Below are 57,671 nucleotides of genomic sequence, written 5' to 3'. Positions count from 1 at the left end.
TGATCGACGCCGAGCAATACTTCTCAGCCGACAGCTCCACCGCACGTTTGACCTGGGCCTCTTTCAGCCCACGCCCTTTGACCACGAAGTTCATGTGGATCTTGGTGAACACCTTCGGGTCTTCACTGGCACGCTCGGCCTCCAGGAACGCCTCGCAGCTTTCCACCGCCTGGCGCGACTTCTTCAGGATGCTCACCACGTCGAAGCTGCTGCAGCCACCGAGGCCGAGCAGGAGCATTTCCATCGGGCGCACGCCCAGGTTGCGGCCACCCGCCTCGGGCGGGCCGTCCATCACCACCACGTGGCCGCTTCCCGATTCACCGAGGAACATCGCTTCACCGGCCCACTGGATGCGTGCCTTCATCTGTCCGTACTCCTGGATTTCGCAAAAGGGTGTCAGCTTAAGCCTTGTATGCCTGTCGGAAAAGCTCAATGCGAGTCGCTTTAGTGTCAAAACTTCCAGCGCTGTCTGATAAGCTGGCGCCAATTGACTGGCGCGTCGCGTCAGACAAGGTTTAGAAAGCGCCTATGCCTCGCATCGAACAGGATTTCGTGATGGTTGCCTCAGCCCTACCCGCCAAGATCAAGAACATCGACAAACTGCTGGTTCACTGCCAGCGCCGCCGCCACACCGCCAAAAGCAACATCATCTGCGCCGGTGATCGTGCAGAAACGCTGTCGTTCATCATCAAGGGCTCGGTCACTATCCTGATCGAAGACGACGAAGGTCACGAGATGATCATCGCCTACCTCAACAGTGGCGACTTCTTCGGCGAGCTGGGGCTGTTCGAACCGGCCGGCGGCGAGCAACAGCGCAGCGCCTGGGTGCGCGCCAAGACCGAGTGCGAAGTGGCCGAGATCAGCTACGACAAGTTCCGCGAACTGGCCCGCCAGGACCCGGAAATTCTCTACGCCCTGGGCAGCCAGATGGCCCAGCGCCTGCGCAACACCACGCGCAAGGTCGGCGACCTGGCCTTTTTCGACGTCACCGGCCGCGTGGCCCGTTGCCTGCTCGACCTGTGCAAGCAGCCGGATGCCATGACCCATCCGGACGGCATGCAGATCAAGATCACCCGTCAGGAAATCGGCCGTATCGTCGGTTGCTCGCGGGAAATGGTCGGCCGCGTCCTCAAGGACCTCGAGGAACGCAGCCTGGTACAGGTCAAGGGCAAGACCATGGTGGTCTACGGCACGCGTTAATCCTTGGGCAGGGCTGCCAGCACGTCGTTGTAGGCCAGGGACAGGCGCTCGAACCAGGGCGCCGCGGGCACCACTTCGTGCAAGGCGATATGGCTGTCGGCGCGGCAGCGCTGCTCCAGGTCACAGCATTCATTGAAGCGGTTGACCGCCGCGACCATCGACTCACGCTCGTTATCCAGCAGCAGCGCGCCATGCACCAGCACCACCGGGCGTTTGCCACCCAGGCCCTGGCGCCAGCGCTGGGCCGTGCCGACCAGCTTGCGGCCATTGAGGTTGACGTTGTAACGGCCATCGCAGAAGGCACCGTCGATTTCACCCACCGAAGCGACGCCGCCCCACTCACGTAACACATCACGCAATGGCAGGCACAGGCGCTCGTAGGCGTTTTCGATACGGCCATGGTCGCCTTCGCTGCGCGGGGCCACGTAGACCAGCGCAACGTTTACTGTCGCGTGCGATTGCGGCACCGGCTCGCCACCGGTTTCACGCAGCAGGACCGGCCAGCCGGCAATCGCCAGTTCCGAGCAAGCCGCTTCGAAATTGTCCAGCCTGCTCATGCGCCGGGGCATGACCAGGGCGTGGTCGGTGGGGCGCCAGAACAGTACACCGGCATCGCGTTCGCCACGGCAGACGGCGGCCAGCAGATCCTGCTCGGCTTGCAGGCCCTGTTCGACAGTGAGGGCCTGGGGTTGATCGGTCATTGATCCACCTTTGATGTTGGTTTCACCGGTCTCTGCGCAGGCTTGCCCGCGAAGAGCCCGGATCAGGCATACAAAAAAGCCGGCATAAAGCCGGCTTCGTATTCGATCAGTCCAGAGGCTGAACAGTCTTCTTCACCTGATCCGGGAAGAACAACCGCTGCAGTTCCAGCCCCGGCTGCGGGGCGCGCATGAACGCCTCCCCGACCAGGAACGAGTAGACCTCGTTGATCTCCATCAGCTCCACATCGGCGCGGTTGAGAATACCGCTTTCGGTCACCACCAGGCGGTCACGTGGAATGCGCGGCAGCAAGTCGAGGGTGGCTTCCAGGCTGACCTCGAAGGTGTGCAGGTTACGGTTGTTCACCCCCACCAACGGTGTATCGAGGGTCTTCAGCGCGCGCTCCAGCTCATCGCCGTCATGCACTTCGACCAGTACGTCGAGGCCGACATCCTTGGCCACCGAAGCCAGTTCGGCCATCTTCACATCATCCAGCGCCGACACGATCAACAGCACGCAGTCAGCACCCAGGGCGCGAGCCTCGACGATCTGGTACGGATCAACCATGAAATCCTTGCGGATCACCGGCAGCGAAACGGCGGCGCGGGCCTGTTGCAGGTACTCGTCTGCACCCTGGAAGTAATCCACATCGGTCAGCACCGACAGGCAGGTCGCCCCACCCTTCTCGTAGCTGACGGCGATGTCCGCCGGCACGAAGTCTTCGCGGATCACGCCCTTGCTCGGCGACGCCTTCTTGATTTCGGCGATTACCGCCGGCTGCTTGCGCTTGGCCTGCTCGATCAGCGCATTGGCAAAGCCACGTGGCGCATCGGCTGCCTTGGCCAGGCGTTCAAGCTCGGCAAGGCTCACGCGCGCGCTGCGCTCGGCCACTTCCTGGAACTTGCGGGCGATGATCCTTTCCAGCACCGTCGGCACACTCATGCTTCGTTCTCCACCTTGAATACTGCAGTAAAGGCGCCCAGTTCCTGCAGCTTCTCCCAGGCCAGCCCGGTGTGCAGTACATCGTGGGCCAGTTCCACGCCAGTTTTCAGGCTCATGGCATGGTCAGCGGCATACAACGCCGCGCCGGCATTGAGCACAATCATTTCGGCGGCCTTCTGGCCGTTTTCGGTCTTGCGCCGGCCCAGGGCATCGCGGATCAGCTCCAGCGAGGCCTGCGGCGTCTCGACAGCCAGGCCATGCAGGCTCTGGCTCTTCATGCCGAGGTCTTCGGGTTCGACCCAATATTCGGTGATCTCATCATTCTTCAGCTCGGCGACGAAGGTTGGCGCAGCCAGGCTGAACTCGTCCAGGCCATCCTTCGAATGCACCACCAGCACATGCTTGCTGCCCAGACGCTGCAGCACCTCGGCCAGCGGACGGCACAGCGCCTGGGTGAACACGCCGACCACCTGGTGCTTCACTCCGGCCGGATTCGTAAGCGGGCCGAGCATGTTGAACAGGGTACGCAGCCCCAGGTCGCGACGCGGGCCAGCGGCATATTTCATGGCGGTGTGATGGCTTTGGGCGAACATGAAGCCGATCCCCAAGCTGTCAATGCAGCGAGCGACCTGGGTCGGGGTCAGGTTCAGGTAGATGCCAGCGGCTTCCAGAAGGTCGGCGCTGCCGCTCTTGCCCGATACCGCGCGATTGCCGTGCTTGGCCACGGTGCAACCGGCAGCGGCGAGGACGAACGACGACGCAGTGGAAACGTTGAAGATGTTGGCGCCATCACCACCGGTACCGACGATATCGACCACGCCATCGAGGCTTTTCAGTTCGACCTTGTCGGCCAGCTCGCGCATCACCGAGACCGCACCGACGATCTCGTCGATGCTCTCGCTCTTCATGCGCATGCCCATCAGGAAGGCACCGATCTGCGCTTCGCTGCACTGGCCGGTCATGATCTGGCGCATGACATCGCGCATCTCATCGGTGCTGAGGTCCAGGTGGCCGACGATGCGGCCCAACGCGCTCTTGATATCCATGATCGATCCTTAGCGGCGGCCGCCGGTCTGCTTGAGGAAGTTGGCGAACAGCTCGTGGCCCTGCTCGGTGAGGATGGACTCGGGGTGGAACTGCACCCCTTCGATGTTCAAGGTCTTGTGACGCAGGCCCATGATCTCGTCGACCGAACCGTCTTCATGGGCAGTCCAGGCAGTGACCTCCAGGCAATCCGGCAGGGTTTCGCGCTTGACCACCAGGGAGTGGTAGCGGGTCACCGTGAGCGGGTTGTGGAGCTCGGCGAACACACCGAGGTCACGATGGTGCACCGGGCTGGTCTTGCCGTGCATGACCTGGCGGGCGCGCACCACATCACCGCCAAAGGCCTGGCCGATGGACTGGTGGCCCAGGCAGACACCGAGGATCGGCAGCTTGCCGGCAAAATGCAGGATGGCTTCGATGGACACGCCCGCTTCGCTCGGCGTGCACGGGCCAGGTGAGACGACGATACGCTCAGGGTTGAGGGCTTCGATCTCGGCGATGGTCATTTCGTCATTGCGAATGACCTTGACCTCGGCACCCAGCTCGCCAAGGTACTGAACAACGTTGTAAGTGAATGAGTCGTAATTGTCGATCATCAGTAACATCGGGCTAAACCTCTTGAATCTACTGACTTCAAAAAACGAACCTTCCTACACCACCGCGGGCACGGTTTGGCCACGAAGGGCAGTCGCTAAACGGACAGGAAGGCAAACGGGGACGGGCCGGACGGGCCGGCAGGAGATAAAGTCAGGCGCGCCAACGCCAACGGGCGTGGGCCTTGATAACGCGCATCAAGAGTTTGCTGACGATCAACACAGGATAGGTCTCGCTCATACTTGCAGGCACAGTAGCCTACCGGGGCGGCTGGCGCAATATGCCCGTAAACACGGGGAAACGAATGGACTTGGGAGGGATGCACAGCGATTTGCTAAGGTCGGGCAGCTATCCCTCATAAAAACAATGAAAAGGATGTTCGACGATGCCAAAAGTCCCCTTGATGAGATTTACCCTTGCTTCACTGGCCTTGGCCTGCAGCCAGGCTTTCGCCGCCCCTTCGCCCTATTCCACAGTGGTCGTGTTCGGTGACAGCCTCAGTGATGCCGGGCAGTTTTTCGGCGCGCGCTTTACCAACCGCGATGCCAATGGCAACTATGCCGCGGTATCGCCGATGATTCTCGGCGGGCGGCTGGGCGTGAATCCGACACAACTGGGCCCCTCCACCTCCCCCGTCAACCCAGCGCTGGGGATTGCCGACGGCAACAACTGGGCGGTAGGCGGTTACACCACCCAGCAGATCCTCGATTCGATCACCAGCACGTCCGAGACGATCATCCCGCCAGGGCGCCCCGGCGCCGGGCTGGTTCTGCGTGAAAAACCGGGCTATCTGGCCAACGGCCTGCGCGCCGACCCCAATGCGTTGTACTACCTGACCGGTGGCGGCAACGACTTCCTGCAAGGCCTGGTTAACAGCCCGGCCGATGCCATAGCCGCCGCCGGCCGCCTGGCCGCCAGTGCCCAGGCTCTGCAGCAAGGCGGGGCCCGCTACATCATGGTCTGGCTGCTGCCCGACCTCGGACAAACCCCGAACTTCAGCGGCACGCCCCAGCAAAACCCATTGTCGCTGCTGTCCGGTGCATTCAACCAGTCGCTGCTCGGCCAACTGGGGCAGATCGATGCCGAAATCATCCCCCTGAATATTCCCGTGCTGCTGAGCGAGGCATTGGCCAGCCCCAGCCAGTTCGGCCTGGCCACCGGCCAGAACCTGGTTGGCACCTGTTACAGCGGCGAAGGATGCGTGGAAAACCCGATATACGGCATCAATGGCATAACGCCAGATCCGAGCAAACTGCTGTTCAATGACTCGGTACACCCGACCATTGCCGGCCAGCAACTGATTGCCGACTACGCCTACTCGATCATTTCCGCCCCCTGGGAGCTGACCCTGTTGCCGGAAATGGCCCACGCCAGCCTGCGCGCGCACCAGGACGAACTGCGCAATCAGTGGCAGACACCCTGGCAAACCGTCGGCCAATGGCAGGCCTTCGTCAGCACTGGCGGGCAGGACCTGGACTTCGATGACCAGCGCAGTGCTGCCAGCGCCGACGGGCGCGGTTACAACCTGACCCTGGGCGGCAGCTACCGGCTGAACGATGCCTGGCGCCTGGGCCTTGCCGGTGGGGTGTACCGGCAGAAGCTGGAGGCCGGTGAACAGGACTCGGACTACAAGCTCGACAGCTACCTGGCCAGTGCCTTCGCTCAGTTCCGCCAGGAGCGCTGGTGGGCCGATGCCGCGTTAAGCGCGGGCCACCTGGATTACCACGACCTCAAGCGCACCTTTGCGCTGGGCGTCAACGACCGTAGTGAAAAGGGCGACACCGATGGCGAGGCCTGGGCCGTAACTGCCCGGGTGGGCTACAACCTTGCGGCCGACAGCAGCAGCTGGCAACTGGCACCCTTTATCAGTGCCGACTATGCGCGGGTGAAGGTCGATGGCTATGAGGAGAAAAGCGGGCGCTCCACAGCGCTAGGCTTCGATGATCAGGAGCGGACTTCGCGGCGCCTGGGCGTCGGGCTGCTAGGCAGCGTGCAGGTGATGCCAAGCACCCGGCTGTTTGCCGAGGTGGCGCAGGAGCACGAGTTCGAGGATGACCAGCAGGATGTGACCCTGCACCTGACGACGTTGCCAGCGAACGACTTCACCTTGACCGGTTATACACCACACAGTGATTTGACTCGGGCGAGTCTGGGGGTGAGCCATGAGCTGGTGGCGGGGGTGCATCTGCGCGGGAACTACAACTGGCGCAAGAGTGATGAGTTGACTCAGCAGGGGGTGAGCCTGGGGGTCAGCGTCGACTTCTGAATCGTCGGGGCCGCAAAGCGGCCCCAATCGAATTACTTGGCGGTAGTCTGCTCAGCCAGCGCCACGGCACGGAACATCGCCCGGCGCTTGTTGATGGTCTCTTCCCACTCCAGTGCCGGCACCGAGTCGGCAACGATGCCGCCACCGGCCTGCACATGCAGCTCGCCATCCTTGATCACCGCAGTACGGATGGCAATCGCGGTATCCATGTTGCCATTCCAGGCGAAGTAACCGACCGCACCACCGTAGACGCCACGCTTGACCGGCTCAAGCTCGTCGATGATCTCCATCGCACGGATCTTCGGTGCACCCGACAGGGTGCCCGCCGGCAGGATTGCCCGCAGCGCATCCATCGCGGTCAAGCCTTCACGCAGTTGGCCGGTCACATTGGACACGATGTGCATCACGTTCGAGTAACGCTCGATCACCATCTTCTCGGTCAGGCGCACGCTACCGGTGGACGAGACGCGGCCCACGTCGTTGCGGCCCAGGTCGATCAGCATCAGGTGCTCGGCGATCTCTTTCTCGTCCGACAGCAGGTCGTCTTCCAGCGCACGGTCCGCTTCTTCGGTAGCACCGCGCGGGCGGGTACCGGCGATCGGGCGCACGGTGACCAGGTTGTCTTCCACCCGCACCAGCACTTCCGGCGAGCTACCAACCACATGGAAGTCGCCGAAGTTGAAGAAGTACATGTACGGCGTCGGGTTGAAGCAACGCAACGCGCGGTACAAGTCGATGGGGGCAGCCTTGAAGTCGATCGACATGCGCTGCGACGGCACAACCTGCATGCAGTCGCCGGCCAGGATGTATTCCTTGATACGGCCCACCGCGTTCTCGTAGTCGTCACGGGTGTAGCTGGAGCGGAATTCCGGCTCGGCAGCCATTGGCCCACTCAGGTCCAGGCCGCGGCGTGGGGTGATCGGCTGGCGCAGTTTCTCCAGCAGGCCTTGCAGGCGTGCCTGGCCTTGCTCGAAGGCCTGCTCTTGCGTCGGGTCGACCAGCACGATGGCGTGCATCTTGCCCGCCAGGTTGTCGAACACCACCACCGCATCGGAAACCATCAGCAGAATATCCGGCACACCCAGCGGGTCCGGGTTAGGGCTGGCACCCAGGCGTTTCTCGACATAGCGCACGCAGTCATAGCCAAAGTAGCCGACCAGGCCACCGTTGAAACGCGGCAGGCCAGGAATGTCGGCAACCTGGTAACGGTCCTTGAAGCTTTCGACGAAGGCCAGCGGGTCCTCGACGTCGTGGCTTTCCACTTCCACGCCATCCTGCAGGATGCTCACGTGGTAGCCATGCACGCGCATCACGGTGCGCGACGGCAGGCCGATCATCGAGTAACGGCCCCACTTCTCGCCGCCCTGCACGGACTCGAGCAGGTAGGAGTTGGCTTGGTCAGCCAGTTTCAGGTAGATCGACAGCGGCGTGTCGAAGTCGGCCAGGGTTTCACAGGCCAAAGGGATGCGGTTGTAGCCGGTAGCGGCCAGGCGCAGGAATTCTTCGCGGGTCATGGGTAGCCTCGTGGCAAGCAGCAGTAGGGTCAGGCAAGCGGACGGGCCGGCAGGCGCCGGCGGGCATAAGTCAGGCGCGCCAGCGCCAACGGGCCAGGGCCTTGATGACTTTCATCCAGAATTTGCCAGTGACCGCCACGGTGGACTCTCTGTCTTGGGAGGCTTGAAGGTCCGCCAACGTTATCCCAGTGGCCGGGTCTGTGCAACCGGGCAGCAGCGCGCGCAGGTCGTCGACCACCAGGCTGGGGGCTTCCTCGGTGATCGGCCGGCCATGGTTGTAGCCATAGCTCAGGCCCACACATTGCACCCCGGCCGCCTTGGCCGCCAGCACATCGCTGCGCGAGTCGCCGACGAACAGCGACTGCTGCGGGCTGACACCGGCCATCTGCATGACGAACAGCAGCGCCGCCGGGTCGGGCTTTTTCTGCGGCAAGGTATCGCCGCCGATGATCCAGCGGAAATAGCGGCCGATCTTCATCTGGTCCAACAATGGCGCGACAAAACGCTCTGGCTTGTTGGTGATCAGCGCCATTTCCACGCCCTGCTTCTGCAGCCAGCGCAGGGTGTCTTTCACACCGGGGTAGAGCATGGTGAGCTCATGGCTTTCGGCGTAGGCGTCCATGAACAGCGCCAGGCCCTTCTCAGCCAGCGCATCGTCCACGGCGTCATGCTCGATAGCACCGGCCAGTGCGCGGCGCACCAGTACCTGGGCGCCGTTGCCAACCCAGTGGCGAACCGCCTCAAGACCCGCTGGAGGGCGCCCCAGTTCGAGCAGCATGCGGTCCACGGCGGCCGCCAGGTCGGGTACCGAGTCGATCAGGGTACCGTCCAGATCGAACATCACCAGCCTGGGCAGCGTCCCCGGGAACAGCTGCTCGAAGCCACTCATGGGCGGGCCTGAGCCAGTTCGGCGCGCATCTTGGCGATGACTTCCTGATAGTCCGGGGCGTTGAAGATCGCCGAGCCAGCTACGAAGGTGTCAGCGCCAGCGGCGGCGATTTCGCGGATGTTGTTGACGTTGACGCCGCCGTCGATTTCCAGGCGGATGTCGCGGCCGCTGGCGTCGATCAGTGCGCGGGCTTCACGCAGCTTGTCGAGGGTGCCGGGGATGAACTTCTGCCCGCCGAAGCCTGGGTTGACGCTCATCAGCAGGACCATGTCGACCTTGTCCATCACATACTTCAGTGCATCCAGGCTGGAGGCCGGGTTGAACACCAGGCCGGCCTTGCAACCGCCGTCCTTGATCAGTTGCAGCGAACGGTCGACATGCTGCGAGGCTTCCGGGTGGAAGGTGATGTAGGTGGCACCGGCCTCGATGAAGTCACCGATGATGCGGTCAACCGGGCTGACCATCAGGTGCACGTCAATCGGCGCGGTCACGCCGTACTTGCGCAGCGCGGTGCAGACCATCGGGCCGATGGTCAGGTTGGGTACGTAGTGGTTGTCCATGACATCGAAGTGGACGATGTCGGCACCCGCGGCCAGAACCTTGTCGACGTCCTCGCCCAGACGGGCGAAATCGGCAGAGAGAATGGAGGGGGCAATAGCGTAGGGCTGCATGGCGCACCTGTTGGCAGAATCACGGTGGCGCGCATTGTAACTCAGGGAAAGGAATCGGGGCTGATTGGTATCAACCCCGATTACACCGTTGCATCAGGCAGGTTGTTGGGTGCGCAGTTTCTCGCTCCGCCCACGCAACCACTCCAGGGTCAACAGCAGCACCACCGAGAAGGCGATCAGCAGGGTCGCCGCCGCCGCAATGGTCGGGCTGAGGTTCTCGCGAATGCCACTGAACATCTGCCGCGGCAGGGTTGCCTGCTCAGGCCCGGCGAGGAACAAGGTCACCACCACTTCGTCGAACGACGTGGCAAAGGCGAACAACGCTCCCGAGATCACCCCAGGGGCAATCAGCGGCAAGGTCACCCGACGGAAGGTCAGCAATGGCGAGGCACCCAGGCTGGCCGCCGCGCGTACCAGGTTGTAGTTGAAACCCTGCAAGGTCGCCGACACGGTGATGATGACGAACGGCACACCCAGCACCGCGTGCACCAGGATCAGCGAGATGAAGCTGTTGCCCAGGCCCAGTGGGGCGAAGAACAGGTAGCTGGCCACGCCGATGATCACCACCGGCACCACCATCGGCGAAATCACCAAAGCCATCACCAGCGACTTGCCGGGGAAATCGCCGCGGGTCAGGCCAATCGAGGCCAGTGTGCCAAAGACCATCGCCAACACGGTGGCCGCCGGCGCGACGATGATGCTGTTCTTCAGCGCCCGCATCCACTCGGCCGAGGCGAAGAAGTCGTGGTACCACTGCAGCGAAAAACCCTGCAGCGGGTACACCAGGAAACTGCCGCTGTTGAACGACAACGGCACGATCACCAGCACCGGCAACACCAGGAACAGCAGGATCAGGCCGCAGAGGATGCGCAGGGTATAGAACCAGACCCGTTCGACGGGCGACATGTAGGGGCTCAGCATCTCAAGGCTCCTCAGCTCAGGCGCAGGCGGCTGGCGCCGACCAGCCAGCTATAGATCAGGTACAACAGCACGGTCGCCAGCAGCAACAGCCCGCCCAGGGCGGTAGCCATGCCCCAGTTGATGCTGGTGTTGGTGTAGAAGGCGACGAAGTAGCTGACCATCTGGTCGTTCGGGCTGCCGAGCAGCGCCGGGGTGATGTAGTAGCCGATGGCCAGGATGAACACCAGCAGGCAACCGGCACCCACGCCGGCGTAGGTCTGCGGGAAGTACACCCGCCAGAAGCTGGCGAACGGGTGGCAGCCCAGCGAAATCGCCGCACGCATGTAGCTCGGCGAAATGCCTTTCATCACGCTGTACAGCGGCAGGATCATGAACGGCAGCAGGATGTGCACCATCGAGATGTACACGCCGGTGCGGTTGAACACCAGCTCCAGCGGCTGGTCGATGATGCCCATCGCCATCAGCGCGCTGTTGATCAGGCCACCGGACTGCAGCAGCACGATCCACGCAGCCACCCGCACCAGGATCGAGGTCCAGAACGGCAGCAGCACCAGGATCATCAGCAGGTTGCTCTGCCGGGTCGGCAGGTTGGCCAGCAGGTAGGCCAGCGGATAGGCCAACACCAGGCAGATGGCGGTGATCACCACACCCATCCACAGAGTGCGGGCAAAGATATCCAGGTAGATAGCCTGGTCGGGGGTGGCCTTGGCCAGCTCGCCGAGGTCATCGATACGGTGGTCGAGCGAAGCCAGCAGGTAGAACGAGGTCACCGAACTGGTATTGCGGCGGATTGCCTGCCAGTAGGCCGGGTCGCCCCAACGCTCGTCGAGTGCCTGCAAGGCATCTTTATAAGAGGCAGGCTCGGCCTTGAACGGCAGCGCCCGAGCAGTCTTGGCCAGCAGGCTGCGGTAGCCGGCCAGCTCCATGTTCAGGCGCTTGGAGAGGTCGCCCAGGGTCTGGTTCTTGCGCGATTCGGCCAGGTCCTGGCTCAGCGCCTTGTAGACGTCTTCGCCGGGCAGGCTTTTGCCGTCCCACTGGCTGATCACCTCGACCGTGCGCGGCAGGCCACCGACCACTTCCGGGTTGCCGACGCTCTTGTACAGCAGCGCCGCGATCGGCACCAGGAACACCAACAGGAGAAACAGCGCCAGCGGCGCGATCAACGCCTGCGCCTTCCAGCGGTTAACCCGCTCGGCATGCTTGAGGCGCTGCTTGAGGCTTGGACCTGCGCCTTCGTTGAGGGGCACTGCAATGGCCATGGCGAACTCCGCGATACAGGCTGAAATTGGGGCTGCTGCGCAGCCCCGCTTCCCGGGTTGTTACTTCTTCGCCGCCCAGGCGTTGAAGCGTTGCTCCAGCTGCTCGCTGTTGTCGGCCCAGAAGGCCACGTCGATCTGCACCTGGTTGGCGATGTTCTCAGGCGTGGTCGGCATGTCCTTCTTCACCGCATCGGCCAGCAGTGGTACGGCCTTGGAGTTGGCCGGGCCGTAGGCGATGTTCTCGGAGTAGGTCTTCTGCTGCTCGGGCTTCACGGTGTAGGCGATGAACTTCTTCGCCTGGTCCAGATCCTTGGCGCCTTTCGGGATCGCCCAGGCGTCGAAGTCGTAGATGCCGCCGTTCCACACCACCTTGAGGTTGCTCTCTTTCTGCACGGCGGCGATACGGCCGTTGTAGGCCGAGCTCATGACCACGTCACCCGAGGCCAGGTACTGTGGCGGCTGGGCGCCGGCTTCCCACCACTGGATGCTCGGCTTGAGCTCGTCGAGCTTCTTGAAGGCGCGGTCCACGCCCTCCTTGGTGCCCAGCACCTGATACACATCCTTCGGCGCAACGCCGTCGGCCATCAGAGCGAATTCGAGGGTGTACTTGGCGCCTTTGCGCAGGCCACGCTTGCCCGGGAATTTCTGCGTGTCCCAGAAGTCGGCCCAGCTGGTAGGTGCGGTCTTGAGCTTGTCGGCGTTGTAGGCCAGCACCGTGGACCATACGAAGAAGCCCACGCCGCATGGCTGGATGGCGCCCTTCACATAATCGGACTCGTTGCCAAACAGCGCCGGGTCGAGCTCCTCGAACATGCCTTCGTCGCAACCACGGGCCAACTCTGGCGACTCCACCTCCACCAGGTTCCACGACACGCTCTTGGTGTCGACCATGGCTTTGACCTTGGCCATCTCACCGTTGTACTCGCCCGCGACGATCTTGCCATTGCCGGCCTTCTCCCACGGCTCGTAGAACGCCTTGACCTGGGCCGCCTTGTTGGCACCACCGAAGGAAACCACGGTCAGGTCCGCCGCCATGCTCTGGCCAACGGCGCACAGGCCGAGGGCCAGGGCGGTCAGTTTCAACTGCTTGCGCATTATTATTCTCTCCACAGTACAGGGTTGGTGAAGCAATCCATCAGTGGGCTTCGGCAATCGGATCGAGCGCGCGGGCGTGCTCCACCTCCCAGCCCAGCGGTACCACATCGCCCACGGCCAGCGCCGGGTCGAGCTCGGCGATCGGCTGCTTCACGAAGAAGTCGGCCTTGCCGCAGACTTCCAGGCGCACCCGTACGTGGTCGCCCAGGTAGATGAACTCGGCCACGCGGCCGGAGAAGCGGTTGACGCAGCTTTCGCTGTGGCCGTTGAGGCGCACGCGTTCGGGGCGAACCGACAGGGTCACGGGCTCGCCGGCCTGGCCGACGTTCACCGCCAGCGCCTCGACGCGCTCGCCACGGGCCAGCTGCACCTGGCAGCGCTTGCCATCGCTGGCCAGCAGGGTGCCGTTGATACGGTTGTTCTCGCCGATGAAGTTGGCGACGAAGGTGTTGCAGGGCTCTTCATAAAGGGTGCGCGGGTCGGCGATCTGCTGGATCTCGCCCTGGTGGAACACCGCCACGCGGTCGGACATGGTCAGTGCCTCGCCCTGGTCGTGGGTCACGTAGACCACGGTCACGCCCAGGCGCTGGTGGATGTGCTTGATCTCCATCTGCATGTGTTCACGCAGTTGCTTGTCGAGGGCACCCAGCGGTTCGTCCATCAACACCAGCTGAGGCTCGAACACCAGTGCCCGGGCCAGCGCCACACGCTGCTGCTGGCCACCGGAAAGCTGGCCGGGGTAACGCTTGGCGAAGGCATCGAGCTGGACCATGTTCAGCACCCGCTTGACCCGCTCGCTGATGTCGGTCTTGCTCAGGCCGCGTACGCTCAGCGGGAAGGCCAGGTTCTCGGCCACGGTCATGTGCGGGAACAATGCGTAGTTCTGGAACACCATGCCGATGTCGCGCTTGTGCGGCGGCACGTTGTTGATCGAACGCCCGGCCAGCTGGATCTCACCGGCGGTGGGGGTTTCGAAACCGGCCAGCATCATCAGGCTGGTGGTCTTGCCCGAGCCGGAGGGGCCGAGCAGGGTGAGGAATTCACCCTTGCGAATGTCCAGGTTGAGGTTTTTGACGATCAGCGACTCGCCGTCGTAGCTCTTCTGCACACCACGGAAGCTGACCAGCGTCTCACTGGTGGCAGCGTTCGAATTCGCCTCGCTCATGCCTGCACCTTCTTGTTGGAATGACTGCGTAGGCAACAGAGTAGAAGAGCCGCAAGCGCGCGGAAATCGGCGGCCCTGAGAGAATGCCATCATCCCGGTGGAAGATTTTCTGTAGGGCGATCCCTACAAGGATGTCGCAATCAGACCAGCTTGTGCTCCATGGCGTACTTCACCAGCTCCGCCAGCGAATTGACCTTGAGCTTCTGCATCAACCTGGCCTTGTGGGTGCTGATGGTCTTGCTCGACAGCGCCAGCTGCTGGGCGATGTCGTTGACGTTGGCACCCTGGGCCAGGCGCTCGAACACCGAGAATTCGCGCTCCGACAACAGCGTGTGCAGTGGCCGGGTCTCGGTCAGGCCTACCTCGAAGACCATGCGGTCGGCCAGCGCCGGGTCGATATAGCGCCCGCCGCCTGCCACCCGGCGAATCGCCGTGAGCAACAGGGCCGGGTCGCTGTCCTTGGTCGCATAGCCCGCAGCGCCAGCTTTCAGCGCACGGGCAGCCATCTGCGCCTCATCGTGCATCGACAGCATCAGGATCGCCGGGGCATCGTGCAGCGCGCGGATACGCGGGATCGCTTCCAGGCCATTCACCCCCGGCATGGAGATATCCAGCAACACCACCTCACAAGGCGTGTGGCGCAGGGTTTCGAGCAACTGCTCGCCATTCCCGGCCTCCCCTGCCACCTGCATGTCTTTGGCCAGGCCGATCAACTGTTTGATGCCTTCCCGGACAATGGTGTGGTCTTCGGCCACCAGCACTCGAATCACGCTCGCTCTCCTACTCCAAGGGAATGGCCACGCTCAGGCTGGTGCCCTCGCCTGGTTCACTGTCCAGCGCCATGGTGCCACCGAGCATCAGCACCCGCTCACGCACACCGACCAGGCCGAACGACGTGGGCCGGGGCTGGTCCCGGCAAAATCCGCTGCCATCGTCGCTGACGGTCATGCGCAATTGCCCGTCCTCACGCACCAGCTCGATCTCCACGCTGTGCGCCTGCGCATGGCGCATCACGTTGGTCAAGGCCTCCTGCAGAATGCGGAACAGGCCGGTGGCCTTGGCATCGCTCAATGCTGGCAGATTATCCGGTACCTGTACCAGACAGGGTATCTGCGTACGCGCTTCAAAGCGCCGCGCCTGCCATTCGATGGCCGAGGCGATGCCTGCGTCGAGGATCGGTGGGCGCAGCGCGGTGGCGACGTCGCGCACCAGCTGGAACAGCTGGGCAATCAGGCGCTTCATGCTGCCCAGACGCTCGTGCAGACCAGGATCCAGTTCGGCAAACGCCAGCTCGCACATCGACACTTCCAGCTTCAGCACGGTCAGCATCTGCCCCAGCTCATCGTGCACTTCACGGGCGATACGGGCCTTTTCTTCTTCGCGCACGCTCTCCAGGTGCGCTGACAGTTCGCGCAGCTGCTCCTGTGATTGAGCCAGCGCCAGCTCGGCGCGCTTGCCTTGGGTGATGTCCCAGACGATACCGTCCCAGGCCACCCGGCCATTGGGCAAGCGGCGGGCACTGGCCTTGATGTCGGCCCAGCGTTGCTCGCCCTGCCGCGTGAGGATGCGCCCTTGCCACGACCAGTCCTGATCGCTGGCGATGGCCAGATCCTGCACCTGGTGATAGTCGGCCCGATCGTCTGGATGAACGAGATTGCGCAACCCCATCAGCGGGTGCTGGATCTGCGCGGGCGTGTAGCCGACCAGCGCCTCGCTGCCCTCGCTGATGTAAGGAAATTCCGGCTCACCTTCGGCAGGCGCCGGTTCAAGGCGGAACACCAGGCCCGGCACGTTGCCGGCGATGCCCTTGAGCCGCGCCTCGCTTTCGCGCAATGCTGCCAGGGCGCGATGGCGCTCGGTGACGTCGGCGAGGTACACCACCAAGTACTCGGCATCGCGAAAACGCAGGAAGCTGAGCGACAGCTCCACCGGCAGCAAGCTGCCATCGGCGCGCCGGCACTGGGTTTCAAATTGCCGGGCACCGCCATCGCCCGCCCGGGCCCTTTTCCACAGTTCGAGCCAGCGGTCCATGGTCAGGTTCGGCTCGAAGTCGATCAGCGGGCGCTCCAGCAACTCGGCCTCGGCATAGCCGAGCATGTCCTCCACCGCATGGTTGGCGTAGCGCACATGGCTGTCCCAGTTGACCCAGAGAATGCCCACCGTGCTCTGATCGATGGCGAACTGGCTCAGGCGCAGCGCCTCTTCGCGCCCCTGCCGCTCGGTCAGGCTTTCCCGTGCGGCCAACAGGCTGCGCTCCAGCTGGCGTTGCTGCCGACGCTGCCACACCAGCGTGGCCAGGGCGCACAACAGCAACATGGCGGACAGCAAGGCCAGGTTCTGCCAGAAGCCAGGCGACTCGCTCAAGCGCGGGTACTTAGGTTGCAACCAACGCTGGTGAAGTTGTTCCAGCTCCTTGGCCGGCATGGCCTGCAGCCCGCGCTCGAGCACATCGGCGAGCACCGGCCAGTCGCGTCGCGACCCCACCCGCAGCAACTGCGGCAAGCCAATATCACCCACCACCACCAGCTCGGCGAACTCGCTCTCGCGTGACAGCCGGCTCAGTTGAGCCTCATCGAGCACGGCGTAACTGGCCTGGCCAGCGACCACCAGTTGCAACGCTTCGCGTTCGCCAGGCACGCCCTGCAGATTGAGGCCGCTGTAATTACCGCGTAGATAGTCGGCTAGAACGCTGGGCATGCGCACCGCGACGCGGGTTTGCGCATCGAGCTTTTCCAGCTCTACCGCCATCGCCCCCGTACGCGCCCCCACCACCAGCTGCGGTACCCGCATGTAGGGGTCGCTGAACAGCCACAGGCGCAAGCTGGCCGGGGTTTGCGTCAGTCCCGGGGCGAAATCGATCTCCCCGGCCTGCAAAGCATGTTCAAGGCTGGCCTGGTCGGTGAAGTTACGCCAGGTCAGGTCCAGGCCCAGCGCTTGCCCTAGCCAGTTCACCAACTCGACGTTGGCGCCGTAGAGTTGCTGGAGACGGCGGTCGAACTGCGCGTAAGGCGCCTGCAGCACCAGGCCGACACGCAAGCTGCGGTGGCTTTCGAGCCATTGCTGCTGGGCCGGCTCCAGCGCGACGGGCGGCGGCACCTCTGGCCGTGCCAGCGCGATCAAGGGCAGGCACAACCAGCCGATAACCAACAGGCGACGCAATCGCTTCATCTACACGCTCGTCTTGGCAAGGGCGGCCATGCAGCATGGCCGCCGCGGGCAAATACTATTAGGCTGCCGGTATCATTCTGGCCTTGGGTTGATTCATGTCCACACTTTATCGCACGACGCTGGCAATGTGCTGCCTGGCCTCGCTCCTACCTCTCGGCGCCCTGGCCGCTGATGCCGCCAAGCCACAGGCAGCAGCCGAGGCGCCCGCCGAGCCGGCGCCACGCCCGCCCCTGCTGGAGCGCAGCCAGGAAGACGCGCAAGCCCTGGAGCGCCTGGCCCCGAAAGCCGAGCAACAGACCCTGCAGGCCGGAGCAGACAGCTTCCTGGCCCTGTGGAAGCCCGCCAACGACAGTGATCCGCAAGGTGCCGTGATCATCGTCCCAGGCGCTGGCGAGAATGCCGACTGGCCCAACGCTGTCGGTCCGCTGCGGCGCAAGTTCCCGGATATCGGCTGGCACAGCCTGAGCGTGAGCCTGCCCGACCTGCTAGCCGACGCTCCGCAGGCGCGGGTAGAGGCCAAGCCGGCGCCTGCGCCGGAGAAGAAAGCAGGCGAAAGCGCACCGGCCAAGGACACCCCCGCCGACGCCAACGCCAACGTCGCCCAGGCCACCGCCGCCGACGCCGATGCCGCAGAAAGCACCGACGCCGTGCAAGCCAGCGAACAGAACGACGTGGCCGACGCCGAACGCGTCTTCGCCCGCCTGGATGCTGCCGTGGCCTATGCCCAGCAGCACAATTCGCGCAGCATCGTGCTGATCGGCCACGGCAGCGGCGCCTACTGGGCGGCGCGCTACCTGAGCGAGAAGCAACCGCCACAGGTGCAGAAGCTGGTGATGGTGGCCGCACAGACGCCGGCCCGGGTCGAACACGGCCTGGAAAGCCTGACACCAACCCTCAAGGTACCGACGGCCGACCTTTTCTATGCCACCCGTAGCGGCGACCGCAATGCTGCGGCGCAGCGCTTGCAGGCCAGCAAGCGGCAGAAGGACAGCCAGTACAAGCAGCTGTCGCTGATTGCCATGCCAGCCAACAAGGACGGTGAACAGGAGCAATTGTTCCGCAGAGTTCGGGGCTGGATGAGCCCGCAACCGTAGTTCGGATGGCCAGGGGCGCTGTGCGCCCCCTTCTAGAACCCACGCCGCTTGCGAACGATGGCGTAGGCCTGGTGCAGTTCACGGGTGCGCTCGGTCGCTTCGCGCACTTGCGCCTCGCTTGCTCCGCTGCCCGCCAGCTTGTCTGGATGATGCTTGCTGACCAGGCGCCGGTAAGCCTGTTTGACCTGGTCCCCTTCAGTGTCGGCCTCAACGCCCAGCAAGCGCAGCGCCGCCGCGTAGTTCATCACACCGGCTGACACCGGCGCCTTGCGCGGCTCGTACTCCAGCGACATCGCCTGCACCTGGCGCCGGCTCAGGCCCAGCTTGTGCCCCCACTCCAGCAACAGTTCACGCTCACGCCGCCCGGCCTTGCCGTCGGCCCAGGCCATGCGCCAGCAAGCGCGCAAGGTGCCCTCGGCAGCATGCGGTTGCAGGCGGATGCGGCGCAGGTGGCCAGTCAGCCGGTCCTTGCCGGCCTTGCCCCGGTTGAACGCGGCTATCGCCCGTAAACGCGCAGCCTCGGCCATGTCCAGGCGGACCATTTCCTGCCGCGCCTGCTGGATGTGCTGCTCGGCCACACGGCCATCGCTCTTGGCCAGCCGCCCGAGCAGCACGAACAGCAACTCATCGTCTTGCAGCGCCGGGCGACCACCCAGGCGCTCGCGCATGTCTTCCCAGCCCTGCAAACGGATGCGTCGGTCCATTGCCTGGCCGAGCAAGGCACCGAGCAGCGCGCCCGGAATATTGGCGACCGCAAAGCCTGCGCCTAGCCCGATCACCGTGCCTGGCCACCACATGTCAGGCGCGCTCGCCGATCAAGCGCTCGGCCTCGGCCAAGCGCTCAAGGGTACCGACATCTACCCAATGGCCACGGTAGTGCTCGCCACTCACCTGGCCCGAGGCCATCGCCTGGCGCAGCAACGGCGCCAGCTTGAAGGCGCCCGCCTGGCACCCTTCGAACAATGCCGGGTGCAGCACCGACAGGCCGCTGAAGGTCAGCGTACCGGGGGTGTCGTCACCATCGATCACCCGATCCTCGCTCAAGCGGAAATCGCCACGCCCGTGATGGCCGGGGTTGTCGACCAGCACCAGATGCGCCAGCCCGTGCAGCGGAGCGCGCAAGAGGCTGAAGTCATAGTCAGTCCAGACATCGCCGTTGATCAGGGCGAACGGTTCATCCCCTAGCAATGGCAGGGCCTTGAAGATTCCGCCGCCGGTTTCCAGCGGCTCACCTTCGGCCGAGTAGCGGATGCGCAGGCCGAACCGGCTGCCATCGCCCAGATGGTCTTCGATCTGCTGGCCAAGCCAGGCATGGTTGATCACCACCTCGGTAAACCCGGCCGCCGCCAGCGCACGCAGGTGATACTCGATCAGTGGCTGACCCGCGACTGGCACCAGCGGTTTTGGGGTATGCAGGGTCAGCGGGCGCATGCGCTCGCCTTTGCCTGCTGCAAGAATCATCGCCTTCATGCACGCGCTCCGGCTTGCAACTCGGCGATCAGCTGCCCCAGTTCGGCAAGCTCCGGGCGACGGCTGACCACTTCATCTATATAGGCGAAGAATCGCGGGACGTCGGCCAGATAACGCGGTTTTCCGTCACGATGGCAGATTCGCGCGAAGATACCGATCACTTTGAGGTGGCGTTGCACGCCCATCAGGTCGCTGGCACGCTGGAAATCGTCGAACACAGGCTGCACCGGAATGCCCGCGGCCTGCGCCTGCTCCCAGTAGCTGCGCAGCCAGCCTTCGACCTGCGCCTGCGGCCAGCTGAGGAATGCATCCTTGAACAGGCAGGTGATGTCGTAGGTGACCGGGCCGTAGACCGCGTCCTGGAAGTCCAGCACGCCTGGGTTCGGGGTGCTCTGCATCAGGTTGCGCGGCATGTAGTCACGGTGCACCAGCACCTTGGGCTGGGCCAGGGCGCTGTCGATCAGCAGCTGGCTGATACGCTGCCAGCTGGCCTTCTGTGCCTCAGTGAGGGCCAGGCCGAGCTCACGGCCAACATACCACTCCGGGAACAGCTCGACCTCACGGCGCAGCAAGGCGTCGTCATAGCTGGGCAACGGCGCATCCATCGGCAAGCGCTGGAAGGCCAGCAGGGCGTCGATCGCATCGGCGAACAGGCCATCGGCGTTGTCGGCCTGAATGATGTCCAGGTAGGTCTGGTGGCCCAGATCACCCAGCAACAGGAAGCCGCGTTCCAGGTCCTGCGCATGGATCTGCGGCACATGCACGCCTGCGCTGGCCAGCAGATGGTCAATGGCGACGAATGGTCGGCAGTTTTCCTGAGGCGGTGGCGCGTCCATGATCACGAAACTGTGGCCTGCCCCCTGCCAGCGGAAGTAACGGCGGAAGCTGGCATCGCTGCTGGCGGCGGTCAGGCTGCCCTCGGGCACCTCGCCCCAGGCGTGGTCGCGGAAAAGTTGATCGAGCTGCTCATGGAGCCAGACAGTCAGTTGTTGCAGGCGTACATCGTGTTCAGGCATTACAAGGGTCTCCGACGGCCCTAGCCGTCAAGCGGGTCATGCTTTATTATCCAGCATCTTTTTCAGACCATCGAGAGGCGTGCGGCCCCACACGCGGGCAGATGGCACGCAGGAAGCCCGGACTAATAAGATGGCATTGAAATCCCCCGCGTTTCGTAGAAAGTTTCCGTTGCTGGTAACCGGCGGTCTGCTGGCCATGCAACCTCTTGCCACCCCTTATGCGGTGGCAGCCGAGCAGTTCGACTGCCAAGTGTCCGCCTCCGGTGGTTGGGACTGCAAGCCCAAGACCCCAGCCAACAACCTGCCTCCGCGCCCGGTGCATGAAGGCGCCGCGCTCACTTCGGGCACCGAAGCCGAGCCGACCGAGTCCGCTGACAAGCCGATGCTGGTCACCGAGGCCAAGGGCCGTGGCCTGAAGTCGCGCAGCGAAGACTACAGCCACCTCGACTGGGTTCCACGCGAGAAGCTCACTGCCGCCCAACTGGCCGAAACCGGCCCGTACTGCGGTGGCGCGTACATCGAGCCCACTCGCCCAGGCATGGCCGACTCTACACCGAAGGACGAGTCGCCGACCTACATCAACGCCAAGGTATCCAAGTACCAGCAGGAGCAGCAGATCGCTACCCTCGCGGGTGACGTGGTCATGCGCCAGGGCAGCATGCAGGCTGAAGCCGACGAGGCCAACCTGTACCAGGCCGAGAACCGTGGCGAGCTCAAGGGCAACGTCAAGATCCGCGACAACGGCTCGCTGGTGGTCGGTGACGAGGCCCAGATTCAGCTCGATACTGGCGAAGCCCAGGTCGACAACGCCGAATACGTGATGCACAAGTCGCACATTCGCGGCAACGCCCTGTACGCCAAGCGTGGTGAAAACGCCATCATCCGTCTGAAGGACGGTACGTACACCACCTGCGAACCCGGCAGCAACGCCTGGCAGCTGAAGGGCAACAACATCACCCTGAACCCGGCGACCGGTTTCGGTACCGCGACCAACGTCACCCTGCGGGTCAAAGATTTCCCGGTGCTCTACACACCGTACATCTACTTCCCGATCGACGACCGTCGCCAGTCCGGCTTCCTGCCGCCGTCGTTCAGCAGTTCCAGCGACACCGGCTTCATGCTGGTCACGCCTTACTACTTCAACCTGGCGCCCAACTATGACGCCACGTTGTACCCGCGCTACATGGCCAAACGCGGCCTGCTGATGGAAGGCGAGTTCCGCTACCTGACCAAATCCAGCGAAGGGCAGTTCGGCGGCGCGTACCTCAATGACGAGGACGACGATCGCAAGCTGCAGACGGACTACAAGAAAGAACGCTGGATGATCAACTGGCAGCACAAAGGTGGCTTGGACGAGCGCCTGATGACTGAAGTTGACTACACCGATATCAGTGATCCGTTCTATTTCCAGGATCTGGAGTCTGACCAGATTGGCGTAGAGAGCCGAGACGTGGTCAACCAGCAGGGTGCCCTGACCTGGCGTGGCGACAGCTACACCGCTCGCCTGAATGCGCAAGCGTACGAAATGGCGACCCTGTCGCAGATCACCCCGTACGACAAGCTACCGCAGATCACCCTCAACGGCATGCTGCCTTATCATCCAAGCGGGTTCGATCTCAGCTACGAGACAGAGGCCGTGCGCTTCGATCGTGACCTGAAGAATGACACTGTGTTCGACAAGGACGGCAACCTGGATACCACCGCCGGTGCCGATGGACGCCGCCTGGACCAGAACATCAGTGGCATTGCACGGGCCAACGGCACACGCTTGAATGTCGCGCCGTCGATCAGCCTGCCGATGCAAGCCAGCTATGGCTACATCACGCCCAAGCTGAAGTATGCATACACGCACTACGACCTTGATCTGGACAGCCAGGGCCAGGCGCAAGCGATCACGCAATCGGCCAACCCGGCATACGGCAGTTACAACAGCACGCTGAACCGGGACATTCCAATCGCCTCGATTGACAGCGGTCTGTACTTCGACCGCAACACCTCGCTGTTCGGTACCAACTACCGCCAGACCCTCGAACCGCGTCTGTACTACCTCTACGTCCCGTACAAGGACCAGAAGGACATCCCGCTGTTCGACACAGGTGAAACGCTGTTCAGCTACGACTCGCTGTTCCGTGACAACCGTTTCTCCGGCACCGACCGCATCGGTGACGAGAACAAGCTGTCTCTGGGCGTGACCACCCGCTGGATCGAGGACAACGGCTTCGAGCGGCAGAACTTCAGCATCGGCCAGGCGTACTACTTCAAGGACCGCAAGGTCCAGTTGCCAGGCATCGATTACCGAACCCGCCAGGATTCGCAGTCGGATGTATCGCCGTACGCGTTGCTGTACAACTACTACTTCAACCGCGACTGGCGCTTCAATTCGGACTTCAACTGGGACCCGGACAGCCGCAGCACCCGTTCGGGCAGCGCGATGTTCCACTACCAGCCTGAAGACAATCCGAACAAGATCGTCAACTTCGGCTATCGCTACCGCAACGACACCATCGCCTACGACTCCACCACCGGTACCTGGAAAGTGGGTGGCGGCGACTATGGCACGCCGGGCACCGACAACTACATCAAGGATTACTACAAGATCCAGCAGCACGACTTCTCGGTCATCTGGCCGGTGGTACCGCAATGGAACGTAATCGCCCGTTGGCAGCATGACTACAACCGCAACCGCACCCTGGAAGCCATGGGCGGTTTCGAATACGACAACTGCTGCTGGAAGCTGCGCCTGATCAACCGTTACTGGGTCGACTACGACGACTTCAGCCAGGCCACGCCAGCCAACGAAAAAGGCGACCACGGCATCTTCCTGCAAATCGTCCTGAAAGGCCTCGGCGGCGTAGTAGGCAACAAGGTGGAATCGTTCCTCGACCAAGGCATTCAAGGTTACCGTACACGTGAAGACCAAGCTTATTGATCGACTGCGCCCGGTGTTGCTGGGCGCTGCATTGCTGAGTGGCGCGGTGCATGCCGCGGTACAACCTCTGGACCGTGTGGTGGCCATCGTCGACAACGACGTGGTCATGCAGAGCCAACTGGACCAGCGCGTCCACGAGGTGCAGCAGACCATCGCCAAGCGCGGCGGCGGCGTGCCGCCGACTGGCGCGCTGGAGCAGCAGGTACTGGAGCGCCTGATCGTCGAGAACCTGCAGTTGCAGATCGGCGAACGTTCGGGCATCCGCATCACCGACGAAGAGCTGAACCAGGCCATCGGCACCATCGCCCAGCGCAATGGCATGTCCCTGGAGCAGTTCCGCGCCGCCCTCGCCCATGACGGCCTGTCGTTCGACGACGCCCGTGAGCAGGTCAAGCGCGAGATGATCATCAGCCGCGTGCGTCAGCGCCGCGTTGCCGAGCGCATCCAGGTTTCCGAGCAGGAAGTGAAGAACTTCCTCGCCTCGGACATGGGCAAGATGCAGATGTCGGAAGAGTACCGCCTGGCCAACATCCTCATCCCGACCCCGGAAGCCGCCAACTCGGACGACATCCAGAAAGCTGCGCGCAAGGTCGGCGACCTGTACCAGCAACTGCGCCAGGGTGCTGACTTCGGCCAGGTGGCGATTGCCAACTCGGCCAGCGAAAACGCCCTTGAGGGTGGTGAAATGGGCTGGCGTAAAGCTGCCCAGCTGCCACCGGACTTCGCCAAGATGCTCAGCAGCATGGCAGTCGGCGACATCACCCAGCCCATTCGCATCCCCAACGGCTTCATCCTCCTCAAGCTCGAGGAGAAGCGCGGTGGTGGCGAGAACGTGCTGCGTGACGAAGTACATGTCCGCCACATCCTGATCAAGCCAAGCGAAATCCGCAGCGAAGCGGCCACCAAGCAGCTGGCCGAGCGCCTGTACGAGCGCATCCAGAACGGCGAAGACTTCGGCGAGCTGGCGAAGAGCTTCTCGGAAGACCCGGGTTCCGCACTCAACGGCGGCGACCTCAACTGGGTCGACCCGAACAGCCTGGTGCCGGAGTTCCGCGAGCAGATGGCCAACGCCCAGCAAGGTGTGGTGACCAAGCCGTTCAAGACCCAGTACGGCTGGCATGTCCTGGAAGTGCTGGGCCGCCGCGCCACCGACAGCACCGAGCAGGCGCGTGAGCAACAGGCCATGAACGTGCTGCGCAACCGCAAGTACGACGAAGAGCTGCAGACCTGGCTGCGCCAGATCCGCGACGAAGCCTACGTTGAAATCAAGCTGCCTGGCGCTGACCAGGCCGCACAGTGAAGCCCCTGCGCTTCGCCGTCACCCCCGGCGAACCAGCCGGCATAGGCCCCGACCTGTGCCTGCTGCTCGCCGCCGACGCCCAGCCCCATCCCCTGATTGCCATCACCAGCCGTGACCTGCTCGCCGAGCGGGCCACGCAGCTGGGGCTGGCCGTCAGCCTGCTGCCGGTAACGCCAGGCCAATGGCCCGAGCAGCCGGCACCTGCTGGCAGCCTGTACGTGTGGGATACACCCTTGGCCGCGCCGGTGGTGCCGGGCCAGCTGGACAAGGCCAATGCGGCGTTCGTGCTGGAAACGCTGACCCGTGCCGGCCAAGGTTGCCTTGATGGGCAATTCGCCGGGATGATCACCGCGCCAGTGCACAAGGGCGTGATCAACGAAAGCGGTATCGCCTTCTCCGGCCATACCGAATTCCTTGCCGACCTGACCAGCACCGCCCAGGTGGTGATGATGCTGGCCACCCGTGGCTTGCGTGTCGCCCTGGTGACCACGCACCTGCCGCTGCGGGACATTGCCGACGCCATCACTGCCGAGCGTGTGGAGAAGGTCACCCGTATCCTGCACGCCGACATGCGCGACAAGTTCGGCATTGCCAACCCGCGCATCCTGGTCTGCGGCCTCAACCCGCATGCCGGGGAAGGCGGCCATCTTGGCCGCGAAGAAATCGACATCATCGAGCCGACGCTGGCCCGCCTGCGCACCGAAGGCATGGACCTGCGCGGTCCGCTGCCGGCCGATACCCTGTTTACCCCCAAATATCTGGAGCACTGCGACGCAGTGCTGGCGATGTACCATGACCAGGGTCTGCCCGTACTCAAGTACAAAGGCTTTGGCGCTGCAGTCAACGTGACCTTGGGCCTGCCGATCATCCGCACATCGGTCGACCACGGCACTGCCCTGGACCTGGCCGGAAGCGGCAAGGTCGACACCGGCAGCCTGCGCGTCGCCCTGGAAACCGCCTACCAGATGGCCGAGAACCGACCATGAACGAGCAATACCAACACCGGGCGCGCAAGCGTTTCGGCCAGAACTTCCTGCACGATGCAGGCATCATCGACCGCATCCTGCGCGCCATCAACGCCAAGGCCGGCGAACACCTGCTGGAAATCGGCCCGGGTCAGGGCGCCCTGACCGAAGGCCTGCTGGGCAGTGGCGCCCAGCTGGATGTGGTGGAACTGGACAAGGATCTGGTGCCGATCCTGCAGCACAAGTTTGCTGGCCGCGATAATTTCCGCCTGCACCAGGGCGATGCCCTGAAGTTCGACTTCAATCAGCTGGGCGTGCCTGCGCGTAGCCTGAAAGTGGTCGGCAACCTGCCCTACAACATCTCCACCCCGCTGATCTTCCACCTGCTCAGCCACGCCGGGCTGATCCGCGACATGCACTTCATGCTGCAGAAGGAAGTGGTGGAGCGTATGGCTGCCGGCCCAGGCGGCGGTGATTGGGGGCGCCTGTCGATCATGGTGCAGTACCACTGCCGTGTGGAACACCTGTTCAACGTGGGCCCAGGCGCATTCAACCCGCCGCCGAAAGTCGACTCGGCGATCGTGCGCCTGGTGCCGCACGAAGTGCTGCCGCACCCGGCCAAGGATGCGCGGTTGCTGGAGCAGGTGGTGCGTGAAGCATTCAACCAGCGTCGCAAGACCCTGCGCAACACCCTCAAAGGCCTGCTCGACAGCGCCGCCATCGAGGCCGCCGGCGTAGATGGCAGCCTGCGCCCAGAACAGCTCGACCTGGCGGCCTTCGTACGCCTGGCCGACCAGCTGGCCAATCAGCAAGCCTGACTCAGCCTGCACCGCCCTGTCGCCGGCAAGCCGGCGATAGGGCCCTACACCGCTGGCCCTCCCCCCTCCCAATGGCCTAGACTGCATTATTGCGTCAGTTCGCCCAAGGCCCTTGCATGTCCGACCCTCGCTATCAGATCGACGTCAGCGTCGTGACCCGTTACCTGAAAGACCAATCCGACCCCGAAAGCAGTCGCTTCGCCTTCGCCTACACCATCACCGTGCAAAACAACGGCTCAGTCAAAGCCAAGCTGCTGTCACGCCACTGGCTGATCACCAACGGTGATGGCGAAGTCGAGGAAGTGCGCGGTGCCGGCGTGGTCGGCCAGCAGCCGACCATCGAGCCCGGCCAGAGCCATACCTACAGCAGTGGCGCGGTCATCAGCACGCGCGTCGGCACCATGCAGGGCAGCTACGAAATGTTCGCCGAAGACGGCAAGCGCTTCGAAGCCGACATCGCCCCCTTCCGCCTCGCGGTCCCCGGGGCGCTGCACTGATGGCCACCTACGCCGTCGGAGACCTGCAAGGCTGCCTTGGGCCGCTCAAGTGCCTGCTCGCACGGGTCAACTTCAACCCGGCGGTCGACCGCCTGTGGCTGGTCGGCGACCTGGTCAACCGCGGCCCCGAGTCGCTGGAAACCCTGCGTTACCTCTATTCGATCCGCCAATCGCTGGTGTGTGTGCTGGGCAACCATGACTTGCACCTGCTGGCCGTCTGGCACAACGTCGAGCGCCTGAAGAAAAGCGACACCCTGCGCGAGATCATCGAAGCGCCGGACGCCGACCAATTATTCGACTGGCTACGCCAGCAGAAACTGCTGCATTACGACGAGCCCCGCGGCATAGCCCTGGTACATGCCGGCATCCCCCCGCAATGGACCCTCGGCCAGGCGCTGCAGCTGGCCGGAGAAGTCGAACAGGTACTGCGTGACGACAATCGCCTGCAACCCTACCTGGACGGCATGTACGGCAACGAGCCGAACAAGTGGAGCAAGAGCCTCACCGGCGTAGAACGCTTGCGAGTGATCACCAACTACCTCACCCGCATGCGCTTCTGCACTGCCGCTGGCAAGCTCGACCTCAAGAGCAAGGAAGGCCTGGACACCGCGCCCAAAGGCTACAAGCCCTGGTATGCGCACAAGGACCGCCGCTCGCGCCACGTGAAGATCATCTTCGGCCACTGGGCCGCCCTTCAGGGTCAGGTCGACGAACCCGGCATCATTGCCCTCGACACCGGCTGCGTGTGGGGCGGCGCCATGACCCTGTACAACGTCGACAGCGGCGAATACCACCGCTGCGACTGCACCGACGACGGCAACTTACGCCTCCCGGCCTGACCACCTACACTCAACGATCCCCCCTGAAGGAAGCCGTACCCATGAGCGAATTCAAGCGCATCCCTCCCGAGCAGGCCCTGGCACTGCGCGCGCAAGGTGCGGTAGTCGTCGACATTCGCGACCCGCAAGCCTTTGCCGCCGGCCACATCACCGGTGCCAAGCACCTGGATAACCACTCGGTCGCCGAGTTCATCCGCAATGCCGACCTGGATGCCCCAACCCTGGTGGTCTGCTACCACGGCAATTCCAGCCAGAGCGCAGCCGCCTACCTGGTCGGCCAAGGCTTCTCCGAGGTGTACAGCGTCGATGGTGGCTTCGAACTGTGGCGCACCACCTACCCGGCGGAGACCGCCCAAGGCACTGCTGAATAATTTTTTCATTTTTACTGCAGCCCGCGCCCCACGCGGGCTCGCAGCCCACCTGACGAACGGTCGTTCGCAACTTCTCCGCCGCACGCCCTTGACCTTGCGGATAACCAACTATTCTTAAGCGCAGGCCATCCATAAAAAGGGGAGAGCCGGTACACCGGCGTGCGGGTCATCGGTAGCGTTACAGGGTGTTCTGGGGGGTATACAGCAATCGGTGACCCCGGTTGCATGCCAGCATCAGCTGACTGATCCGGCGTCGTCTCCACGTATCGAGCGAGGTGACGTCATGAGTATTTTTAGCCACTTCCAACAACGCTTCGAGTCCACGCGCCAGGAAGAACTTTCGCTGCAGGAGTACCTCGAGCTGTGCAAAGAGGATCGCAGTGCCTACGCATCGGCGGCTGAACGGCTGTTGCTGGCCATCGGTGAGCCAGAGCTGATCGACACCTCTACCAACTCCAGGCTGTCGCGAATCTTCTCCAACAAGGTTATTCGCCGGTATCCGGCCTTTGCCGACTTCCATGGCATGGAAGAGTGCATCGACCAGATCGTTTCGTACTTCCGCCATGCCGCCCAAGGCCTGGAAGAGAAGAAACAGATCCTCTATCTGCTGGGCCCGGTAGGCGGCGGTAAATCTTCGCTGGCCGAGAAACTCAAGCAGCTGATGGAAAAGGTGCCCTTCTACGCAATCAAGGGCTCACCGGTATTCGAGTCCCCTCTGGGCTTGTTCAATGCCACCGAAGACGGGGCCATTCTCGAGGAAGAGTACGGCATCTCGCGGCGCTACCTGAACACCATCATGTCGCCGTGGGCCACCAAGCGCCTGCAGGAATTCGGCGGCGATATCAGCAAGTTCAAGGTCGTCAAACTGTACCCCTCGATCCTTAACCAGATTGCCATCGCCAAGACTGAACCGGGCGACGAAAACAACCAGGACATCTCTGCCCTGGTCGGCAAGGTGGATATCCGTAAACTCGAGGAATTCCCGCAGAACGACGCCGATGCCTACAGCTACTCGGGCGCACTGTGCCGGGCCAACCAGGGCCTGATGGAATTCGTCGAGATGTTCAAGGCGCCGATCAAGGTCCTGCACCCTTTGCTTACCGCCACCCAGGAAGGCAACTACAACAGTACCGAGGGCCTTGGAGCCATTCCCTACACCGGTATCCTGCTGGCCCATTCCAACGAATCGGAGTGGCACACCTTCCGCAACAACAAGAACAACGAGGCGTTCATCGACCGGATCTACATCGTCAAGGTGCCGTACTGCCTGCGCGTCAGCGACGAGATCAAGATCTACGACAAGTTGCTGGTCAACAGCTCGCTGGCCAAGGCCCATTGCGCGCCAGACACCTTGAAGATGCTCGCTCAGTTCACCGTACTCTCGCGCCTCAAGGAGCCGGAGAACTCCAACATCTACTCGAAGATGCGGGTCTACGACGGCGAAAACCTCAAGGACACCGACCCCAAGGCCAAGTCGATCCAGGAGTACCGCGATGCTGCGGGCGTCGACGAAGGCATGAACGGCCTGTCGACTCGCTTCGCCTTCAAGATCCTGTCCAAGGTCTTCAACTTCGACCCGCATGAAATTGCAGCCAACCCGGTGCACCTGCTGTATGTGCTGGAACAGCAGATCGAGCAGGAACAGTTCCCGGCCGAAGTACGCGAGCGCTACCTGCGCTACCTGAAGGAGTACCTGGCACCGCGTTACATCGAGTTCATCGGCAAGGAAATCCAGACTGCCTACCTCGAGTCCTACAGCGAATACGGCCAGAACATCTTCGACCGCTATGTGCTGTACGCCGACTTCTGGATCCAGGATCAGGAGTACCGCGACCCGGAGACTGGCGAGATCCTCAACCGCATCGCCCTCAACGAAGAGCTGGAAAAGATCGAGAAACCGGCAGGCATCAGCAATCCGAAGGACTTCCGCAACGAGATCGTCAACTTCGTCCTGCGTGCCCGTGCCAACAACAACGGCAAAAACCCGAGCTGGCTCAGCTACGAGAAGCTGCGGGTGGTGATCGAGAAGAAAATGTTCTCCAACACCGAGGACCTGCTGCCGGTCATCAGCTTCAACGCCAAGGCCAGCAAGGAGGACCAACAGAAGCACAACGACTTCGTCACGCGGATGGTGGAGCGTGGCTACACCGACAAACAGGTGCGCCTGCTGTCGGAATGGTACCTGCGGGTCAGGAAATCGCAATAAGGCGGCAAGCTACACGCCGCACGCCCAAGGCAGGCCTGTTGGCCGCGGGCGGCGGCGGCTTTGCTGCCTTGTACGTGCAGCAGCTCGTAGCTTGAAGCGTGCAGCTGTTCCCAGCTACCGGAGGGACCATGAGCTACGTTATCGACCGACGCCTGAACGGCAAGAACAAGAGCACGGTCAACCGCCAGCGCTTCCTGCGGCGTTACCGTGAACACATCAAGAAGGCCGTCGAAGAGGCCGTGAGCCGCCGTTCCATCATGGACATGGAACACGGCGAGCAGATCAGCATTCCGGGACGGGACATCGATGAACCGGTGCTGCACCATGGTCGTGGCGGCAAGCAGACTATCGTGCACCCAGGCAACAAGGAATTCACCGCCGGCGAGCACATCCCCCGGCCCCAGGGCGGCGGGGGTGGCAGCGGCCGCGGCAAGGCCGGCAACTCTGGCGAGGGCATGGACGACTTCGTCTTCCAGATCACCCAGGAAGAGTTCCTCGAATTCATGTTCGAAGACCTCGAACTGCCCAACCTGGTCAAACGCCACCTGACCGGCGCCGACACCTTCAAGACCGTGCGCGCCGGCATCGCCAACGAGGGCAACCCGTCACGCATCAACATTGTCCGCACCCTGCGTTCGGCCCACGCCCGGCGTATAGCCCTGACCGGCAGCAGCCGTGCGCTGCTGCGCGAGGCACAGAAGGAACTGGACCGACTGAGGGTCGAGGAACCCGACAATTTCACCGACATCCAGGAAGTCGAACAGGAGATCGAACGGCTCAAGGCACGCATCAACCGCCTGCCCTTCCTCGACACGTTCGACCTCAAGTACAACCTGCTGGTCAAGCAGCCCAACCCCAGCTCCAAGGCAGTGATGTTCTGCCTGATGGACGTTTCCGGCTCGATGACCCAGGCGACCAAGGACATCGCCAAACGCTTCTTCATCCTGCTGTACCTGTTCCTCAAGCGGAACTACGACCGCATCGAGGTGGTGTTCATCCGCCACCACACCAGCGCCCGCGAAGTTGACGAGGAAGAGTTCTTCTACTCCCGGGAAACTGGCGGCACCATCGTTTCCAGTGCGCTGAAGATGATGCAGGAGATCATGGCCGAACGTTACCCGGCCGCCGACTGGAATATCTACGCCGCCCAGGCCTCCGACGGCGACAACTGGAACGACGACTCGCCGATCTGCCGCGAGATCCTGTCCAAACAGATCATGCCCCATGTGCAGTACTACACTTACGTTGAGATCACCCCGCGTGAGCACCAGGCGTTGTGGTACGAGTACGAGCGAATCGGCGAGGCCTTCCCCGACACATTCGCCCAGCAGCAGTTGGTATCGGCCGGCGATATCTACCCGGTCTTCCGTGAACTCTTCCAGCGCAGGTTAGCCACATGACCGCCAGAGCACAGAGACGCCAACCCATTTCCACCGGGTCCGAGTGGACGTTCGAGCTGATCCAGACCTACGATCGGGAAATCAGCCGACTGGCCGAGCGTTACGCCCTGGATACCTACCCCAACCAGATCGAGGTGATCACCGCCGAGCAGATGATGGATGCCTACGCTTCCGTCGGCATGCCGCTGGGTTATCACCATTGGTCCTACGGCAAGCAGTTCCTCAGTACCGAGAAGTCCTACAGCCGCGGCCAGATGGGCCTGGCCTACGAGATCGTGATCAACTCCGATCCGTGCATCGCCTACCTGATGGAAGAAAACACCATGTGCATGCAGGCACTGGTGATCGCCCACGCCTGCTATGGCCACAACAGTTTCTTCAAGGGCAACTACCTGTTCCGCACCTGGACCGACGCCACGTCGATCATCGACTACCTGGTGTTCGCCAAGCAGTACATCGCCCAGTGCGAGGAACGCCACGGCATCGATGCCGTGGAAGACCTCATCGACTCCTGCCACGCACTGATGAACTATGGCGTAGATCGCTACAAGCGCCCTTATCCGATCTCCGCCGAAGAAGAACGCCGGCGCCAGAAAGACCGTGAAGAGCACCTGCAGCGGCAGATCAACGACCTGTGGCGCACGATTCCAAAGAATGCCGAAAAAGGCGGTGAGCGTGACGATGCGCGCTTCCCCTCCGAACCACAGGAGAACATCCTCTACTTCATCGAGAAGAACGCCCCGCTGCTGGAGCCTTGGCAGCGTGAAGTGGTGCGTATCGTGCGCAAGATCGCCCAATACTTCTACCCGCAGCGCCAGACTCAGGTGATGAACGAAGGTTGGGCCACCTTCTGGCACTACACCCTGATGAACGACCTGTACGACGAAGGCCTGATCACCGAAGGCTTCATGATGGAGTTCCTGCAGTCGCATACCAGCGTGGTGTTCCAGCCCGGCTTCGACAGCCCGTATTACAGCGGCATCAACCCGTATGCACTGGGCTTTGCCATGTACACCGACATCCGCCGCATGTGCGAAAACCCTACCGAGGAGGATCGCCACTGGTTCCCCGACATTGCCGGCAGCGACTGGCTTTCTACCATCAAGTTCGCCATGAGCAGTTTCAAGGACGAGAGCTTCATCCTGCAGTACCTGTCACCCAAGGTGATGCGTGACCTGAAGCTGTTCAGCATCCTCGATGACGACCAACGCGACGACCTGCTGGTCCCGGCCATCCATGACGAGGCTGGCTACCGGATCATTCGCGAACAACTGGCCGCCCAGTACAACCTCGGTAACCGCGAGCCCAACGTGCAAATCTGGAGCATCGACCGCCGTGGCGATCGCTCGCTGACCTTGCGCCACCAGCAGCACAACCGCAAACCGCTGGGCGACTCGACCGAGGAAGTGCTCAAGCATCTGCACCGCCTGTGGGGCTTCGATATCCACCTGGAGACCGTACAGGGCGATCAGGTGGTCAAGACCCATCACATGCCACCGCGTGGCGAGCATGCCGAGAGCGGCGACTACGGGCGCATGGACCTCGCCGTCATCCACCACCTCTGATGCACCGCCATTACTGCCGACAGGGTATCCTGTGGGCAGTAATGGAGGCTGCACATGCACATCTACAAAGTCGGCGGCGCAGTACGCGACCGCCTGCTCGGGCGCCCGATCAGCGATATCGACTGGCTGGTGGTTGGCGCCACGGTCGAGGAAATGCACGCCAAGGGCTATCGCCCGGTCGGCGCCGATTTCCCGGTTTTCCTGCATCCGAAGACCGGCGAGGAATATGCCCTCGCACGCACCGAGCGCAAGAGCGGACGCGGTTATGGCGGGTTCACTTTTCACGCCAGCCCGGACGTTACGCTGGAAGAAGACCTGATCCGCCGTGACCTGACCATCAATGCGATGGCCGAGGATGAACAGGGTGTGGTCTACGACCCCTACCACGGCCAGGCAGACCTTGAACAACGCATCCTGCGCCATGTTTCCCCCGCGTTTGCCGAAGATCCCTTGCGTGTACTGCGCGTTGCCCGCTTTGCCGCGCGCTACGCCCCCTTGGGCTTTCAGGTCGCCGAGGAAACCCTGGCATTGATGCGCCAGATCGCCCAATCGGGCGAGCTGCAGGCACTGACAGCCGAACGTAGCTGGAAGGAGATCGAGCGGGCGCTGATGGAAAGCCAGCCGCACGTGTTCATTCAGGTGCTGCGCGCATGTGGTGCTTTGAAAGAATTGATGCCTGAACTGGAACACAGCGCTGATACGCTGCCAGCACTACGCCGGGCGGCAGAGCATCAACAGCCGCTGGTTGTGCGCTGGGCGTGCTTGCTGCGCGGGCTGGAGCCAGCGGCGATCAAGGCGCTCAATCAGCGTTTCAAGGCGCCACGTGAATGCCAGGAACTGGCCGTGCTGGTGGGTGAATTTGCCGGGCACGCCGACGACGCTTTACAGCTAACGCCTGCAAACTTGCTGGAGCTGCTGCAGAAGTTCGACGTTTATCGGCGCCCGCAGCGTTTCGAGGACTTCATTGCCGCGTGTGAAATGGCCACCTGTGAAGGTTATCCACAGGGCGATTATCTGCGTGGAGCCGCCGCCGCAGCCCGGGCGGTGGATGTGAAACCGCTGGTGGAAGCCGGGTTGACCGGGCAAGGCCTGGGCGAGGCCCTCAAAGGTGAGCGGCTCAAAGCGCTCGAGGCTTACACGCTGGGCTGAGCCTACCGGCCCTTTCGCGGCTGAAGCCGCGAAAGGGCCGGTACAGGCTCACGCCTGAGTCAGCTGCAACCCCCGCCACTCGAAAGCAACCGGCGCCAACACCTGGTCGATCCGCGCCTCCTGCCACAACTGCGCCATGCTCTTCCCTGCCCCGGGATGCACAAGCTCCGGCGCCAGTAGCGACAACGGCCACAGTACGAAGGCATTCTTCAGGATCTCTGCCCTGGGCAGTACCAACCCATCGAAGGTGCCGTGCAAATCGTTGTACATCAGCACATCGATATCCAGCGGCAAACCCTTGCGGTCCGGCGCATAGCGACCATTGTCTGCCTCGATGAACTTGAGCCGGCGATCCAGTTCCATCAGCGGCAGATCAGTCTTGCCGGTGACCACGAAGTTGATGAACGGCCCGCTCTTGATCCCCACCGCCTGGCTCTCGAACGCCGGGGAGCATTGCATGTCGCTGAGGATCGCCGCCAACGCGTCAAGCCCCGCACACAAGTGCTGGTGGCGGTCGATATTGCTGCCAAGGCCCAGGTAAACCGTGCTTAGAGACATCCGCGCTCGATCTCCACGCCAACACCGCCACGGGCCGCGGGAACGGCGCCGGGCTTGGTCAGCTTCAGCCGCACCCACGGAATGTGGAATTCTTCCATCAGCGTCGCCACCAGGCGCTCGGCGAAGGTTTCCACCAGTTCGAAGCGCGCTTGCTCGGCAAATGCCTGGACCCGTGCCGAAACACTGGCGTAGTCGAGCGCCAGGTTCAGGTCATCACCCGCCGCTGCCGGGCGGTTGTCCCAGGCAAAACTCAGGTCCAGGCGCAGGCACTGGCGAATATCCCGTTCCCAGTCATAGGCACCAATGACGGTATCGACTTCCAGGCCTTCGATGAACACTCTGTCCAAGCACTTCTCTCCACAGCACGACAAGGGCGACTGGCGCCGTTAGAATCAGGGCGTCCTCGCCCGGAATAGTTAGCATGTTTTGGTTATTGGCGCTGCTCGCCTACCTGCTCGGCTCGCTGTCCTTCGCCATCGTCCTCAGCCGCCTTACGGGCAGCCCGGACCCGCGTTCCAGCGGTTCGGGCAATGCCGGCGCCACCAACATGCTACGCCTGGCGGGCCGTAAACTGGCGATCCTGACCCTGCTCGGCGACCTGTGCAAGGGCCTGTTGCCAGTTTTGCTCGCCCGCGCTGCCGGCCTTGGCCTGCAAGAGCAGGCCTGGGTCGGCGTGTGCGCCGTGCTCGGCCACCTGTTCCCGCTGTACTTCCGCTTTCGCGGCGGCAAAGGTGTGGCCACCGCCGCCGGCATGCTCATGGGCCTGTATTTCCCGGCCGCACTGCTGGCCATCGGCGCCTGGCTGCTGACCTTCTACCTCACCCGCACCAGCTCGCTGGCGGCGCTTGTCGCGACCCCACTGACCTTGCCATTGCTGGCCTGGCGCGAGCCGGAGGCGCTGCTGCCGATCGCTGTGCTGACGGTGATGATCGTCTGGCGCCACCGCAACAATCTGCGCGATTTGTTTGCCGGGCGCGAAAGGCATTTCTGACGCACCCGCAAGCCTTCACACGGGCGGCAGCTGCTCCATCGGCCAGCGTGCCTGCACGCTGATCGCCAGGTCCTGCTGCTGCCCGGCCAACAGGCGCTGACAACCTGCATAGGCGATCATTGCGCCGTTGTCGGTGCAGAACTGCGGACGCGCGTAGTACACGTTGCCCTTCAGACCAGCCAGCATGTCTTCCAGCGAGGCGCGCAATGCCTTGTTGGCGCTCACGCCACCGGCGATGACCAGGCGCTTGAGGCCGGTCTGCTTGAGGGCGCGCTTGCACTTGATGGTCAGAGTCTCCACCACCGCCTGCTGGAATGCCAGGGACACGTCGCAACAGGTTTGCTGGTTGTCGTCGCCAGCATGCTTGCATTGCTGCCAGGTGTTCAGGGCGAAGGTCTTGAGGCCGCTGAAGCTGAACTCCAGGCCCGGCCGATCGGTCATCGGCCGCGGGAAGACGAAGCGCCCAGGCACACCCTGTTCGGCCAGGCGCGCGATTTCCGGGCCGCCTGGGTAGTTGAGGCCGATCAGCTTGGCGGTCTTGTCGAACGCTTCGCCTGCAGCATCGTCGAGGCTCTCGCCAAGCAGTTCGTATCGGCCGATGCCATCCACCCGCACCAACTGGGTATGGCCGCCGGAAACCAACAAAGCGACGAACGGAAACTCCGGCGGGTTTTCCTCCAGCATCGGCGCCAGCAGGTGGCCTTCCATATGGTGCACGCCGATCGCCGGGATATCCCAGGCGAAGGCCAGGGCCTGCGCACACGAGGCGCCAACCAGCAGCGCACCAACCAGGCCAGGACCCGCGGTGTAGGCGATGGCGTCGATCTCGCTGGCGACGCAGCCGGCCTCCTCCAGCACCTGGCGGATCAGTGGCAGCATGCGCTTGACGTGGTCACGCGAGGCAAGCTCGGGCACCACACCACCGAACACGCGGTGCAGGTCGATTTGACTGAACAGCGCGTCGGCTAACAAACCGCGCTCACTGTCGTATAATGCGACGCCGGTTTCGTCGCAGGATGTTTCCAATCCCAGTACTAGCATGGGCTCGTCCCTTGTGGGGGCTGAATTCGAAGCCGCGCATGATAGTCCCCGTGCCGGGTGCCGACCAGCGGTTTTCGATCAGAGGCTTTGCATTCCGGCGTACTAAGGGTTAACATCCGCAACCCTTGAAAACCGACGTTCTCCAGCACACCTTTGTTTTGCCAGGAGCACGTCTACCCCGGTAATGAATTAAGGTAGCCCTGGATGCCAGCCGTCAAAGTTAAAGAGAACGAACCCTTCGACGTAGCTCTGCGTCGTTTCAAGCGCTCCTGCGAAAAAGCCGGTGTACTGGCTGAAGTTCGTAGCCGCGAGTTTTACGAGAAGCCGACCGCCGAGCGCAAGCGCAAAGCAGCTGCTGCTGTTAAGCGTCACGCCAAGAAAGTTCAGCGCGAACAGCGCCGCGCCGTTCGTCTGTACTAATACAGACGTTCTACGCTAGAGCTTCTGCCCTGCCCGGCTCACCGCCGGGCCGATGGCAGCGGTTTGCTTGACCTTGAGCAGCTAGCCCAAGGTGCCTGTCGCAACTTGCAGCGGGCAAATGGTTTCAAAGCGTCAGATCTGGTTTCGGCCAGTCGTGCACGTCCTGACTGACGAGCCCCCGGCGAAGCTGGAGGCTGGCGACGAGCACACACCCTCTCGCACTTCCCCTAGCATCACTCGCCCCGTTAGCGTTTAGACTTGCCAGTTGCCAGATGACGAGACTGCCATGGCCGGGCTGATTCCCCAAAGCTTCATCGACGACCTGATCAACCGCCTCGACATTGTCGATGTGGTGAGTTCGCGCGTTCAGCTGAAAAAAACCGGCAAGAACTACTCCGCCTGCTGCCCGTTCCACAAGGAAAAGACCCCTTCCTTCACGGTCAGCCCCGACAAGCAGTTCTACTACTGCTTCGGCTGCGGCGCCGGCGGCAACGCCCTTGGCTTCGTCATGGACCACGACAATCTGGACTTCCCGCAGGCTGTCGAGGAGTTGGCCCGCGCGGCCGGCATGGAAGTACCCAGGGAACAAGGCCGGCGCGACAACAAGCCGCGCCAGCCGACCGACTCACCGCTGTACCCATTGCTGGATGCCGCCTCGGAGTTCTACCGCCAGGCCCTGCGCAGCCATCCGACCCGCAAGGCGGCGGTTGACTACCTCAAGGGCCGCGGTTTGTCGGGCGAAATCGCCCGCGACTTCGGCCTGGGCTTCGCGCCGCCGGGCTGGGACAACCTGCTCAAGCACCTTGGCGCCGACACCCTGCAGCAGAAGGTGATGATCGACGCTGGCCTGCTGATCGAGAACGCCGAAAGTGGCAAGCGCTATGACCGCTTCCGCGACCGGGTGATGTTCCCGATCCGCGACAGCCGCGGGCGCATCATCGCCTTTGGCGGCCGGGTACTGGGCGACGACAAGCCCAAGTACCTCAACTCCCCGGAAACCCCGGTGTTCCACAAGGGCCAGGAACTCTACGGGCTGTACGAGGCACGCAAGCACAACCGCAACCTCGACGAGATCATCGTCGTCGAGGGCTACATGGACGTGATTGCCTTGGCCCAGCAGGGCCTGCGCAATGCCGTGGCCACCCTCGGCACCGCGACCAGCGAAGAGCACCTCAAGCGCCTGTTCCGCGTGGTGCCCAGCGTGCTGTTCTGCTTCGACGGCGACCAGGCCGGGCGCAAGGCCGCCTGGCGCGCACTGGAGTCGACCCTCTCGGCACTGCAGGACGGCCGCCGTGCGCGCTTTCTGTTCCTGCCCGAAGGCGAAGACCCGGACAGCCTGGTACGCGCCGAAGGCACCGATGCCTTCATGGCCCGGATCAACCAGCACGCACAGCCACTGGCCGACTATTTCTTCGAGCAACTGAGCAACGAGGCCGACCCGCGCTCGCTGGAAGGCAAGGCACACATGGCCACCCTGGCTGCACCGTTGATCGAAAAGATCCCCGGCGCCAACCTGCGTCAGCTGATGCGCAACCGCCTGAAGGAAATCACCGGCCTGGACCCACAGCAGGTCGAGCAACTGGCACAACAGGCCCCGGCGACCAGCAGCGTGCCAGACTACGACCCTGGCTATGACTACGATGCCATGGCCAGCTACACCCCCGACTACGGCGATATGCCACAGCACGACTACGCTCCCGCTCATCAGGAGCAGGAGTGGAAGCCGAACAAAGGCGGGGGCAAAAAGCAGTGGAGTGACAAGCCCTGGGACAAGAACCGCAAGGGCGGCAAGCCATGGCAGCAGCGCGACGAAGCACCGCCGCGGGTGCCGGCACCGGTCGAACCACCGACCCTGGCTGCCCTGCGCACCTTGCTGCACCACCCGCTGCTGGCCGGCAAGGTCGAGGATGCCAGCCACTTCGCCGACGAAGAGCACCTGTATAGCCAGCTGCTGGTGGCCCTGATCGAAGCTGCGCAGAAGAATCCTGGGCTAAGCTCAATGCAGTTGATCGCACGTTGGCACGGCACGGAACAAGGCCGCCTGCTGCGGGCCTTGGCCGAAAAGGAATGGTTGATCGTTGCCGACAACCTTGAACAACAGTTTTTCGACACTATAACTAGCTTGTCCGCCCGCCAACGCGAGCGCAGTCTGGAACAACTGCTCAGGAAATCACGTCAAAGCGAATTGACCAGCGAGGAAAAATCACAGCTCCTCGCCCTGCTGAGCCGGAATGTTCCCGCACAAACGCCGACCTCATCTGGCGCGTGAGGCCCATGCTCGGGTATAATCCTCGGCTTGTTTTTTGCCCGCCAAGACCTTCAGTGGATAGGGTGTTATGTCCGGAAAAGCGCAACAGCAGTCTCGTATCAAAGAGTTGATCACCCGCGGTCGTGAGCAGGGCTACCTGACTTACGCGGAGGTCAACGACCACCTGCCTGAGGATATTTCAGATCCGGAACAGGTGGAAGACATCATCCGCATGATCAACGACATGGGGATCAACGTATTCGAGAGTGCTCCGGATGCGGATGCCCTTCTGTTGGCGGAAGCCGACACCGACGAAGCCGCGGCCGAAGAAGCCGCTGCTGCGTTGGCGGCAGTTGAAACCGATATCGGCCGCACGACCGACCCGGTGCGCATGTATATGCGCGAAATGGGTACCGTCGAGCTGCTGACCCGTGAAGGCGAGATCGAAATCGCCAAGCGGATCGAGGAAGGCATCCGTGAAGTCATGGGCGCCATCGCTCACTTCCCGGGCACCGTCGACTACATTCTCGGCGAATACGACCGCGTCACCGCCGAAGGCGGCCGCCTGTCCGACGTCCTCAGCGGTTACATCGACCCTGACGACAACATCGCCGCACCGACCGAAGAAGTACCAGTACCTGGTGCCAAGGCACCTGCGGCCAAGGAAGAGTCGGAAGACGAAGACGAAGAAAGTGAAAGCGGTGACGACGAGGAAGAGACCGAAAGCGGTCCTGATCCGGTCGTTGCAGCCCAGCGCTTCGGCGCCGTTGCCGATCAGCTTCAGGTCACCGCCAAGGTCCTGAAGAAGCACGGCCGTGACGTCAAGGAAAGCATCGAGGCCCTGCAGGCCCTGGCTGACCTGTTCATGCCGATCAAGCTGGTGCCAAAGCAGTTCGACGTGCTCGTCGAGCGCGTGCGCGATGCCTTGAACCGCCTGCGTCAGCAAGAGCGTGCGATCATGCAGCTGTGTGTGCGTGACGCCCGCATGCCGCGTGCCGACTTCCTGCGCCTGTTCCCGAGCAACGAAACCGACCAGACCTGGTCCGGTGACCTGGCCAAGCGCAACACCAAGTGGGCAGCCGCCCTGGGTGAAAAGGACGCCGCCATCGTCGCCTGCCAGCAGAAGCTGATCGACCTTGAGAACGAGACTGGCCTGACCGTCGCCGAGATCAAGGAAATCAACCGTCGCATGTCCATCGGTGAGGCGAAAGCCCGCCGCGCCAAGAAAGAAATGGTCGAGGCGAACCTGCGTCTGGTGATCTCCATCGCCAAAAAGTACACCAACCGTGGCCTGCAGTTCCTCGACCTGATCCAGGAAGGCAACATCGGCCTGATGAAGGCGGTGGACAAGTTCGAATACCGTCGCGGCTACAAGTTCTCGACCTACGCCACCTGGTGGATTCGCCAGGCGATCACCCGCTCGATCGCCGACCAGGCGCGCACCATCCGTATTCCGGTGCACATGATCGAGACGATCAACAAGCTCAACCGTATTTCCCGCCAGATGCTGCAGGAAATGGGCCGTGAACCGACCCCGGAAGAGCTCGGTGAGCGCATGGAAATGCCAGAGGACAAGATCCGCAAGGTATTGAAGATCGCCAAAGAACCGATCTCCATGGAAACCCCGATCGGTGACGACGAAGATTCGCACCTGGGCGACTTCATCGAGGACTCGACCATGCAGTCCCCGATCGACGTGGCCACGGTCGAAAGCCTCAAGGAAGCGACCCGTGACGTGCTCTCGGGCCTGACCGCACGCGAAGCCAAGGTGCTGCGCATGCGCTTCGGTATCGACATGAACACCGACCACACCCTCGAAGAGGTGGGCAAGCAGTTCGACGTGACCCGTGAGCGGATCCGTCAGATCGAAGCGAAGGCGTTGCGCAAATTGCGCCACCCGACTCGCAGCGAGCATCTGCGCTCCTTCCTCGACGAGTGATTACAAACCCCGGCCCAGGCCGGGGTTTTTCTTATCCGACAAATAGTTGTGATCGGCTACTCGGCTGGCTCAATGCCAGTCTACACTCGACTTCAGACCAACTGAATGCGAGGCTGCTATGCCGCCGATGCCGGCCATTCTGTTGCTGCTCCTGATGCTGTGGAACACAACGGCCGGCGCCCTGACCCTGACAGACGAGGAAAAAACCTGGCTCGCTGCCCATCCGCAGTTGAGACTGGGCGTCGACGCTTCCTGGCCACCGTTCGAGTTTCGTGACCAGGAGGGCCGGTACCAGGGATTGGCCGCCGATTACATCGCCTTACTCCAGGATCGCCTGGGAGTAACCCTGAAACCGGTCGAGCCCAGCAGCTGGACCGAAGTGTTGCAGCAGGCGCGCGAAGGCCGTATCGACCTGCTGCCTGGCATCATGTCAACGCCGGAACGCCAGGGCTACCTGGCGTTCACCCGCCCCTACCTCGATTTCCCTATCGTCATCCTGGCCCATGAAGGCGGCCCACAACCGCGTACGCTCAAGGACTTGTACGGGCTGAAAATCGCCGTAGTGGAAAACTACGCGCCCCATGAACTGCTGCGTACCCACCACCCGGACCTAAACCTGGTGGCGATGCCGAATGTCAGCTCGACCCTGCAGGCACTCGCCACCGACGCGGTGGACGCCGTGGTCGGCGACCTCGCCTCGAGCATCTGGAGCCTGCGCCAGCTCAAGCTCGAAGGGCTGTATGTGAGCGGCGAAACGCCCTATCGCTATCAGTTGGCAATGGCCGCGCCCCGTGACCAGCAGGTACTGGTCGGCATCCTCGACAAGGTGATGGCCGACATGTCCAGCGATGAGCTCAGCCATATCCAGCAGCGCTGGGTCGGCAACGTGGTCGACCAGCGCAGCTTCTGGCGTGACACGCTGTTCTATGGCCTGCCTGCCGTCCTGCTGCTGATCGCCATTCTCGCCGTGGTCATCCGCATCAATCGCCGGCTCAGTTCGGAAATCTCCCGACGCATCGCCCTGGAGCAGGAACTGCGTAGCAGCGAATACCATTACCGCGGCCTGATCGAGAGCCTCTCGGCAATCGCCTGGGAGGCCGACGCCAACGACTTCACCTATAGCTATGTCTCGCCGCATGCCGAAGACCTGCTGGGCTACCCCCTGCACGACTGGCTCAAACCTGGTTTCTGGCGCAGCATCCTGCACCCCGACGATGCGCTCTGGGCCCAGGCCTTCTGCGAAAGTGAAACCGCCGCAGGTCGTGATCACAGCCTCGATTACCGCCTGGTGCGTGCCGACGGCCAGCCGCTTTGGATACGCAATATCGTCAGCATGATCGAACACGGCCACCGGCCGGTAATGCGCGGCCTGATGATCGACATCAGCGAGACCAAGCGCACCGAAGACGCCCTGCGGCTGTCGGAGCAGAAGTTCGCCTCGGTGTTCGAGCAGTGCCCGGACATTCTGCTGATCGCACGGCACAGCGATGGCGTGCTGCTCGAGGTCAATGACGCCTTCGAAGAACAGATTGGCCTGACACCGGGCGAAGTCATCGGCCGCACCGCCACCGAGCTCAATCTGTGGGGCGTCGAAGGCATGGGCCCGAGGCTTCTCGAACGCCTGCAGCAAGGCGGCCTGCGCAACCTCGAAATGACCTTCCGCCGCAGCAACGGCCAGTTGTTCACCGGCCTGACCTCGGCCGAAACTTTCGAACTCGACGGTACCCTGGCGCTGGTCGTGGCTGTTCGCGACATCAGCCAGCTCAAGGAAACCCAGCAACAGCTGCAGACCTCCGAGGAAAAGTTCGCCAAGGCCTTCCACGCCTCACCTGACGGCCTGTTGCTGTCACGCCAGAGCGATGGCCTGCTATTGGAGGTCAACGAGGGCTTCTGCCGCCTGACCGGTTACGAATTCAACCAGCCTATCGATCAGACCTCGTTCGACCTGGGGATCTGGGTCGACCTGAACGAACGCAAGCGCCTGATCGACCAGCTTGGCCGCGATGGCTTCGTGCGGGACTTCAGCTGCCACCTGCGCCGCAGCGACGGGCAGATTCGCCTCTGCGAGCTGGCGGCTCGGCCACTGCCGATCGGTGGTGTCGACTGCATGCTGACCATCGCCCGCGACATCACCGAACGCCACCTGATGCAGGAAAAACTGCAACTGGCTGCCACCGTGTTCGAAAATACCGCTGAAGGCGTACTGATCACCGACACCGACCAGCGCATCAGTGCAGTCAACCGTGCCTTCAGCGAGATTACCGGCTACAGCGAGATCGAAGCACTCGGCCAGACTCCGCGCCTGCTTGCCTCCGGTCAGCATGACAGCGCCTTCTACGCCGCCATGTGGCACCAGCTCACCGCTGAAGGGCACTGGCAGGGAGAGATCTACAACAAGCGCAAGAATGGCGAGCTGTACCCCGGTTGGCTGACCATCAGCGCCGTACGCAACAACGAACGCAACATCACCCACTTCGTCGCCGTGTTCGCCGACATTTCCAGCCTCAAGCATGCCCAGGCCAAACTCGACTACCAGGCCCACCACGACCCGCTGACCGGCTTGCCCAACCGCGCCCTTTTCGAAAACCGGCTGCAGGCTGTGCTGACCAGTGCGCAGGTGTACAACCGCCAAGGCGCCGTGCTGTTCCTCGACCTGGACCGCTTCAAACACATCAACGACAGCCTCGGCCACCCGGTCGGCGACCTGTTGCTCAAAGGCATCGCCCAGCGCCTCAAGGAGCAGGTGCGCGACGTCGATACCGTGGCCCGCCTGGGTGGCGACGAATTCATCATCCTGCTGCCCGGCCTGCACAAGCCCAGCGATGCCCATGCCATCGCCAACAAATTGCTGGCCTGCTTTGTCGCCCCGTTCCAGGCCGGCGAGCACGAGTTCTTCACCAGCGCCAGCATCGGCATCAGCCTCTACCCGCAGGATGGCACCGACGTTGCCACGCTGATCCGCAACGCCGACGCCGCCATGTACCGCTCCAAGGCCAAAGGCCGCAACCGCGTCGAAGCCTACACCCGAGACCTGACCGTGCAGGCCAGCGAACGCATCGCCATGGAGCACGAACTGCGCCGCGCGATCGAGCGCAACGAGATGAGCCTGAGCTTCCAGCCGAAGCTGAGCATCAAGACCCAGACCCTGGTCGGGGCAGAAGCGCTGATTCGCTGGAGTCACCCGACGTTCGGCGAAGTACCGCCCGAGCATTTCATTCACCTGGCCGAAGAGAACGGCAGCATTCTCCAGCTCGGCGATTGGGTGCTGGAGCAGGCTTGCCAGCAGATGCACCGTTGGAAAAAGAATTTCGAGCCCTTTGGGCCGCTGTCGATCAACCTGGCTGGCGCACAGCTGCGCCACCCCAACCTCGCCAAGCGCATCGAGCACCTGTTGAAGGTCTACCAGCTGAAAGCGGGCGACCTGCAGCTGGAAATCACCGAGAACTTCATCATGAGCCAGGCCGAAGAAGCCCTGGCCGTGTTGCACCAGCTCAAGCAACTGGGCGTGCAGCTGGCGATCGACGATTTCGGCACCGGATACTCATCACTGAGCTACCTCAAGCGCCTGCCGCTGGATATCCTCAAGATCGACAAGTCATTCATCCGTGGCTTGCCGGATGATCCTCACGACGCCGCCATCGCCCGCGCCATCATCGCGCTGGGGCGCAGCATGCAGTTGACGATCATTGCCGAAGGTGTGGAGAACCAGGCGCAGCAACGCTTCCTCGCCGCCGAGGGCTGCGAGCAGATCCAGGGCTACATCGTCAGCTTGCCCCTGCCACCCGATGAGTTCGCAGCGACGTTTCTTCGTATAGCACTGTCTGATCTTTCGGATGGCACGCTTTCAAAACCCTCGTTATAATCCGGGCACTTACTGAGGGCCTATAGCTCAGTTGGTTAGAGCAGAGGACTCATAATCCTTTGGTCCACGGTTCGAGTCCGTGTGGGCCCACCAGATACAACGAAAGCCGCGCTGATGCGCGGCTTTTTTGTGCCCGATTGGTGACCATTCAGGGGCTTGCCCTGCTCACCTGCGGCTGGCTAGGCTAGCGGACCCTCCGTAGAGACTCACCATGTCGGACTCCCGCCCCATCACCCTCGACGAAATCGACCGCCAGCTGATCGCCCTGCTGCAGATCAACGCCCGCGAAAGCGTCGCCACCCTCGCCCGCCAGCTTGGCATCGCCCGCACCACGGTCAACTCGCGACTGGAGCGGCTGGAAAAGAACAAGGTCATCACCGGCTACGGTGTGCGCCTGGGCCAGCGCCTGATCGGCGGTGGGCTGCAGGCTTATGTCGGGATAAAGGTGCAGCCACGCTCCGGCAAAGAAGTGGTAAGGCGCCTCAGTGCCATGGGGCAGGTGCAGCAATTGTGTGCGGTGAGTGGCGAGTTTGACTATGTGGCCTGGCTGCGCAGCGATTCGCCAGAACAACTGGACCAATTGCTGGATCAGATTGGCAGTGTCGAGGGGGTGGAGAAGACCACTACTTCAATCATCCTCAGCAGCAAGGTCGATCGCGGACAGCCGGCCTGAATCCGCCCCCATGACGAGAGGCGCCACCCAGTGATCGTCAAAATCTAAACATTGTTAGTCAAAATGACGAACCAAGGCTCATTACGACACTACTTTGCATCTTAATTACGAACACCCCGCTTCATAAAATGACCGCCAGCCATCTCCTATACTCAGGCTCCGCCCCCGCGCAGCCGCTCTGGCAAGGTCACTTCATGAACAAGAAAAACCGCCACCCCGCCGACGGCAAGCAGCCCATCACCATCTTCGGCCCGGATTTCCCCTTCGCCTTCGACGACTGGCTGGAACACCCGGCAGGCCTGGGCAGCATCCCGGCCGAACGTCATGGTGAAGAAGTCGCCATCGTTGGCGCAGGCATCGCCGGCCTGGTCGCAGCCTACGAATTGATGAAGCTGGGCCTCAAGCCTGTGGTGTACGAGGCGTCGAAACTGGGTGGGCGGCTGCGTTCGCAGGCCTTCAACGGCACCGACGGCATCATCGCCGAGCTCGGCGGCATGCGATTCCCGGTGTCCTCCACCGCCTTTTACCACTACGTCGACAAGCTGGGCCTGGAAACCAAGCCCTTCCCCAACCCGCTGACTGCTGCCTCGGGCAGCACAGTGATCGACCTCGAAGGCCAGACCTACTACGCCGAAAAGGCCAGTGACCTGCCGAAACTGTTCCACGAAGTGGCCGACGCCTGGGCAGATGCGCTGGAAAGCGGCGCGCAGTTTGCCGATATCCAGCAAGCGATCCGTGACCGTGATGTACCCCGGTTGAAAGCGCTTTGGAACAAGCTGGTGCCGCTGTGGGACGACCGCACCTTCTACGACTTCGTCGCCACCTCGCGCTCGTTCGCCCAACTGAGCTTCCAGCACCGCGAAGTATTCGGCCAGGTCGGTTTCGGCACCGGCGGTTGGGACTCGGACTTCCCCAACTCGATGCTGGAAATCTTCCGCGTGGTGATGACCAACTGCGACGACCATCAGCACCTGATCGTCGGCGGGGTGGAACAGGTACCACAGGGCATCTGGCGCCATGTGCCGGAACGCTGCGCCCATTGGCCAGAAGGCACCAGCCTCAGTTCGCTGCATGGCGGCGCACCGCGCACTGGGGTCAAGCGCATCGCCCGCGCTGCCGATGGGCGCCTGGCGGTCACCGACAACTGGGGTGACACCCGCCACTATGGCGCGGTGCTCGCCACCTGCCAAAGCTGGCTGCTGACCACCCAGATCGACTGCGAAGAGTCGCTGTTCTCGCAGAAGATGTGGATGGCCCTGGACCGCACCCGCTACATGCAGTCGTCGAAGACCTTCGTCATGGTCGACCGACCGTTCTGGAAGGACAAGGACCCGCAAACCGGCCGCGACCTGATGAGCATGACCCTCACCGATCGCCTCACCCGCGGTACCTACCTGTTCGACAACGGTGACGACAAGCCGGGCGTCATCTGCCTGTCCTACGCCTGGATGAGCGACGCCTTGAAGATGCTGCCGCATCCGGTGGAAAAGCGCGTGCAACTGGCTTTGGATGCGCTGAAGAAGATCTACCCCAAGACCGACATTGCCGGGCACATCATCGGCGACCCGATCACCATTTCCTGGGAAGCCGACCCGCACTTCCTCGGTGCGTTCAAGGGCGCGCTGCCCGGCCACTACCGCTACAACCAGCGCATGTACGCGCACTTCATGCAGCAGGACATGCCTGCCGAGCAACGTGGCATGTTCATCGCCGGTGACGACGTGTCGTGGACCCCGGCCTGGGTCGAAGGTGCGGTGCAGACGTCGCTGAATGCGGTGTGGGGTATCATGAACCACTTCGGTGGCCACACCCACCCGGACAACCCAGGCCCGGGCGATGTATTCGACGAAATCGGGCCCATCGCCCTGGCTGACTGAAACCAAGGAGGCAGCATGCGCATCGCTCTGTTCCAGGGCGCACCCAACCCGCTGGACGTGCCCGGCAACCTGCAACGGCTGCGCCATCAGGCGCAGTTGGCGGCCGAGCGTGGCGCGCAATTGCTGGTGTGCCCGGAGATGTTCCTGAGCGGCTACAACATCGGCCTGGCGCAGGTCGAACGGCTGGCCGAAGCCGAAGATGGCCCGTCGGCCATGGAGGTGGTGGAGATCGCCCAGGCGCACCGCATCGCCATCGTCTACGGCTACCCGGAGCGCGCCGATGACGGGGCGATCTACAACAGCGTGCAGTTGATCGATGCCCATGGCCGCAGCCTGTGCAATTACCGCAAGACCCACCTGTTCGGCGAGCTGGACCGGGCAATGTTCAGCCCTGGCGCCGACCATTTCCCGGTGGTCGAGCTGGAAGGCTGGAAGGTCGGCATGCTGATCTGCTACGACATCGAGTTCCCGGAAAACGCCCGGCGCCTGGCGCTGGCAGGTGCCGAGCTGATCCTGGTGCCGACGGCGAACATGACGCCGTACGATTTCGTCTGCCAGGTGACCGTGCGCTCGCGGGCGCAGGAGAACCAGTGCTACCTGGTGTATGCCAACTACTGCGGGGCCGAAGGCGAGATCCACTACTGCGGGCAGAGCAGCATCATCGGGCCCGACGGCAGCCTGCTGGCCATGGCCGGGCGCGATGAGTGCCAGTTGCTGGCTGAGCTGGAGCGTGAGCGGGTGGTGCGGGGGCGTGAGGCGTTTCCGTACCTGACCGATCTGCGCCAGGAACTGCATCGGCGTCAGGGCTGACAGGGGCCGCTTTGCGGCCCATTCTTACAAATGGGTTAGCATGAACACCTGCCCCGGAGTTCCCATGCCTGACACCATCCGCCCCCTGACCCTCGCCAACGGCCTGCAGCTGACCCTGCGCCACGCCCCGCGCCTGAAGCGCTCGGCGGCCGCCTTGAGGGTGCATGCGGGGAGCCATGACGCCCCAACTGCATGGCCTGGCCTGGCCCACTTCCTTGAGCACCTGTTCTTCCTCGGCACCGCGCGGTTCCCGCTGGAAGACGGCCTGATGCGCTACGTCCAGGCCCTCGGCGGCCAAGTCAACGCCAGCACCCGCGAGCGCACCACCGACTTCTTCTTCGAAGTACCGCCCGCCGCTCTGGCAGGTGGCCTGCAGCGCCTGTGCCAGATGCTTGCCGAACCGGACCTGGGCATCGAGCGCCAACGCCGCGAGCGGGAAGTCATCCACGCCGAATTCATCGCCTGGTCGCGCAACCCGCAGGCGCAGCAGCAATTTGCCTTGCTGCAATCGGTGGCTGGCAATCATCCGCTGATCGGCTTTCATGCAGGCAACCGCTATTCCCTCGGCCTGCGCAATCTTGCCTTCCAGCATGCCCTCAGCGGCTTCCACCAGCGCTTCTACCGGGGCGGCCAGATCACCCTGAGTCTCTGCGGCCCGCAACCCTTGGATGAACTGGAACAACTTGGCAGGCAATACGCCGGCCTCTTCGAGACCGGCGCCCCTGTGCTACAAGCCTTGCCCCCCGCCCTGGCCACCAACAAGCCACTGCTGTTCGCCCACGACGGCCTGCCGGCAGGTGCAGCACAGGCGTTGGAGCTGCTAATCGCCAACCTGGGCGACAACCGCCCCGGCAGTTGGCTGGATGCACTGGAGCGACGTGGCTGGCTCAAAGGATTCAAGGTCGAGACGTTGTATGCCTTCGCCGGGCAACTGCTCTGGCACATCGACCTGAAGCTCGCTGCAGATGCCGACACCGATGAAGCGTTGAAGCTGTTGCACGGCTGGTTCGACTTCATCCGCCAGGCAGCCCCAACCCAACTCAACAGTACGTTTGGCTGCTTGCAACAACGCCGTCAACGCAGCGCCAGCGCACTGGAGCTGGCCCGCCGCGACAGCGCCGGGCAGCCGTTTGCAACATTGGATACACAAGCGCTGATTGCGTTCGAAGCGCTGCTTGAACAGCTGCCACGTCACCCATACGGGCAATGGCAACTGCCGGCGGCCGAGCCCTTGTTGTTCGCTGAACTGCCCACCGCTCGAACTGCAGAGCTGCCATCTGCGCTGGGTATCAGCGACCTGCTTCCACCTGCCAGGCAATACGCTGCACTGTATTTGCGCTGGCACGTGCCATCGGCACTGCGCCAGCGTCTTCATGGCGTACTTGAACACGCCTTGCACCCCCTGCAGGTACGTTGCGAGCAGGCCGGCGTGCAACTGCAATTCAACGCGTATGGCGAGTACTGGCAGCTACGCTGCACTGGCCATCCGGCAGCAGTGGTGCGCGCCGCAGGCCAGGCCCTGGCGCTGATGCAGGCGCCCTCCAACTGGCAGCCATCGCCACCTGAGGCGCTCGCCCTGATACCGATCCGGGCATTGCTCCATCAGCTACCCGACGCCGTGCTCGGCACTCGCGCTGCGGCAACGCCGTCCTGCACCCTCGACCAGGCGCTGCTCGAAGGCGCCTGGCAGCACAGCCACTGGCAAGGGCTGGCCGTGGGTTTCGATAGCAGCGCCGTGCAGGCACTGGGCGCAGTGCTGCAGGGCTGCCCAGGGCAAGGCGCGGTGCCCCCGCCTGCTGCCCTCTGGGCTGGCCATCGCTGGCACCATGCCGAGGTGCCGGGCAGTGAAAATGCCCTGCTGCTGTTCTGCCCGCTGCCTGCCGCGCGGCAAGCCAGTGGTCGCCTGCTGGCGCAGCTGCTGCAAGGTCCGGTGTATCAACGCCTGCGGGTCGAACTGCAATTGGGCTACGCGGTTTTCAGTACCTTCCGTCAGGTCGAAGGCATCGGTGGCCTGCTGTTCGGCGTGCAGTCGCCGCATGCCAGCCAGGCCGAAATCCTCGCTCACCTGCGCGAACTTCTAGGCCAGGGCGTCACACTCGACGCCCATGCTCGCCAGGCACTGGCCGATCAGTTCGACGAACCGGCCATGGCCAACGCCGAGGTCGCCGAATGGGCATGGCAGACACACCTGGCCACACAGCCGGGCGACCTACGTGCGCTGCAGCGGTCTATCCTGATGACGCAACAAGCAGATCTGGACGGCCTGCTAGGCGACCTGCTCGGTACCGATTGCGCCTGGCTTTGCCTGGCCAACTGCGCCGCGCCAGATGCCTCCTGGCACTGATTTCGCGGGGATTGTTACGTTTACTGCAAGGGCGCTTATCAAAGAATTAACCTTTCAGTACAAATTTTTCTTGTAAGATAACGCTATCTCAGCCAACGGAACCTCCTGCTCCAGGTGGCACCCAATGAGTAGCTGAAGCACCCCAACCCCATCCGGAAGGAGAACGCCCATGTGGACCAAACCTGCATACACTGACCTGCGTATCGGCTTCGAAGTGACCATGTACTTCGCCAACCGCTAAGCCCTGCTTTGCGGTTCGACGCCTCGGCCCGCCGGGGCGTCGTCGTTTTTCGGATACGGCTTTTCGCAGAAAGGAGTGGCCATGTACATCCAGATTCTCGGTTCCGCCGCCGGTGGTGGTTTCCCGCAGTGGAACTGCAACTGCGTCAACTGCAAGGGCTATCGCGACGGCAGCCTGCGCGCCACGGCACGCACCCAGTCGTCCATCGCCCTGTCCGACGACGGTGAGCACTGGATCCTGTGCAATGCCTCGCCCGACATTCGCGCCCAGCTCCAGGCCTTCGCGCCGATGCAGCCGGCGCGTGCCCTGCGCGATACCGGGATCAACGCCATCGTCCTGCTCGACAGCCAGATCGACCACACCACCGGCCTGCTCAGCCTGCGTGAAGGCTGCCCGCACCAGGTCTGGTGCACCGACATGGTCCACCAGGACCTGACCACCGGCTTCCCGCTGTTCAACATGCTCAGCCACTGGAACGGTGGCCTGCAGTGGAACCGCATCGAGCTCGAAGGCAGCTTCGTCATCGACGCCTGCCCCAACCTCAGGTTCACCCCCTTCCCCCTGCGCAGCGCCGCGCCGCCCTACTCGCCGCACCGCTTCGACCCACACCCGGGCGACAACCTTGGCCTGTTGGTCGAGGACACGCGCAGCGGCGGCAAGCTGTTCTACGCCCCCGGCCTTGGCCAGGTCGATGCCAAGCTGCTGCAGATGATGCACGACGCCGACTGCCTGCTGGTCGACGGCACGCTGTGGGAGGATGATGAAATGCAGCGCCGCGGTGTCGGCACCCGCACCGGCCGCGAGATGGGCCACCTGGCGCAGAATGGCCCGGGCGGCATGCTCGAAGTGCTCGACGGTTTCCCGCGCCAGCGCAAGGTGCTTATCCACATCAACAACACCAACCCGATCCTCGACGAAGACTCCCCCGAGCGCGCCGAAGTCCAGCGCCGCGGCGTCGAAGTCGCCTTCGACGGCATGAGCATCGAGTTGTAAGGAGGCCCCGTGAGCGACGCACTGCCAATGTCACCTGCCGAGTTCGAGCAGGCCCTGCGCGCCAAGGGCGCCTACTACCACATCCACCACCCGTACCATGTGGCGATGTACCAAGGCCGCGCCACCCGCGAACAGATTCAGGGCTGGGTGGCCAACCGCTTCTACTACCAGGTCAACATCCCGATGAAGGATGCCGCGATCCTGGCCAACTGCCCGGACCGCGAGGTGCGCCGCGAGTGGATCCAGCGCCTGCTCGACCATGACGGCGCGCCCGGCGAGGACGGCGGTATCGAAGCCTGGCTGCGCCTGGGCCAGGCGGTCGGCCTCGACCCCGACCAGCTGCGCTCCCAGGAGCTGGTACTGCCCGGCGTGCGCTTTGCCGTCGATGCCTACGTCAACTTCGCTCGCCGCGCCAGCTGGCAGGAAGCGGCCAGCAGCTCGCTGACCGAGCTGTTCGCCCCGCAGATCCACCAGTCGCGCCTGGACAGTTGGCCGCAACACTACCCGTGGATCGACCCGGCCGGCTACGAGTACTTCCGCACCCGCCTGGGCCAGGCCCGGCGTGACGTCGAGCACGGCCTGGCGATCACCTTGCAGCACTACACCACCCGCGCGGGCCAGGAGCGTATGCTGGAAATCCTGCAGTTCAAGCTGGATATCCTCTGGAGCATGCTCGACGCCATGAGCATGGCCTACGAGCTGAACCGCCCGCCTTACCACACCGTCACCCGGCAACGGGTTTGGCACAAGGGGATCGCCCTATGAATTTTGACCGCAAGCAAGTGCCAAACTGGCGCCCCGGCTACCGCTTCCAGTACGAGCCGGCGCAGAAGGGCCATGTGCTGCTCTACCCCGAGGGCATGATCAAGCTCAATGACAGCGCCGGCCTGATCGGCGGGTTGATCGACGGCAAGCGTGACGTGGCGGCGATCATCAAAGACCTCGAACACCAATTCCCTGGTGTGCCCGAAGTCGCCGACGACATCGAGCAATTCATGGAGGTGGCCCGTGCCGAACACTGGATCGTCCTCGCCTGAGGTGCCGGTCGGCCTGCCGCTGTGGCTGCTGGCCGAGCTGACCTACCGCTGCCCGCTGCAGTGCCCATATTGCTCCAACCCGCTGGACTTCGCCGCCCAGGGCCAGGAGCTGAGCACTGCACAGTGGTTCAAGGTGATGGCCGAAGCCCGCGAGATGGGCGCCGCGCAGATCGGCTTCTCCGGTGGTGAGCCGCTGGTGCGCCAGGACCTCGCCGAGCTGATCGGCGAGGCCCGCCGACTGGGCTACTACACCAACCTGATCACCTCCGGCATTGGCCTGACCGAAGCGCGCATCGCCGCCTTCAAGGAGGCCGGGCTGGACCATATCCAGATCAGCTTCCAGGCCAGTGACGAGCAGGTCAACAACCTGCTGGCCGGCTCGAAGAAGGCTTTCGCGCAGAAGCTGGAGATGGCCCGTGCGGTGAAGGCCCACGGCTATCCGATGGTGCTCAACTTCGTCACCCACCGGCACAACATCGACAAGATCGACCGCATCATCGAGCTGTGCATCGCCCTTGAAGCCGACTTCGTCGAGCTTGCCACCTGCCAGTTCTACGGCTGGGCGCACCTCAACCGCCTGGGCCTGCTGCCGACCCGCGCGCAGCTCGAACGTGCCGAACGCATCACCAACGAGTACCGGGAAAAGCTCAAGGCCGAAGGCAGCCCGTGCAAGCTGATCTTCGTCACCCCGGACTACTACGAGGAGCGCCCGAAAGCCTGCATGAACGGTTGGGGCAGCCTGTTCCTGACCATCACGCCGGACGGTACTGCCCTGCCCTGTCACGGCGCCCGGCAATTGCCGGTGCAGTTCCCCAACGTGCGCGACCATGACCTGCACCACATCTGGTACGACTCGTTCGGCTTCAACCGCTTCCGCGGCAACGACTGGATGCCCGAGCCGTGCCGTTCGTGCGACGAGAAGGAAAAGGACTTCGGCGGCTGCCGTTGCCAGGCCTTCATGCTGACCGGCGATGCCAGCAAGGCCGACCCGGTGTGCGCCAAGTCGCCTGACCACGGCATCATCCTCAAGGCCCGCGAAGAAGCGGAGACTGCCCAACTCGCCATCGAAGAGATGACCTTCCGCAATGAGCGCAACTCCCGTGTCATCGTCCGCGGCTGACTTCAGCGCCGCCCAGGCCGTTGCCGCTGGCACTGACTTTGCCGAACTCAAGGTCAGTGCCGAGGGGCTGTTCTGGAACGAGTTTCGCCCGGCCGATGGTGCCTGCCGTATCTGGCAGTGGCGCGACCACCAGGCGCGGTGCCTCACAGCCGATGGTTTCAGTGTGCGCAGCCGGGTCTACGAGTACGGTGGCGGCAGCTTCTGCCTGGGCGGTGACGGGCTGTTGTTCGTCAACGAACAGGATCAGCAGGTCTATACCCAGAGCCTCGAAGGCAGTGCCCCACGCGCCCTGACCGACGATGCCGATTGCCGCTATGGCGATGTGCAGTGGCACGACGGCCAGGTGCTGGCAGTCGAAGAGCGCCATGGCGAAAGCGTCGAACATCGCCTGGTGGCGCTGGAGGATACCCAGCGCGAGGTGCTCGCCGAGGGTGCCGACTTCTATGCCTCGCCAACGGTCAGCGCCGATGGCCAACGCCTGGCCTGGGTCGAATGGGACCGCCCGGCGCAGCCTTGGACCGTTACCCGGCTGATGTGCCGCGAACGCGACGCCAACGGTGACTGGGGGGCCGCGCGCTGTATCGCCGCCGAAGAGGAATCACTGCAACAGCCGCGCTTCGACGCCGAAGGCCGCTTGTACTGTTTATCTGACCGCAATGGCTTCTGGCAGCCCTGGGGCGAGGTCGACGGCCACTGGCAGGCGTTGCCGGCCGAGCCCGCCGACCATGCCGCCGCGCCTTGGCAACTGGGCACCAGCACCTGGCTGCCGATAAGTGCACAACGCTATCTGGCCACCTGGTTCGAAGGTGGTATCGGGCAACTGGGCCTGCAAGATGAAAATGGCCGCATGGAGCGCTTCGCCAGCGCCTACACCCGGTTCCGCAACCTGGCCATGGATGCCGAACACCTCTATGCCGTCGCAGCTTCACCGATCAGCCCGCCAGCAGTGATCGCCATTGCCCGCGCCAACCATGAGGTCAGCGTGCTGGCCGGCGGCGCCGAAGTGCTGCCTGCAGCGCAGATCAGCCTGCCGCATTCGATTCATTACGACAGTGGCGGTGCGCTTGCCCATGGGTTTTTCTATCCAGCAAGCGGCATCAAGGGCCCTGCACCTTTGCTGGTGTTTATTCACGGCGGCCCGACCTCGGCCTGCTACCCGGTGCTCGACCCGCGCATCCAGTACTGGACCCAACGCGGTTTCGCCGTGGCTGACCTGAACTACCGGGGCAGCACCGGCTATGGCCGGGCATACCGCCAGGCGCTGCACCTGCGCTGGGGCGAAAGCGATGTGCAGGATGCCTGCGCCGCCGTCGAGCATCTGGCCGGGCAAGGGCTGATCGACCCCGGCAAGGCGTTCATTCGCGGCGGCAGTGCCGGTGGCTACACCACGCTGTGCGCCCTGGCTTTCCACAACGTGTTCCGCGCCGGTGCCAGCCTGTACGGGGTCAGTGACCCGATTGCCCTGGGCCGGGCCACGCACAAGTTCGAAGGTGATTACCTGGACTGGCTGATCGGTGATCCGCAGCGAGATGCCAAGCGCTACCGTCAGCGCACGCCGGTGTTGCATGCCTCACGGATCAAGGTGCCGGTGATTTTCTTCCAGGGCGAGCTGGACGCCGTGGTGGTGCCTGAGCAGACGCGTTCGATGCTGGCGGCGTTGCAGGCCAATGGCATCGAGGCCGAAGGGCATTTTTATGCCGGCGAACGGCACGGATTCCGCAAAGCCGAGCACCTGGCGCATGCCCTTGAGCAAGAGTGGCAGTTCTATTGCCGGGTGTTGGAGGGCTGATGCCCCTGGGGCCGCAAAGCGGCCCCAGCATCCTCAGCGCTTGGCGATGATATAGACCGCATGCACGATCCCTGGGATGTAGCCCAGCAGGGTCAGCAGTATGTTCAGCCAGAACGCCCCGCCAAACCCCACCTGCAGAAACACACCCAGCGGCGGCAGGATGATGGCGATGATGATGCGAATGAAGTCCATGCGGGTCTCTCCTGAAGGGGTTACATCAGAGACTAGCCACGCATCGCAGAGGTTCCACAGGCAAAAAAAAACGCCCCGGGCCAAATGAAACAGGCACGGGGCGATGCGCAGAAACGCCAGACGGTTCGTTGAATTCTTGATCAGGCCGGCATTTCGCGGCGGGCCTGTTGTTGCGCATGCAGGCGGGCAAAGGCCCGGGCCAGGCGCAGGAGCATTTCGTCGATGTTGCCCTTGCTCACGGTCAGCGCCGGCGAGAAGCGCACGACATCGGCCTGCGGCGCGTTCAACAGCAAACCTTCGTGCAAGGCAGCCTCGACCAGTTCCTTGGCCAGGCTTTCCTGCAACTGCAAGGCCCACAGCAGGCCCTGGCCACGCACTTCACCCTGGCCATAGCGGCCAGCCAGGCGGCTCAAGCCATCGCGCAGATGGCGACCGCTGTCTTGCACCTGCTCGAAGAAACCAGGCTCCAGCACGGTTTCCAACACGGCTA

51 protein-coding genes and 1 tRNA gene (2 of these 52 cut by a window edge) are annotated in these 57,671 nt (G+C 63.1%); 30 read left to right on the top strand and 22 right to left on the bottom strand.

Annotated elements, in window-relative coordinates; translation table 11 throughout:
• On the bottom strand, positions 1-364 hold the 5' portion of the coding sequence (locus F6X59_RS21475) for an OsmC family protein (protein WP_004376171.1). It extends 59 nt beyond the left edge of the window; only the first 364 of its 423 coding nucleotides appear in the window; the start codon lies at positions 362-364; its stop codon lies off the left edge, out of view.
• 191 nt (positions 365-555) lie between these two features.
• Between F6X59_RS21475 and crp the strand changes: the two genes are divergently transcribed.
• The gene (crp, locus tag F6X59_RS21470) at positions 556-1,200 is read left to right on the top strand and encodes a cAMP-activated global transcriptional regulator CRP (RefSeq protein ID WP_152958011.1); all 645 of its coding nucleotides are present in this window, start codon (positions 556-558) and stop codon (positions 1,198-1,200) included.
• Here crp and F6X59_RS21465 read toward each other — a convergent pair.
• From F6X59_RS21465 to F6X59_RS21450, 4 genes are all read right to left on the bottom strand, one after another.
• On the bottom strand, positions 1,197-1,901 hold the full coding sequence (locus F6X59_RS21465; RefSeq protein ID WP_152958010.1) for a lipoate--protein ligase family protein: 705 nt from the start codon (positions 1,899-1,901) through the stop codon (positions 1,197-1,199). The two genes, crp and F6X59_RS21465, sit on opposite strands and share 4 nt — an antisense overlap.
• A 106-nt stretch (positions 1,902-2,007) precedes the next feature.
• Entirely contained in the window at positions 2,008-2,841 is an 834-nt protein-coding gene (gene trpC / locus F6X59_RS21460; protein WP_152958009.1) for an indole-3-glycerol phosphate synthase TrpC, read from the bottom strand.
• Positions 2,838-3,887: an anthranilate phosphoribosyltransferase gene (trpD, locus tag F6X59_RS21455; protein WP_152958008.1), complete on the bottom strand. Its 1,050-nt coding sequence runs from the start codon at positions 3,885-3,887 to the stop codon at positions 2,838-2,840. Before trpD ends, trpC begins: the two co-directional genes overlap by 4 nt.
• A gap of 9 nt (positions 3,888-3,896) precedes the next feature.
• The gene (locus F6X59_RS21450; protein ID WP_152958007.1) at positions 3,897-4,490 is read right to left on the bottom strand and encodes an aminodeoxychorismate/anthranilate synthase component II; all 594 of its coding nucleotides are present in this window, start codon (positions 4,488-4,490) and stop codon (positions 3,897-3,899) included.
• Between the two features lie 374 nt (positions 4,491-4,864).
• On the opposite strand from F6X59_RS21450, the gene estP reads away from it, so the two are divergent.
• Entirely contained in the window at positions 4,865-6,745 is a 1,881-nt protein-coding gene (estP, locus tag F6X59_RS21445; protein ID WP_152958006.1) for an esterase EstP, read from the top strand.
• Positions 6,746-6,777: 32 nt separating this feature from the next.
• Here estP and trpE read toward each other — a convergent pair whose 3' ends face one another.
• The 9 genes from trpE to F6X59_RS21400 form a co-directional block, all read right to left on the bottom strand.
• Entirely contained in the window at positions 6,778-8,259 is a 1,482-nt protein-coding gene (gene trpE, locus F6X59_RS21440; RefSeq protein ID WP_152958005.1) for an anthranilate synthase component I, read from the bottom strand.
• Between the two features lie 70 nt (positions 8,260-8,329).
• Positions 8,330-9,148: a phosphoglycolate phosphatase gene (locus F6X59_RS21435; RefSeq protein WP_152958004.1), complete on the bottom strand. Its 819-nt coding sequence runs from the start codon at positions 9,146-9,148 to the stop codon at positions 8,330-8,332.
• Complete coding sequence (gene rpe / locus F6X59_RS21430) at positions 9,145-9,819, bottom strand: ribulose-phosphate 3-epimerase (RefSeq protein ID WP_049273746.1); 675 nt, start codon at positions 9,817-9,819, stop codon at positions 9,145-9,147. The genes F6X59_RS21435 and rpe overlap by 4 nt, the downstream gene beginning before the upstream one ends.
• Positions 9,820-9,912: 93 nt before the next feature.
• The gene (locus tag F6X59_RS21425; protein WP_079226329.1) at positions 9,913-10,740 is read right to left on the bottom strand and encodes an ABC transporter permease; all 828 of its coding nucleotides are present in this window, start codon (positions 10,738-10,740) and stop codon (positions 9,913-9,915) included.
• Between the two features lie 11 nt (positions 10,741-10,751).
• Positions 10,752-11,999, bottom strand: a complete 1,248-nt coding sequence (locus F6X59_RS21420) for an ABC transporter permease (RefSeq protein WP_103448737.1) — start codon at positions 11,997-11,999, stop codon at positions 10,752-10,754.
• Positions 12,000-12,059: 60 nt separating this feature from the next.
• Complete coding sequence (locus F6X59_RS21415) at positions 12,060-13,094, bottom strand: ABC transporter substrate-binding protein (protein ID WP_152958003.1); 1,035 nt, start codon at positions 13,092-13,094, stop codon at positions 12,060-12,062.
• Between the two features lie 40 nt (positions 13,095-13,134).
• Positions 13,135-14,259, bottom strand: a complete 1,125-nt coding sequence (locus F6X59_RS21410) for an ABC transporter ATP-binding protein (protein ID WP_152958002.1) — start codon at positions 14,257-14,259, stop codon at positions 13,135-13,137.
• Between the two features lie 140 nt (positions 14,260-14,399).
• Positions 14,400-15,029, bottom strand: coding sequence for a response regulator transcription factor (locus tag F6X59_RS21405; RefSeq protein WP_054885209.1), 630 nt, complete (start codon positions 15,027-15,029; stop codon positions 14,400-14,402).
• Positions 15,030-15,039: 10 nt separating this feature from the next.
• Positions 15,040-17,427 (bottom strand): PAS domain S-box protein, encoded by a 2,388-nt coding sequence (locus F6X59_RS21400; RefSeq protein ID WP_152958001.1) that lies wholly within the window; start codon positions 17,425-17,427, stop codon positions 15,040-15,042.
• A gap of 95 nt (positions 17,428-17,522) precedes the next feature.
• Between F6X59_RS21400 and F6X59_RS21395 the strand changes: the two genes are divergently transcribed.
• Entirely contained in the window at positions 17,523-18,521 is a 999-nt protein-coding gene (locus tag F6X59_RS21395; RefSeq protein WP_152958000.1) for an alpha/beta hydrolase family protein, read from the top strand.
• Positions 18,522-18,553: 32 nt separating this feature from the next.
• Here F6X59_RS21395 and F6X59_RS21390 read toward each other — a convergent pair whose 3' ends face one another.
• The 3 genes from F6X59_RS21390 to F6X59_RS21380 are packed head-to-tail and all read right to left on the bottom strand — an operon-like array spanning position 18,554 to position 21,007.
• Complete coding sequence (locus F6X59_RS21390) at positions 18,554-19,318, bottom strand: TerB family tellurite resistance protein (protein ID WP_152957999.1); 765 nt, start codon at positions 19,316-19,318, stop codon at positions 18,554-18,556.
• Position 19,319: 1 nt separating this feature from the next.
• On the bottom strand, positions 19,320-19,991 hold the full coding sequence (gene murU / locus F6X59_RS21385) for an N-acetylmuramate alpha-1-phosphate uridylyltransferase MurU (RefSeq protein WP_152957998.1): 672 nt from the start codon (positions 19,989-19,991) through the stop codon (positions 19,320-19,322).
• Entirely contained in the window at positions 19,988-21,007 is a 1,020-nt protein-coding gene (locus F6X59_RS21380; RefSeq protein WP_152957997.1) for an aminoglycoside phosphotransferase family protein, read from the bottom strand. Before F6X59_RS21380 ends, murU begins: the two co-directional genes overlap by 4 nt.
• Before the next feature lie 130 nt (positions 21,008-21,137).
• On the opposite strand from F6X59_RS21380, the gene F6X59_RS21375 reads away from it, so the two are divergent.
• From F6X59_RS21375 to F6X59_RS21325, 11 genes are all read left to right on the top strand, one after another.
• The gene (locus F6X59_RS21375; protein ID WP_152957996.1) at positions 21,138-23,936 is read left to right on the top strand and encodes an LPS-assembly protein LptD; all 2,799 of its coding nucleotides are present in this window, start codon (positions 21,138-21,140) and stop codon (positions 23,934-23,936) included.
• Positions 23,917-25,236, top strand: coding sequence for a peptidylprolyl isomerase (locus F6X59_RS21370; protein WP_261941801.1), 1,320 nt, complete (start codon positions 23,917-23,919; stop codon positions 25,234-25,236). The genes F6X59_RS21375 and F6X59_RS21370 overlap by 20 nt, the downstream gene beginning before the upstream one ends.
• Positions 25,233-26,222: a 4-hydroxythreonine-4-phosphate dehydrogenase PdxA gene (gene pdxA, locus F6X59_RS21365; protein ID WP_372240480.1), complete on the top strand. Its 990-nt coding sequence runs from the start codon at positions 25,233-25,235 to the stop codon at positions 26,220-26,222. The genes F6X59_RS21370 and pdxA overlap by 4 nt, the downstream gene beginning before the upstream one ends.
• The gene (rsmA, locus tag F6X59_RS21360; protein ID WP_152957995.1) at positions 26,219-27,019 is read left to right on the top strand and encodes a 16S rRNA (adenine(1518)-N(6)/adenine(1519)-N(6))-dimethyltransferase RsmA; all 801 of its coding nucleotides are present in this window, start codon (positions 26,219-26,221) and stop codon (positions 27,017-27,019) included. The genes pdxA and rsmA overlap by 4 nt, the downstream gene beginning before the upstream one ends.
• Positions 27,020-27,135: 116 nt before the next feature.
• The gene (gene apaG / locus F6X59_RS21355) at positions 27,136-27,516 is read left to right on the top strand and encodes a Co2+/Mg2+ efflux protein ApaG (protein ID WP_027917463.1); all 381 of its coding nucleotides are present in this window, start codon (positions 27,136-27,138) and stop codon (positions 27,514-27,516) included.
• Positions 27,516-28,355, top strand: a complete 840-nt coding sequence (locus F6X59_RS21350) for a symmetrical bis(5'-nucleosyl)-tetraphosphatase (protein WP_152957994.1) — start codon at positions 27,516-27,518, stop codon at positions 28,353-28,355. The genes apaG and F6X59_RS21350 overlap by 1 nt, the downstream gene beginning before the upstream one ends.
• Positions 28,356-28,396: 41 nt before the next feature.
• A complete protein-coding gene (gene glpE, locus F6X59_RS21345; RefSeq protein WP_152957993.1) occupies positions 28,397-28,726 on the top strand; it encodes a thiosulfate sulfurtransferase GlpE in 330 nt (109 codons plus the stop codon).
• 283 nt (positions 28,727-29,009) lie between these two features.
• Positions 29,010-30,932, top strand: coding sequence for a PrkA family serine protein kinase (locus tag F6X59_RS21340; RefSeq protein WP_152957992.1), 1,923 nt, complete (start codon positions 29,010-29,012; stop codon positions 30,930-30,932).
• 128 nt (positions 30,933-31,060) lie between these two features.
• Positions 31,061-32,332 carry a YeaH/YhbH family protein gene (locus tag F6X59_RS21335; RefSeq protein WP_152957991.1) on the top strand — a complete coding sequence of 424 codons (1,272 nt, stop codon included), beginning with the start codon at positions 31,061-31,063 and terminating at the stop codon, positions 32,330-32,332.
• Positions 32,329-33,897, top strand: coding sequence for a SpoVR family protein (locus F6X59_RS21330; RefSeq protein WP_152957990.1), 1,569 nt, complete (start codon positions 32,329-32,331; stop codon positions 33,895-33,897). The genes F6X59_RS21335 and F6X59_RS21330 overlap by 4 nt, the downstream gene beginning before the upstream one ends.
• 54 nt (positions 33,898-33,951) lie before the next feature.
• Positions 33,952-35,046 (top strand): multifunctional CCA addition/repair protein, encoded by a 1,095-nt coding sequence (locus tag F6X59_RS21325; RefSeq protein WP_152957989.1) that lies wholly within the window; start codon positions 33,952-33,954, stop codon positions 35,044-35,046.
• A gap of 48 nt (positions 35,047-35,094) precedes the next feature.
• Here F6X59_RS21325 and folK read toward each other — a convergent pair whose 3' ends face one another.
• Positions 35,095-35,604, bottom strand: a complete 510-nt coding sequence (folK, locus tag F6X59_RS21320) for a 2-amino-4-hydroxy-6-hydroxymethyldihydropteridine diphosphokinase (RefSeq protein WP_152957988.1) — start codon at positions 35,602-35,604, stop codon at positions 35,095-35,097.
• Complete coding sequence (folB, locus tag F6X59_RS21315; RefSeq protein ID WP_027917471.1) at positions 35,595-35,951, bottom strand: dihydroneopterin aldolase; 357 nt, start codon at positions 35,949-35,951, stop codon at positions 35,595-35,597. Before folB ends, folK begins: the two co-directional genes overlap by 10 nt.
• Before the next feature lie 74 nt (positions 35,952-36,025).
• On the opposite strand from folB, the gene plsY reads away from it, so the two are divergent.
• Positions 36,026-36,595, top strand: coding sequence for a glycerol-3-phosphate 1-O-acyltransferase PlsY (gene plsY / locus F6X59_RS21310; protein ID WP_152957987.1), 570 nt, complete (start codon positions 36,026-36,028; stop codon positions 36,593-36,595).
• A gap of 15 nt (positions 36,596-36,610) precedes the next feature.
• On the opposite strand, the gene tsaD is transcribed toward plsY, so the two are convergent.
• Positions 36,611-37,636, bottom strand: coding sequence for a tRNA (adenosine(37)-N6)-threonylcarbamoyltransferase complex transferase subunit TsaD (tsaD, locus tag F6X59_RS21305; RefSeq protein WP_152957986.1), 1,026 nt, complete (start codon positions 37,634-37,636; stop codon positions 36,611-36,613).
• 204 nt (positions 37,637-37,840) lie between these two features.
• Here tsaD and rpsU point away from each other — a divergent pair, with 204 nt between their 5' ends.
• The 15 genes from rpsU to F6X59_RS21230 all read left to right on the top strand — a co-directional run bounded on the left by rpsU (position 37,841) and on the right by F6X59_RS21230 (position 56,989).
• Positions 37,841-38,056 carry a 30S ribosomal protein S21 gene (gene rpsU / locus F6X59_RS21300; protein ID WP_003255575.1) on the top strand — a complete coding sequence of 72 codons (216 nt, stop codon included), beginning with the start codon at positions 37,841-37,843 and terminating at the stop codon, positions 38,054-38,056.
• A gap of 286 nt (positions 38,057-38,342) precedes the next feature.
• Positions 38,343-40,325 carry a DNA primase gene (gene dnaG, locus F6X59_RS21295; RefSeq protein ID WP_152957985.1) on the top strand — a complete coding sequence of 661 codons (1,983 nt, stop codon included), beginning with the start codon at positions 38,343-38,345 and terminating at the stop codon, positions 40,323-40,325.
• A gap of 67 nt (positions 40,326-40,392) precedes the next feature.
• Positions 40,393-42,243 carry an RNA polymerase sigma factor RpoD gene (gene rpoD / locus F6X59_RS21290; protein ID WP_152957984.1) on the top strand — a complete coding sequence of 617 codons (1,851 nt, stop codon included), beginning with the start codon at positions 40,393-40,395 and terminating at the stop codon, positions 42,241-42,243.
• A 118-nt stretch (positions 42,244-42,361) separates the two neighbouring features.
• Positions 42,362-46,105 carry a bifunctional diguanylate cyclase/phosphodiesterase gene (locus F6X59_RS21285; protein WP_152957983.1) on the top strand — a complete coding sequence of 1,248 codons (3,744 nt, stop codon included), beginning with the start codon at positions 42,362-42,364 and terminating at the stop codon, positions 46,103-46,105.
• A 16-nt stretch (positions 46,106-46,121) separates the two neighbouring features.
• Positions 46,122-46,198, top strand: a tRNA-Ile gene (locus F6X59_RS21280).
• A 118-nt stretch (positions 46,199-46,316) separates the two neighbouring features.
• The gene (locus tag F6X59_RS21275; protein ID WP_152957982.1) at positions 46,317-46,778 is read left to right on the top strand and encodes an Lrp/AsnC family transcriptional regulator; all 462 of its coding nucleotides are present in this window, start codon (positions 46,317-46,319) and stop codon (positions 46,776-46,778) included.
• A gap of 194 nt (positions 46,779-46,972) precedes the next feature.
• Complete coding sequence (locus F6X59_RS21270) at positions 46,973-48,655, top strand: NAD(P)/FAD-dependent oxidoreductase (protein ID WP_152957981.1); 1,683 nt, start codon at positions 46,973-46,975, stop codon at positions 48,653-48,655.
• Between the two features lie 15 nt (positions 48,656-48,670).
• On the top strand, positions 48,671-49,465 hold the full coding sequence (locus F6X59_RS21265; RefSeq protein ID WP_152957980.1) for a carbon-nitrogen hydrolase family protein: 795 nt from the start codon (positions 48,671-48,673) through the stop codon (positions 49,463-49,465).
• A gap of 64 nt (positions 49,466-49,529) precedes the next feature.
• Positions 49,530-51,809: a pyrroloquinoline quinone biosynthesis protein PqqF gene (gene pqqF / locus F6X59_RS21260; RefSeq protein ID WP_152957979.1), complete on the top strand. Its 2,280-nt coding sequence runs from the start codon at positions 49,530-49,532 to the stop codon at positions 51,807-51,809.
• Positions 51,810-51,978: 169 nt separating this feature from the next.
• Entirely contained in the window at positions 51,979-52,050 is a 72-nt protein-coding gene (pqqA, locus tag F6X59_RS21255) for a pyrroloquinoline quinone precursor peptide PqqA (RefSeq protein WP_003243383.1), read from the top strand.
• A gap of 81 nt (positions 52,051-52,131) precedes the next feature.
• The gene (gene pqqB, locus F6X59_RS21250; protein ID WP_152957978.1) at positions 52,132-53,043 is read left to right on the top strand and encodes a pyrroloquinoline quinone biosynthesis protein PqqB; all 912 of its coding nucleotides are present in this window, start codon (positions 52,132-52,134) and stop codon (positions 53,041-53,043) included.
• A gap of 27 nt (positions 53,044-53,070) precedes the next feature.
• Positions 53,071-53,808: a pyrroloquinoline-quinone synthase PqqC gene (pqqC, locus tag F6X59_RS21245; protein ID WP_152958028.1), complete on the top strand. Its 738-nt coding sequence runs from the start codon at positions 53,071-53,073 to the stop codon at positions 53,806-53,808.
• The gene (pqqD, locus tag F6X59_RS21240) at positions 53,805-54,080 is read left to right on the top strand and encodes a pyrroloquinoline quinone biosynthesis peptide chaperone PqqD (protein WP_152957977.1); all 276 of its coding nucleotides are present in this window, start codon (positions 53,805-53,807) and stop codon (positions 54,078-54,080) included. The genes pqqC and pqqD overlap by 4 nt, the downstream gene beginning before the upstream one ends.
• Positions 54,052-55,200, top strand: coding sequence for a pyrroloquinoline quinone biosynthesis protein PqqE (gene pqqE / locus F6X59_RS21235; RefSeq protein ID WP_372240478.1), 1,149 nt, complete (start codon positions 54,052-54,054; stop codon positions 55,198-55,200). Before pqqD ends, pqqE begins: the two co-directional genes overlap by 29 nt.
• Complete coding sequence (locus F6X59_RS21230; RefSeq protein WP_152957976.1) at positions 55,166-56,989, top strand: S9 family peptidase; 1,824 nt, start codon at positions 55,166-55,168, stop codon at positions 56,987-56,989. Before pqqE ends, F6X59_RS21230 begins: the two co-directional genes overlap by 35 nt.
• 33 nt (positions 56,990-57,022) lie before the next feature.
• On the opposite strand, the gene F6X59_RS21225 is transcribed toward F6X59_RS21230, so the two are convergent.
• Positions 57,023-57,181, bottom strand: coding sequence for a YqaE/Pmp3 family membrane protein (locus F6X59_RS21225; RefSeq protein ID WP_009681539.1), 159 nt, complete (start codon positions 57,179-57,181; stop codon positions 57,023-57,025).
• A 140-nt stretch (positions 57,182-57,321) separates the two neighbouring features.
• On the bottom strand, positions 57,322-57,671 hold the 3' end of the coding sequence (locus F6X59_RS21220) for an aspartate aminotransferase family protein (RefSeq protein WP_152957975.1). The gene runs 931 nt beyond the window's last position; the window shows 350 of its 1,281 coding nt (coding positions 932-1,281); the start codon falls outside the window, past its right edge; its stop codon occupies positions 57,322-57,324.

Origin of the sequence: Pseudomonas sp. MN1F (assembly GCF_009391885.1) — a bacterium.
Lineage (GTDB): Bacteria > Pseudomonadota > Gammaproteobacteria > Pseudomonadales > Pseudomonadaceae > Aquipseudomonas.
Note: the sequence above shows the minus strand (reverse complement) of the source record. Positions and strands in the feature narration are given on the sequence as shown.

Bases quoted from the DNA above. Each gene is read 5' to 3' on its own strand.
- crp (WP_152958011.1), top strand. From the start codon at position 556: ATGGTTGCCTCAGCCCTACCCGCCAAGATCAAGAACATCGACAAACTG.
- F6X59_RS21465 (WP_152958010.1), bottom strand. From the start codon at position 1,901: ATGACCGATCAACCCCAGGCCCTCACTGTCGAACAGGGCCTGCAAGCC.
- trpC (WP_152958009.1), bottom strand. From the start codon at position 2,841: ATGAGTGTGCCGACGGTGCTGGAAAGGATCATCGCCCGCAAGTTCCAG.
- trpD (WP_152958008.1), bottom strand. From the start codon at position 3,887: ATGGATATCAAGAGCGCGTTGGGCCGCATCGTCGGCCACCTGGACCTC.
- F6X59_RS21450 (WP_152958007.1), bottom strand. From the start codon at position 4,490: ATGTTACTGATGATCGACAATTACGACTCATTCACTTACAACGTTGTT.
- estP (WP_152958006.1), top strand. From the start codon at position 4,865: ATGCCAAAAGTCCCCTTGATGAGATTTACCCTTGCTTCACTGGCCTTG.
- trpE (WP_152958005.1), bottom strand. From the start codon at position 8,259: ATGACCCGCGAAGAATTCCTGCGCCTGGCCGCTACCGGCTACAACCGC.
- F6X59_RS21435 (WP_152958004.1), bottom strand. From the start codon at position 9,148: ATGAGTGGCTTCGAGCAGCTGTTCCCGGGGACGCTGCCCAGGCTGGTG.
- rpe (WP_049273746.1), bottom strand. From the start codon at position 9,819: ATGCAGCCCTACGCTATTGCCCCCTCCATTCTCTCTGCCGATTTCGCC.
- F6X59_RS21425 (WP_079226329.1), bottom strand. From the start codon at position 10,740: ATGCTGAGCCCCTACATGTCGCCCGTCGAACGGGTCTGGTTCTATACC.
- F6X59_RS21420 (WP_103448737.1), bottom strand. From the start codon at position 11,999: ATGGCCATTGCAGTGCCCCTCAACGAAGGCGCAGGTCCAAGCCTCAAG.
- F6X59_RS21415 (WP_152958003.1), bottom strand. From the start codon at position 13,094: ATGCGCAAGCAGTTGAAACTGACCGCCCTGGCCCTCGGCCTGTGCGCC.
- F6X59_RS21410 (WP_152958002.1), bottom strand. From the start codon at position 14,259: ATGAGCGAGGCGAATTCGAACGCTGCCACCAGTGAGACGCTGGTCAGC.
- F6X59_RS21400 (WP_152958001.1), bottom strand. From the start codon at position 17,427: ATGAAGCGATTGCGTCGCCTGTTGGTTATCGGCTGGTTGTGCCTGCCC.
- F6X59_RS21395 (WP_152958000.1), top strand. From the start codon at position 17,523: ATGTCCACACTTTATCGCACGACGCTGGCAATGTGCTGCCTGGCCTCG.
- F6X59_RS21390 (WP_152957999.1), bottom strand. From the start codon at position 19,318: ATGTGGTGGCCAGGCACGGTGATCGGGCTAGGCGCAGGCTTTGCGGTC.
- murU (WP_152957998.1), bottom strand. From the start codon at position 19,991: ATGAAGGCGATGATTCTTGCAGCAGGCAAAGGCGAGCGCATGCGCCCG.
- F6X59_RS21380 (WP_152957997.1), bottom strand. From the start codon at position 21,007: ATGCCTGAACACGATGTACGCCTGCAACAACTGACTGTCTGGCTCCAT.
- F6X59_RS21375 (WP_152957996.1), top strand. From the start codon at position 21,138: ATGGCATTGAAATCCCCCGCGTTTCGTAGAAAGTTTCCGTTGCTGGTA.
- rsmA (WP_152957995.1), top strand. From the start codon at position 26,219: ATGAACGAGCAATACCAACACCGGGCGCGCAAGCGTTTCGGCCAGAAC.
- apaG (WP_027917463.1), top strand. From the start codon at position 27,136: ATGTCCGACCCTCGCTATCAGATCGACGTCAGCGTCGTGACCCGTTAC.
- F6X59_RS21350 (WP_152957994.1), top strand. From the start codon at position 27,516: ATGGCCACCTACGCCGTCGGAGACCTGCAAGGCTGCCTTGGGCCGCTC.
- glpE (WP_152957993.1), top strand. From the start codon at position 28,397: ATGAGCGAATTCAAGCGCATCCCTCCCGAGCAGGCCCTGGCACTGCGC.
- F6X59_RS21340 (WP_152957992.1), top strand. From the start codon at position 29,010: ATGAGTATTTTTAGCCACTTCCAACAACGCTTCGAGTCCACGCGCCAG.
- F6X59_RS21335 (WP_152957991.1), top strand. From the start codon at position 31,061: ATGAGCTACGTTATCGACCGACGCCTGAACGGCAAGAACAAGAGCACG.
- F6X59_RS21330 (WP_152957990.1), top strand. From the start codon at position 32,329: ATGACCGCCAGAGCACAGAGACGCCAACCCATTTCCACCGGGTCCGAG.
- F6X59_RS21325 (WP_152957989.1), top strand. From the start codon at position 33,952: ATGCACATCTACAAAGTCGGCGGCGCAGTACGCGACCGCCTGCTCGGG.
- folK (WP_152957988.1), bottom strand. From the start codon at position 35,604: ATGTCTCTAAGCACGGTTTACCTGGGCCTTGGCAGCAATATCGACCGC.
- plsY (WP_152957987.1), top strand. From the start codon at position 36,026: ATGTTTTGGTTATTGGCGCTGCTCGCCTACCTGCTCGGCTCGCTGTCC.
- tsaD (WP_152957986.1), bottom strand. From the start codon at position 37,636: ATGCTAGTACTGGGATTGGAAACATCCTGCGACGAAACCGGCGTCGCA.
- rpsU (WP_003255575.1), top strand. From the start codon at position 37,841: ATGCCAGCCGTCAAAGTTAAAGAGAACGAACCCTTCGACGTAGCTCTG.
- dnaG (WP_152957985.1), top strand. From the start codon at position 38,343: ATGGCCGGGCTGATTCCCCAAAGCTTCATCGACGACCTGATCAACCGC.
- rpoD (WP_152957984.1), top strand. From the start codon at position 40,393: ATGTCCGGAAAAGCGCAACAGCAGTCTCGTATCAAAGAGTTGATCACC.
- F6X59_RS21285 (WP_152957983.1), top strand. From the start codon at position 42,362: ATGCCGCCGATGCCGGCCATTCTGTTGCTGCTCCTGATGCTGTGGAAC.
- F6X59_RS21275 (WP_152957982.1), top strand. From the start codon at position 46,317: ATGTCGGACTCCCGCCCCATCACCCTCGACGAAATCGACCGCCAGCTG.
- F6X59_RS21270 (WP_152957981.1), top strand. From the start codon at position 46,973: ATGAACAAGAAAAACCGCCACCCCGCCGACGGCAAGCAGCCCATCACC.
- F6X59_RS21265 (WP_152957980.1), top strand. From the start codon at position 48,671: ATGCGCATCGCTCTGTTCCAGGGCGCACCCAACCCGCTGGACGTGCCC.
- pqqF (WP_152957979.1), top strand. From the start codon at position 49,530: ATGCCTGACACCATCCGCCCCCTGACCCTCGCCAACGGCCTGCAGCTG.
- pqqB (WP_152957978.1), top strand. From the start codon at position 52,132: ATGTACATCCAGATTCTCGGTTCCGCCGCCGGTGGTGGTTTCCCGCAG.
- pqqC (WP_152958028.1), top strand. From the start codon at position 53,071: ATGTCACCTGCCGAGTTCGAGCAGGCCCTGCGCGCCAAGGGCGCCTAC.
- pqqD (WP_152957977.1), top strand. From the start codon at position 53,805: ATGAATTTTGACCGCAAGCAAGTGCCAAACTGGCGCCCCGGCTACCGC.
- F6X59_RS21230 (WP_152957976.1), top strand. From the start codon at position 55,166: ATGAGCGCAACTCCCGTGTCATCGTCCGCGGCTGACTTCAGCGCCGCC.
- F6X59_RS21225 (WP_009681539.1), bottom strand. From the start codon at position 57,181: ATGGACTTCATTCGCATCATCATCGCCATCATCCTGCCGCCGCTGGGT.